This is a genomic window from Vibrio sp. R10-SG-ISO4 (assembly GCF_059834135.1).
Window position 1 is genome coordinate 57,672 of the sequence record NZ_JCBDHJ010000015.1, and the last position, 57,671, is coordinate 115,342.

A 57,671-nucleotide genomic window follows, 5' to 3' on the forward strand; every position below is an offset into this window, starting at 1 on the left:
GCCTTGTCCCACTTGCTGTTGCCACTCAGTAAGGAGCGCCAAACGTGTGGCTTGACTGACTCGCTGTAAACGATAGGAGTCGAGTAAAAGCAAGAGCACATCGCGCGTGCGCAGTGTCTGGCAGGCAGAGAAGCGCGACTCTTCGAAATCAATGTAGGTCACCTGTCCAGCGTCATTGATTAAAATATCCCGCATCGCCGGACGGCCATGAATCATGTCTTGTTGGTGAAACGCAATCAGCCCGCGCATCGCTTTGGTTAAGCGCTGTTTGGGTGAGACAGCATGTGCCTCGGTCAAAGGCTGGCCGGCACACTCGGTAACAAACAACCCGCGACCTTGCATCACGACGCGAGGAACCGGGAGTGACCGTTTTGCCGCCTCAATCAAGTGACTCTGTTCAAGCAAAAAGCGCGTTTTGGTGTCGAAGCCACTGTGTAACTGCCAATTTTGGCTTTTTCCTGACAGCGTCATCAGACGATTGAATAGGCGGTTAATTGGATTACGTTTGTTCTCACCACAGAATTTCATCCAGTAGCGCTTATCGTGTCTTTCCAACTGATAAATAAACGTTTCTCGATGTTTAAAACCCATAACCGTACCTATTTGAACGTGCAGAAATCTTATCAACTAGCAACGCAAATAGAGGAGAAGTATTGATCTAGTTTATGTAATAAGTTAATTAAATCAGTGATTTAATTGGTCTGGAGCGTTGCGCGGTGAGTATAGCAAAATCCGGCGTTGTTGATGACGAATAACGGCTATTCCAACTTGGCATAATGTAACAAACTGTGGTGTGATGACTCCCAAGCAGGCTTGGGAGTCTGGGGAAGGGAAAAGCTTACTGGTGCGCGGATTCGAGTTTGGCTTTCTTTTTCATCTTCATTGTTGAGTAGACAGAGAAGATGGCCAATAAGACAAAGCCAAGGGCGATTGGACGTTCATAGAGGAATGACCAGGAGTTATCGTACATCAGTAGAGCTTTTCGTAAGTTCGTTTCGGCCATAGGGCCAAGAATGATGGCGAGTAAGATCGGTGAGGATGGAATATCAAGCTTACCCAATACAAATCCAAGTAGGCCAAATGCAATCGCAATACCGACATCGAACATCGAGTTATTGATGGCATAGGCACCGACGATCGATAAGAAAATGATGATGGGTATCATTAAAAGCTTCGGCACTTCGATGATGCGACAGAAAAAACGAATGCCAACTAAGCCGACGATGACCATCACTACATTGGCGACCAACATCGAGCTAAACACACCGTAAACGACATCTGGATTTTGCGCAAAGAGCAATGGACCCGGCGTGAGACCTTGCACAATCAAGGCACCGAGTAGCACGGCGGCGACCGCATCGCCGGGTACACCAAGCGTCAATAGGGGGACTAATGCACCGCCGGTAACACCGTTGTTTCCAGCCTCTGCGGCGGCGAGACCTTTCACTGAGCCTTTGCCAAATTCATCAGGATTTTTCGAGACCCGTTTGGCTTCGTTGTAACAAACGAAGGCCGAAATGTCTGCACCCGCACCGGGCACAGAACCGATGGACGTGCCAAGTACGCCGCTTTTCACCGCGGTGGGCATCATCTCTTTTAAATCAGATCGGCTGAGCAATGTGTGGTCGAATTTGGCGATTGAGGCACGTTTCTCATGCAGGAGTTTCTCAATTTGATTGATGGCCTCAGACAGAGCAAACAGACCAATCAGAACCGGAATGACGTTCACGCCACTGTATAAATCCATCACGCCAAAAGTGAATCTGGGTACGCTGCTGATAGGGTCTAAGCCTATCGTAGAGACCAGTAAGCCAATGGTGCCAGCTAACAAGCCTTTAAGAATATTTTGTGCCGAGACACTGGCGATGATGGTTAATCCAAACAGGGCGAGGGCGAAATATTCCGGCGCGTTGAAGCGTAGGGCGAAATTGGCCAATAGGGGCGCGATGGCTATCAAGACTACGGTACTGATCAATCCACCAATAAAGGACGCGACAGCTGAGATACTGAGTGCACGGGCGGCCTGGCCTTTCGCCGCAAGTGTATGCCCATCCAACACCGTCGCTGCGGAAGCGGGTGTACCGGGCGTCTTAAGTAAAATCGCCGCGATAGAGCCGCCGTAAATGCCTCCAATGTAGACGCCGATAAGCATCACCAGTGCCGGAGTGGACTCCATGCCGAAGGTGAAAGGCAGTAAAATGGCGACCCCCATCGTCGCGGTCAATCCTGGTAGGGCGCCAAGTACAATACCGCCGACAACGCCGAAAATCAGCACTGGCAATACTGCTGGGCTAAAAGCCGTCAAGAGGCCGTTAAACAGATGTTCTAACATACGCCCTCCTTAATAGAAGTAGCCGTCGGGCAAAGCAATGTAAAACACCTCGCCAAACAGATAGTAAACAGAAAAGACAAATACCCACGCCACGGCATAAAATACCGGCTTTTTCACTCTAAAGCAGATCAGGTAGAGGGTGAACGCGAGTAAGCTGGCATACAAGTAACCGATCACGCTGATGAGCGCGGCATACGTAATGAGAAAGGCCAAACCGAACCACGCCATTTTGGAGAAAATCGGCGCATCGCTAGACGCAGTGGTTTTGAGCTTGTGTTGAATAATCAGCGCAACGCAGATGACGATTTGCATCATAGCGATTACGCTCGGGAAGAATTGTGCGTTGACGCTCGCATCTTGAAATCTCGGTTGATCAAACTGAGTGATGACTGCAAGAGTCAGTGCGCTCAATACAATCATGAGAGAAGGGAAAATTACATGACGGTTCATCATAGGGACACCTCGATACAGCAAAAAATGGGAGCCTCAAGAGAAGGCTCCCAATAACTCGACGTCGATCAGTTGATGAGTGTGCTCAGTGCTTTGGTATCGTCTTTGACGAACTGAGTAAACTCTTCGGCGTTCATGTTGTGGATGGTCATCGCACCTTTTTCCATGAACTGTTTGAACTCAGCAGATGCCATTGCTTCATCAAAGGCTTTACCTAAGGTCTCAATGATTTCATCTGGCGTGTCTTTTGGCGCGCCAATACCACGCCATGTTCCTGTTACCACATCAACGCCTTGTTCTTTGAGGGTTGGGACATCTGGAATGTACGAGATACGCTCATTAGACATCACGCCGAGCGCTTTAAGCTGACCTGAACGAAGCTGCGCAATCGCTTCTCCTGGCGTAACCATAGTCACGTCGGTGTGGTTACCCAATACGGACGGGATGGCTTCCGCTGCACCGTTGTAAGGAATGGCATTTAACTTGATGCCTTGGTCTTTTTCTAGAGCCATTAGGTAGAAGTTTGGCGCTGCGGTGGAGGCAAACTTCACGACGCCATCGCCTTTTTTGGCTTCGGCAATCAGATCGTTGATGGTGTTGTATGGGCTGTCTTTGTGCACCAACACAACCGCAGGGTCAAGGTTGACCAGACGGATCAATTTAAAATCGCTCGCGTCGTGTTGCATGAGTCCCATTTGAGGTAATGACGCAATTTCGCGTGTAACGACCGTCAGTGTGTAGCCATCGGGACGTTGTTGAGCACCAAAGCTCATGCCTACGGCGCCTGCACCACCAGTACGGTTCATCACGGCAATGTTTTGACCGAGAATATCTTTGGCAGAATTGGCCAAGGTACGACCTACGGCATCCGTACCGCCACCCGCACCAAAGGGAACAACAAGTCGAATGTTTTTGGTCGGATAGTCGGCGGCGATAGCGCTCGCTGACGCCATAATGCCTGCGGTAACCAGTAGAGATTTCAGTAGTTTGCTCATAGTCTTAGACCTTCTCTTCACGTTCAGTTTCGGTAAGTTTGTGTAGGGTTGTTACTTTTATTGTTTTGGTACTCGCTCATGCACAGTTGCTCAAATGCGACGGCTAGCCATCCGCTGATGAGCATGTCGTACCATTGTTCGACGCCGCTGCACGCGACGACGACATCGCCGTATACAAAGGAGCCATAGAACAGCAGATCCTCCGATTGCAGTGATGATGTGTGCAGGGTTTGGTTGACCAGGTTAGGTTGACCGCTGCGCCATGCTTGCTTAGCTTTATTAAGGGCAAATTGGTCAAAAGGGATGGTCCACTCATCTGGAGAGCCCAGTGAGGTTTGGTACAAAATGGCCTCTTCGAAGCTTGCCTCCCAAGGTTTGAGCCTTGGGTCCATGATCACTATGTGTAGCTCCTGGCGATTGGTTCGCTCAAAGAGCTTGTCTATAGCGGGTTTGACAAGTTCGACGGCATCTTTAGCTATGGATACGTGATCCTTCTTCATGGGCATTAATTCCGTGTTACGTCCTAATCACAAACAAATGATATTGTATTATTTTAATGATGAACAACGAGGAGTTGGCCTAGTGTTATTTTGATCACTATCGAGAGTGCCAAACAGTGCTCCAGCTCAGATATTTAAAGGGTTAAAGGGAGGTTTTAGTGATCGCGAGCACGATGAAATCCTCATCATAGTCATGGTTATTTTTGTCATATGATAACTTGTAAATAAAAAGCCGAGCGGGATGCTCGGCTTTTGTCTTAGTTAGATTTTTACATCAATAAGCCCATGTGAGAGAGGGGCGCTCAGTCGGTGGGGCCAACGAGCGAACCGAACACGGTCTAATCAATTTGGGCAAAGGCACCCTGCCATGTGTAGGCGGTACCATTAAATTCAACACTGTGCTCGCCATGTTGTGCCTCTTCATCAAGGTTACAAATGGCGTAGTGGTAGTGATTATCTGATGTTGTATCGATACGAATCACAGTGCCGACTTCGTTGTGACCCACCACGGTCACCGCGCTGACAAAACCACGTGCATTGACGGATTGTTCAAACTCTTCGTTGAAGTAGCCGTGTGTTTCAAGGACGGAGGCAAAGACATGATCTTTTGCACTTTGGCGATGAATCAATGCGGGCTCACTGCGCAGGTTGAAGTCAGGATCGTTGGCGCCGAGACGAGCAAAAATCACTTCGCTGTTAGAATTCGCACTGGTGACTAACGTGTAGTAGCTGTTTTTCACTAGCCAACTGACCAGCGCGCTGCCTTCTACTTTACCTGAGCCTAGGTTCCAAAGGTGCTGATAACCGTCAGAATCGCCAAGCGGCTTGAGTGTGGAGTGTGTGTTGTATTCAAAGTCGGTACGAATGATCTGGCCGCTGTAGTGCACAGGAAGGTCGTACTGGTTCTCCTGCTCGGATTCGATTCGATAGACATCAATCACCAGCGGTTTTTCAAACTCGGGTAACTCGGCAAGTAGGATGCTGCGCTGCATCTGCGTGCCTTCATAGTAATCACGGATACGACCACTCATGCCTTGCAGTTTGGCGTTGTCGATGTTGAAGAAGTGCTTCTCACCAAACTTTGACTCTGCCAGGGCAGTGTTGAAATTGTTCTGCGTTTTCTGATTCACCGTCACGGTGTTGTGGGCGACCGTTTGTTTGCAGTACGACTTGTTCTCCGGGATGTAGCGTCCACCAAACTTAGGCTCGACATTGACCCAGCGACCGTAGCCGTAATCGTGCAGGACCTCTACGCCGCGATTGAATACGCTCAGATGCAAACCATCGTAGTGACCATGATCGAGTGCTGAGTGGTATTGGTGATCAGAGCCGTGTTGCCCAAACCAGATCAACGCCATGGTGTCGTCGTCTTGCGCGTCGCGGTGACGCAAAATACCGAGACCCCCTTTCTCACCTTGTGGGCCGTCGGTAATGTATAAGCTCCCCCAGTTGAATGGCTTGATGTCGCTGGCATTCGCAACCGCATCAGAGAGCGTTTTACCTGAGATGTGTACCCATACGTCCTGTTGGTGGTTGGCCATCGCGAGTAAGGTTTCGTTCTGTTCATAGCGATGGAAGCAAACAGACGTCGCCATCACCACGCCTTCATCATTGATAGAGATGGTTTTTGACGAGTCGTTGCACGCTGGTAAGGTGCCGTCTGGGAACGCGGTTTTGAACACTGCGTAAGACGTCGTCTTAATGACCGAGTTATTGAACTCGTAGATCCCAATCTCTGGCTGACGGCGCTCAATCGCTTCGGCGAACAGGTAAATAGGACGCAGTGAGAAGCGGTGGTAGTAGGGGCCTTCCATGTAGTAGCCATCGGGCGAGAAGAGTTGATCAAGCTGTGCTAAGAAGCCGCCACTGACCTTGTCCAACTTCAGACCATACAGTGCTTTATCAACCGAGGCTTGATCGTTAATGGCATAACCACAAATACCGACCGCAGCCACTGCCCAAAGACCGTGGTTGTGAACGATATCAAAATCATGGCCATAGGTGACAACAAACAAGTCAATCATCTCCTTGAAGAGATCGTTTTCGATCAGCGCCTTTTGCTCATCCGATAGTGTCTGGTAGACACAAGAGTAGGCGCACGATGCGTAGAGCATCCACATGTTTTCATTCAGTGTCTGGTGAAAGATCTTGCCTGGTGGGTTGGTATCTTTACTGACATTGCTCTCAAGCGTTGGGTACACTTTGGCGTAAGCGGTGAGCATATCGACAATGTAGTCACGATACTTATCTTCTTGGGTGATGAGAAACAAACGACCCGCCAAATCCATGTGGATATAGTTCTGCTTGTGACGGTTATGCTCATAACCGCCACCTTCACCATGACCAGGGACTTCAATGCCAACCTGTGTCATATATTGGTCGGTTTTTTTGATGTCGCGCGCCAATGCGCGTCCTAATAGGCTATCCGTGCCAAGTGCTTTACGTAGTTCAGCTGCTTCCTCAACATTCATTAATAGAGGTTGATAGCTCATTATGTTGTCTCCTGACCGATACTTAGTTATTTGGGGTGATGTCTAACGCGTAGGCACCGTTCCAGCTGTAAATGTTTGCATTCTCTGTGTCCGCCACTTGGTGCGGCGTATTCTCAGCCACGTGCTGCTGGTGGCTGACCATCAAGGTAATTTCATGGAGGCGGGTGCGGATCTGCACAACGCTCCCAGCATCGCTATAGGCAACCACTTGGATGGACTCCACTTGGCCTCGAGCATTGACCGACTGTTCAAATTCTTCATTAAAATAGCCGTGCGTTTCAAGCGCAGAGGCAAACACCGCCGACGGGCCTTCACTTCGAAGCAGAAAGGCGGGTTCGCTGCGCAAATTGAAACTAGGGTCATTGGCCCCTGTGCGTGTAAAGATTAGCTTGCTGCTCGGATTTGAACTCGCGCCAACCCAAGTGTAGTAGCTGTGGCCCTGAAGCCAACTGACCAATGCACAATCTGCGACTTCTCCTTCTGCCACGTTCCATAAGTGCTGATAACCGTGGCTATCGCCCAGTGGGCGCAGCTCTTGATGGGTGTAATACTCCACGTTGCTACGAATGATTTGACCTTGATATTGGTGTGTGTAGTCGTAACTGTGCAGCGTATTGGCTTGGTCCGGTTGGTTGTCGATGCGGTACAGGTCAATCAAGAGTGGCGCTTCTAGCTCGTCTAGGCTGAGTAAAAAGACACTGCGCTGCATGTCGCAACCATCCACATGCTCGTTGGCGAATGCGCTCATGCCCTTTAGTGTCTCTTGAGTCGCATCGAAAAAGTGTGGCGTCCCGCTGCGAGTGTCTGCGCGTTCGACGTCGAATTGGTTCTGGCACTTTTGATCAACGGTGACCAGATTATGAGCAACGGTTTGGCGAGCATACGATGGGTTTTCGGCTAAGTAGCGTCCACCAAACTTAGGTTCAATGTTGACCCAACGCGCAAAGCCATACTCACGTAGCACTTCTTGACCGCGATTGAATAGGGTGATGCCAAGGGTATCGAAATGGCCATGCCCCATGCCGTGCATGCCATAATTCATCACAAGTTGGGTTACATCGCCACTTGGATCTTGCATGCGGATAAAGCCTTGTGCACCTTGATCGCCATTTGGACCTTCACACAGTTCAACACTTGGCCAGTAGGGTAGACCAATCTCACGCTGCGCCTGAACCTCTTCAAAGGCATTAGAGAGTGCCAAGCCGCAAGGATGCATCCAAACGCCTTGTTGAATTTTCGCCATACCAAGAATGTTATCGTCCAAACCATAATGCGCGCCATAGATGCTCACGGCGACCTGCACGCCGGCATCGTTGATGCTCATGCTTTGTGAGGCGTCATTCAGAGCAGGGAACACACCATTAGGGTAAGCGGTCGCCAACAACGCTTGCACGGTTTTACCGACCACACCATCTTTATAGCGGTAAATATCGACCTCAGGTAGGTGTCGGTGGATGATCTCGGCAAACAGCACTAACGGTCGAATGGTAAAACGAGAGTAGTAAGGCCCTTCAAGGTAATAACCCGATGGGGAGAAGAGGTGCGATACTTGATCTAAAAATCCGCTCGTTGCGTTTCTATCGCGGCCATAGACGGCCATCTCCAAGTACTCAGGTTTATCAATCGCGACGGCGCAGGCACCGACAGCGGCGACTGCCCAGACACCATGATTATGAATATGGTCAAAACGGTGTGCATACTTCTCTGTACTCATTTCAATCATCGGCATAAAGAGGCGATCAATAATGCGCGTTCTTTGCGCTTCACTCATAGTGTGAGAAACACAGGAATAGGCAATGCTGGCAAACAGAAGCCAGCCATGTTCATTAAGGATCTGGTGGAACAATCGCCCAGTCGGGTTGGTATTCTTCTGAACTTGATAATCAAGCGTTAAATAGATATCCGCATAGCCATCGAGTAAATCACGAACAAACGCTGCATATCGCTCATCTTGTGTGACCAGAAACAAGCGTCCAGCAAGGTTCATGTATGTGTAGTTCTGTTTATGGCGATTGTGTTCGTAGCCACCGGCTTCACCGTGACCGGGTACTTCGAGGGGTAAGCGCATAAACGCTTCAAGTTCACGACAGTGTTTGTCGATGGTCTTGCCCATTAAGGTGGGCTGACCCACTTCCTGGCGTAGGAGTGTCAGTTCATCTTGCGTGAATAAGAGCGCGTTCATCGTTATGTCCTCGTCACCTTTGGGTGTAGCAGAGAAATTATTTGCCACATAAAGTAATACAATATTGATTATTATGGTAGGGTAGAGAGGAAAAATGATGAGCGAAATCACTGAATTCGCATTGAGGACCTGAATTAACGGGCCAGAACACAGAGATTTACTCGACGTTTTCTTGTTCGATAATTGATGGTGAAATAGTTGAAACGTAGTTTCATTTTTGATTTGCATCACACTTTTGGTTTGTATTGTATTACAATTAATCTCACTGAGGTATGATGTGAACAAACAGCACTACGCTAGATTTTAGGAGCAAAACGATGAATCCATTTTTTCTTTTAGACGATCACCCTTGGGAAGACATTGGCGGCGGGATTAAACGTAAAATTGTTGGCTATACTGACGACTTGATGGCGGTTCACCTTGAGTTTGATAAAGGCGCGATTGGTCACCCTCACGCTCACGAAATTCACGATCAAATCGGCTACGTAGTGAAAGGCAGTTTCGAAGCAGAAGTGGACGGCGTGAAAAAAGTACTGAAGCCAGGCGATGCGTACATCGCACCGAAACACTTTGTTCATGGCGCGGTTGCGCTCGAAGAAGGCAGTATCCTGCTAGACGTCTTTAACCCTGCACGTGAAGACTTCCTGAAGTAATTCATTGGCAGTTCAATTGCTAAGGTAAACAATGAAAATGATTAATGTTGCTATCATCGGCGAATGTATGGTTGAGCTTCAGAAGAAAGAAGGTGAACTAAAGCAATCATTCGGTGGTGACACACTAAACACCGCACTCTACCTCTCTCGCTTGACCAAAGGTCACGATGTAAACACCAGTTACATTACGGCACTGGGTGAAGACTCGTTCAGTACTGAGATGCTACAGGTTTGGCAAGAAGAGGGGATCGATACGTCAAACGTGATGCGTATTCACGGTAAAAACCCAGGTATGTACTACATCGAAACCGATGATACTGGCGAGCGTTACTTCCATTACTGGCGTAACGAAGCGGCAGCGAAGTTTATGTTCGAGCAGCCTGAGTCTAAAGCGTTGATTGATGCGCTGTTTGGCTTTGACGCGGTTTACCTAAGCGGTATTACGCTCGCGATTTTGACCCCTGTGGGGCGTGAGACGTTGATCAACTTCCTAGCGCAATACAAAGAGCGCGGCGGTCAAGTATTCTTCGATAACAACTATCGTCCTAAGCTATGGGCAGACCAAGCTGAAGCGATTGAGTGGTACTCGAAGATGCTGTCTCTGACCGACACTGCGTTGTTGACGTTTGAAGATGAGCAGGCATTGTACGGTGATGAACACCTTGAAGAGTGCATCAAGCGCACATCGGAAGCGGGCGTAAAAGAGATCATCATCAAACGTGGTGCGCAAGATTGCCTCGTCGTTGAAGGTGAAGAGGCGAACTACGTCGCGCCAAAACCGGTCAGCAACGTGGTTGACACCACAGCAGCAGGTGATTCATTCAGCGCAGGTTTCTTAGCGAAACGTCTGACGGGCGGTAACGCACAAGAAGCAGCATTCAACGGCCACTGCATGGCAGGACAAGTGATTCAGCATAAAGGTGCGATCATTCCTCGTGATGTAATGCCAGATTTACCTTTGTAATCGAATGAATAGTAAGCTCGCCTTTGTGCGAGCTTTATAACGAGAGAGTCTAAACATTATGACAACATTGAACGAAAAACTAGCAAGCCTGAAAGTGATCCCTGTTATCGCCATCAACAAAGTTGAGCACGCGATTCCTTTAGGTCGTGCGTTAGTAGAAAACGGCATGCCTTGCGCAGAGATCACGCTACGTACTGAATGTGCCATTGAAGCGATCCGCGTGATGCGTAAAGAGTTCCCGAACATGCTGATCGGTTCAGGTACCGTTCTAACGAACGAGCAAGTGGACGCGTCTATCGATGCGGGCGTTGATTTCATCGTTAGCCCAGGTTTCAACCCTCGTACCGTGCAATACTGCCTAGACAAAGGCGTGGCGATCGTTCCTGGCGTGAACAACCCAAGCCTTGTTGAGCAAGCGATGGAAATGGGTCTTCGTACGTTGAAGTTCTTCCCTGCTGAGCCTTCAGGCGGCGTGCCTATGCTAAAAGCATTGACAGCGGTTTACCCAGTTAACTTCATGCCAACGGGTGGCGTTAGCCTTAAGAATGTGGATGATTACCTATCTATCCCTTCTGTACTAGCGTGTGGCGGTACTTGGATGGTACCAACGAACCTGATGGACGAAGGTAAGTGGGACGAGCTAGGTGCACTAGTAAAGGCGGCGGTTGCGCACGTCAACTAAGCCGATACCAAATCGATGATGAAAGCGAGCCGAGTGCTCGCTTTTTTGTGTTTCTGAACTGTCGATTTGTTTTAGGTCACGGAAATGACAAAAAAGACTATTTTTCGCGTTTTAAGGTTTAATTGTCCTACAATAAGATTTATATTATTGCCCATACCCTTCAAACCCTCACTACAAAGAGAGTTAACATGAGCAACCAAAAATCTCTTGATGCGATCAGGAAGATGAAGCTGGAAAATGACACTTCAGCAGGTAACCTTGTCGATCTACTCCCAATCGAAGTACAAAAGCGCGATTTTGATTTGTCGTTCCTCGACAACCTAAGCGAAGCACGTCCGCGTCTTCTTGTTCAATCTGCGGATCTAGACGCGTTTAAAGCCGCGGTACGCGCAGATGAATCTCACTGCATGTTCGACGACTTCTACAACAACTCAACGGTTAAGTTCCTAGATACCGCACCATTTGAAGAGCCTCAACCTTACCCAGAAGAGACGGTAGGCAAAGCTTCTCTATGGCGTCCTTACTGGCGTCAAATGTACGTTGATTGCCAAATGGCGCTTAACGCGACACGTAACCTTGCCATCGCTGGTATCGTGAAAGAAGACGAAGAGCTCATCGCCAAAGCAAAAGCTTGGACTCTAAAGCTCTCGACTTACGATCCAGAAGGCGTCACTTCTCGTGGTTACAACGACGAAGCCGCTTTCCGTGTAATCGCAGCCATGGCTTGGGGTTACGACTGGCTACACGCTTACTTCACTGATGAAGAGCGTCAGCAAGTTCAAGATGCACTAATCGAGCGTCTAGACGAAATCATGCACCACCTAAAAGTCACGGTTGATCTACTGAACAACCCTCTAAACAGCCACGGTGTACGTTCAATCTCTTCTGCTATCATCCCAACGTGTATCGCGCTTTACCACGATCACCCGAAAGCAGGCGAGTACATCGCATACGCTCTAGAGTACTACGCAGTACACTACCCACCATGGGGCGGTGAAGACGGCGGTTGGGCTGAAGGTCCTGACTACTGGAACACGCAAACGGCGTTCCTAGGCGAAGCATTCGACCTATTGAAAGCATACTGTGGCGTAGACATGTTCAACAAGACATTCTACGAAAACACTGGTGACTTCCCACTATACTGTATGCCTGTTCACTCTAAGCGCGCGAGCTTCTGTGACCAGTCATCAATCGGTGACTTCCCAGGTCTAAAACTGGCTTACAACATCAAGCACTACGCAGGTGTTAACCAGAAGCCTGAGTACGTTTGGTACTACAACCAGCTTAAAGGCCGTGATACTGAAGCTCACACGAAATTCTACAACTTCGGTTGGTGGGACTTCGGCTACGACGACCTACGCTTCAACATCCTTTGGGATGCACCAGAAGAGAAAGCACCGTCAAACGATCCACTGTTGAAAGTATTCCCAATCACAGGTTGGGCGGCATTCCACAACAAGATGACTGAGCGTGATAACCACATCCACATGGTCTTCAAGTGTTCACCATTTGGCTCTATCTCTCACTCACACGGTGACCAAAACGCGTTCACTCTGCACGCATTCGGTGAAACGCTAGCTGCTATCACTGGCTACTACGGTGGTTTCGGTGTAGACATGCACACTAAATGGCGTCGTCAAACCTTCTCTAAGAACCTTCCTCTATTCGGTGGTAAAGGTCAGTACGGTGAGAACAAGAACACGGGCTTTGACGGTCACCAAGATCGTTTCTGTATTGAAGCGGGCGGTAACATCACTGACTTCGATACTGAATCTGAAATCAAGATGGTTGAAGGTGATGCGACAGCATCTTACAAATACTTCGTTCCAGAAATCGAGTCTTACAAGCGTAAGATCTGGTTTGTGAAGGGTAAAGTATTCGTAATGCAAGACAAGGCTGCTCTTTCTGAAGAGAAAGACATGACTTGGCTAATGCACACAACATTCGCGAATGAAGTGGCTGACAAGTCATTCACTATCCGTGGCGAAGTAGCGCACCTAGACGTGAACTTCATCAACGAGTCTGCTGACAACATTGAATCTGTTAAGAACGTTGAAGGCTTCGGCGAAGTTGACCCATACGAGTACCAAGATCTTGAAATTCACCGTCACGTTGAAGTGCAGTTCAAACCATCAAAACAGCACAACATCCTAACGCTTCTTGTGCCAAACAAGAACGCCGGTGAGCAAGTGGAAGTCTCTCATAAGCTAGAAGGGCAGTCGCTGATTCTTACCGTTGATGGTGAGACTGTTGAAATCTCGCTGTCTTAGTATAGTGTGTAAGTAGTAAAAAAAACCCAGCGTAAGCTGGGTTTTTTATTTTTAATTGTATGACTTTTTGGAGTGTCGTTGTCGGGAGTACTCGAAGTAGTACCTTTGTATCATTCTTCGCTATGTATCTGTGCTCTGCATCTTGTTTATGTATGAAACTAAATATTCGCTTGCAAATAAAGTGTGCGATCAAATCTGTTTTAGATCACACAAAAGGCATATTGTAGTACAAATGGATTTATGTTCGGGTATGCTTGTCACAAGCTAATGTTATTAATTTTAAGGCTGAAAAAATGACCATTGATACTCTTGTTGTTCTTGCCTATTTCTTCTTTTTAGTCGCGATTGGGTGGATGTTCCGTAAGTTCACCACCTCAACCAGCGACTACTTTCGAGGGGGCGGTAAGATGTTATGGTGGATGGTAGGAGCTACCGCCTTCATGACGCAGTTTTCAGCATGGACGTTCACAGGAGCCGCAGGACGCGCGTTCAGCGACGGTTTCGTCGTTGTTATCCTATTCCTTGCCAACGCGTTTGGCTATTTCATGAACTACATCTATTTTGCGCCAAAGTTCCGTCAACTTCGTGTTGTTACGGCAATTGAAGCCATTCGTCAGCGCTTCGGTAAGACGTCAGAGCAGTTCTTCACATGGGCAGGTATGCCAGATAGCTTAATTTCAGCAGGTATTTGGCTGAATGGTCTTGCTATCTTCGTAGCCGCTGTCTTCAACATCCCGATGGAAGCCACGATCGTTGTGACGGGTCTGGTTCTCATGCTGATGGCGGTGACAGGCGGCTCTTGGGCGGTCGTAGCCTCTGACTTCATGCAGATGCTCGTTATCATGGCGGTAACCATTACCTGTGCGGTAGCGGCATACTTCCACGGTGGTGGTCTAACGAACATCGTGTCTAACTTCGAAGGCGACTTCTTTGTTGGTAACAACCTAAACTACATGAGCATCTTTGTGCTTTGGGTGGTATTCATCTTCATCAAGCAGTTTGGTGTAATGAACAACAGTATCAATGCATACCGCTACCTATGTGCAAAAGACAGTGACAACGCTCGCAAAGCAGCAGGTCTTGCTTGTGTACTTATGATTGTTGGTCCACTGATTTGGTTCCTACCTTCTTGGTACGTAGCGGCGTTCATGCCGGACTTCGCTGACCAATACGGTAGCGTAGGTGGCGATGCAGCTTACCTAGCATTCGTACAAAACGTAATGCCTGCAGGTATGGTGGGTCTACTAATGTCAGCAATGTTTGCGGCGACCATGTCTTCAATGGACTCAGGTCTGAACCGTAACGCGGGTATCTTCGTGATGAACTTCTACAGCCCAATTATGCGCCCTCATGCGTCTCAGAAAGAGTTGGTTGTGGTAAGTAAAGTGACCACTATTGTGATGGGCTTTGTCATCATCGGCATTGGTCTGTTTATCAACTCACTTCGTCACCTAAGCCTATTTGACATCGTACTTAACGTGGGCGCTCTGATCGGATTCCCAATGTTGATCCCAGTACTACTGGGTATGTGGGTTCGCAAGACGCCAGACTGGGCTGGTTGGGCAACGCTAGTGGTCGGTGGCTTCGTCTCTTACTACTTTGGTATCTCGCTAAAAGCAGAACATATCGAGAACTGGTTCGGTATGGAACAAGCATTGACTGGTCGTGAATGGGCGGACTTGAAAGTGGCACTGAGCCTTGCGGCGCACGTAGTGTTCACTGGTGGCTTCTTCTTAGCGACAACCTTGGTGTACAAAGGACGTTCGCCAGAGCGTGAAGCGGAAGTAGAAAAACTGTTCGAAAACTGGAATACGCCTGTGGTGGCTAACTCAGAAGAACAGCAGAACCTCGATACTAAGCAACGTGGCATGCTGGGCAAACTGATCAGTGTTGCTGGTCTAGGTATTCTTGCGATGGCATTGATTCCAAATGAATTCACTGGACGCCTTCTCTTCATCTTGTGTGGCACCATGGTTCTGACCGTTGGTGTGCTCTTGGTCAACGCATCGCGCGCGCCACAGCAGCAGTTTGTCAGCGAATAGCTCTTAAATTTGACCTTTTGGTCATCAAAAAGCCGCAGAATTCTGCGGCTTTTTTGCGTTTTAGGGGGAGTGTAAAGATCGGAAAATAAACAAAAGTGATTGAAATAGCTGTCAAGTTTTTAGATAAGCGAGATTCCACTAATAATTAAGGGTTATAAATGCCTACACATTTATTAATACAAATAGTACCTTATGCATCCAATAGTTGATAAAAATATCATTACAAAAAGTGGGTGATTTCCCTCATGCTCGATAGGTTATTCATAACAGAAGTTGGCTCATATACGTTGATGACAGGAACCTACGTTCCTTGGTTGGTTGTTGTCTCCATCTTTCTTGCGATGATGGCGTCATTCTTTGCACTGAGACTCGCCGCTGCCGCTCGTCACATCGTTACGCCATCACATAAGCAGGTGGCGTTGATTTCTGGTGCTTTCATTATGGCGGGGGGGATTTGGAGTATGCACTTTGTCGGCATGCTCGCCTTTCAGATGCCTCATCACATGAGTTATGACACCTTACTCACATTGATATCGCTTCTTCCTGCGGTGTTAGCCAGTTATTTGGTACTGCGATCGTTGATCAATCAGCGTGATTCTTATCGACTTATTCTGCGCAATGGTGTGGTGGTAGGCGCGGGTATTGGTGCCATGCACTATATCGGAATGGAAGCCATGGAAATGGGGGCCATGCTGCGCTATGACCCGTATTGGTTTGGTCTGTCGATTGTTGTCGCGGTCGGATTGGCCATCGTCGCACTCTCTGCGCGCCGCCTACTTAAGCATCATTTCCCTACCATGCGTTCATTTCATATCAACTTGGTTAGCGCTGCGATCATGGGATGCGCCATTTCAGGTATGCATTACACCGGCATGGAAGCGGCGCGCTTCATTATGCTCGAACCTCATTCTATGATGATGGCCCCGCAGGATTTGCACGAACAGTCTTTTATTGCCATCGCCGTTTCCATTGCGACTTTGCTTATTTCCACCTTAGCGGTGAACGTCAGTTCACAGCTGCGCTACCGACAATTATTAACCGAGAAAACTGCCAGCGAATCTCGATTGCAAGCAATCCTCGATACCGCGACGGACGGGGTGATTACCATCGATGCGAAAGGCATCATTCAAGGTGTAAACTTTGCCGCCAGTCGAATTTTCGGTTGGCAAGAGCATGAATTGCTTGGGCAAAACATTTCCAAATTAATGCCAGCCCCTCACAAGCAAGCACACGATGGTTATTTGGCTAATTATCTCAAAACGGGCGAGAACAAAATCATTGGTGCGCCGCGCGAAGTTTATGCTCAGCACAAAAAGGGCCATGAATTTCCAGTTCGCCTTGGTGTAGGTAAAGTCCACCTTACGCATGGTGATACATTATTTGTTGGCTTTATTGCAGACATTTCTGAACGTAAAGCGATGGAAGTCAAGTTGCGTGACAGCCAAGAGCGATTAACCTCTTTGATGCGTAATATCCCCGGCGCGGCTTTTCGACGCTGTTTTGACCCAAAATGGAGTCCGATTTTCCTCAGTGATGCCATCGTGGAGCTCTGTGGCTATCGATCGGAGGAGTTCCTTGAAGGAAACATAAGCTTAGCTTCACTGATTGTTGAAGAGGACGAGCAATCGGTGCGTGACACGATCGCCGCCTTGCCCAGCAACAAGCAAACCTATGCTGTCGAATATCAGTTGATTGATAAAGCCGGTCAACCCGTATGGGTGCTTGAAAACGCCATGGTAGTGCGCGATGAAGACGGCACCATATTGTGGATTGATGGTGTGATGATCAACATCACCAATCGCAAAGAGATGGAGTCTGAACTGTTAAATGCGAAACGCATTGCCGAAGAAGCGGTCGAAACCAAAGCGGCATTCTTGGCCAATATGAGTCACGAAATCCGCACGCCCATGAACGCGATCATCGGTTTTACCAATATTTTGCTCGAATCACCAATGGGTAGCGAGGATAGACGTCACCTGGAAACCATATCCAACGCGTCTCGCTCTTTGCTTCATCTTCTCAATGATATTCTCGACAGCGCTAAGTTGGAAAAAAGCAAGCTCGAAGTCGAACCTGTGGTGTTTCATCTTGCGGATTGTGTCGATGGCGTCATCTCTACGTTATGGCTTAATGCGAAAAACAAAGGCATTGAGCTCAACCTACATATTGATGATCGCGTGCCAGCTATTGTCTTCGGCGCAGAAGACCGCATCCGCCAAGTACTGATGAATTTAGTGGGTAATGGCATCAAGTTTACCGAAGAGGGGAGCGTCACGCTTAACATCGCGCCCACTGAGCAGAGCGATGTGATGCGTTTTAGCGTGATGGATACCGGTATCGGCATAGCACCTGACCGGGTTGAGGCGATTTTTGATCCTTTTACGCAAGCCGATGCTTCCATGAGCCGTCGTTTCGGTGGTACGGGGTTAGGGACCAGTATTTCCAAGCAGTTGGTTGAACTAATGGGTGGAGAGATTCATGCCACCAGTGAACTCGGAAAAGGAAGCTGCTTCTACTTCGAACTGCCCCTGCCCAAAAGTGAAAGGCTGCCGCGCGCGGACGTTCACTCGCAAGTGAAGCTGCCAAGCCAGCGAGTGTTAGTCTGTGACGATATTGAACAAAACGTGACGCTGCTTTCTCTGCTTCTTGAACGAGCGGGTCATCAAGTATGGGTCGCGCGCGATGGTGTTGAAGCGGTCCAGCAATACCAAACGCACGAGATTGATTTGATATTGATGGACTTACAAATGCCGCGCCTCGATGGCCTACAAGCCAGCCGTCAGATTCGTCAATGGGAACGCGAGCAAGACAAACCCCCTGTCGCGATTATTGCTCTGACTGCCAGTGTCTTGACCGAAGACAAACGCCAAGCGCAAGAAGCGGGCATGAACGGCTTTGCCAATAAGCCGGTTGATTTTAACCGTTTGAGCGCAGAAATGGCGCGCGTGTTAAAGGTTGAATCACAGGTCAGTATCCCATCGTCGCCCGCAGAGCCGTCTGGCAAAGAGAGCCGTGATCAGGCGATGATTCATTGGCAGAAAGCGCTGACACTTTGGGTGGATGAGGCGCTCTACTTAGCGGAGCTTGGCAAGATGCTGGACAAGCATGAGGGGCTTCCGAGTGCCTTGGCGCAGTCACTGCAAAACCAAGACTGGCGGGCTGTGCGTTCGCAAGCCCATGCACTCAAAGGCGTGTGTGGCAACTTGGCTTTAATGGCGCTGCACCAACTCTTTGCCCAGATAGAGCACGCCGCTATACAGCAAGATCACGCGAAAGCGCTGCCATTGATTGGCGATCTGTCGCTATGTTGGCATAAGGTCAAGCAGGAGCTCGATAGTCGCATTGCACTGAGTCAAACCGATACCCAAGTTAAAGAAATAGCGCTCGATGACGCGTTGCATGCCGATGAGATTGAGCGTCTATTAACAGAGTGGCGAGCGGCGACCCACAGTGGCGAGTTGCGTGAGGATATTGGTGAAACCCTTCGCAGTCGCGCGCCAGACAAACTGCAAAAGCCGATCATCGATGCCATGAACGCGATCGACGAGTTTGAATTTTCCAAAGCCAGCGAGCATATCGACTTGGCGTTAACCTACCTAGCTGAATAAGGAACGCTGTGACGATGACAACATTAACGCCAGAGCCCCTCACACGTCATAACCCAGTGATGCGTTCGGTGCCAAGATTACTGGTCGTGGACGATGAACCCGCGAACTTGAAAGTGATGAAACAAGTACTGCACAGCGATTATCGGCTCTCGTTTGCTCGCAGTGCCAAAGACGCATTAAGTTTGCTCGAGCAAGAGAAGTTTGACCTTATTTTGCTTGATGTGATGATGCCAGAGATGACGGGGTTTGAGCTTTGTCAGCAACTGAAAGCGACCCCCGATAAGGCAATGATTCCGATCATTTTTGTCACCGCGCTCAGTGACAGCATTGATGAGGAGACCGGTTTTAACCTCGGCGGGGTCGATTACATTGTTAAGCCTATTGTCCCTGCCATTGTGCGCGCTCGAGTCAAAACGCAGTTGTCTATGGTCAAAATTGATGTACTCAAAGCGACGCAAATTGACTTAATTCAGCGCTTAGGCCGCGCCGCTGAATACCGAGACAATGAGACCGGGATGCATGTACTGCGCATGAGTCATTATGTGAAAACCCTGGCGCTTGCGATCGGTTTTGATGAGGAAGCGGCAGACGAACTGCGCATGGCGGCATCGATGCACGACATTGGAAAAATCGCGATTCCAGATCGTATTTTGCTCAAGCCGGGTCGATTGGAACCAGAAGAGTTTTCGTTGATGCAGACGCATGTGGAAGCAGGGGTACGAATCTTGGAAAACCCGCGCTCTCCGCTTATCGCCCTCGCTCAAAGTATTGCGCTTAACCACCATGAAAAGTGGGATGGAACCGGATACCCTCAGGGATTAAGCGGTGAAGCGATTCCGATAGAAGGACGCCTAGCGGCAATTGCGGATGTGTTTGATGCCCTGACCAGTGAACGCCCATACAAGAAAGCCTGGCCGGTCAGTGATGCTGTCGCCCTAATTCAAGAGCAAGCCGGAAAACATTTTGATCCACAACTGGTGCCCGTATTTATGGACCAGCTACCGAATATTCTGGCGATCAAAGAGCGGTTCATCGATTGATGTCGGCTCGCTATATGTTTCCTCACTTTGGTGCAAACACAATCCTATTCGGCAGTTTGTGGGGCAAGTATCATTTGGCTTCGCTTTCGCTTTCATCTAAGTGATTGATACGATTAGATAAAGAAAAGTTGGCTTGTTGGTCAGCTTTTTGCTCACTCCTTGCAGAGTCAATGACACACTGCAAGGAGCATTCATGTCACTTCCTATTATCGATATTTCTCCGCTCAACTCTGATGATCGCCGCGACTGGGGCCCAGTCATCGATCAGATAGATCAAGCTTGCCGAGAGCTCGGCTTTTTTTATGTAGTAGGACATGGCATTCCTCAAACTCAGTTTAATCAGATTGAACACTATGCACGCTCGCTGTTTTCCCTACCGCAAGAGGAGAAACAAGCGATATCGATTGAGCACAGTATGAATCACCGTGGGTGGGGGCGCTTGAGCGCCGAGAAACTCGATCCACTCGGCGAGTTGGATTGCAAAGAGTCCTTTGATATGGCGCTCGACCTCTCACCCTATCATTCGCAAGTTGCGCGTTGTCCGAAGCTTTATGGCCCCAACCAATACCCCTCGATTGAAGGTTTTACCCAGGCGATGAATCAGCATTACAGCCTTACGTTAGATGTCGGCCTTAAGTTACTGAAAGCGATGGCAATTGCACTGAATGAGCCAGAAGATTTCTTTACCCAATATTTTACGTTACCTATCTCTGTGTTGCGTATGTTGCACTACCCAAGTCAAGAACCTTCAACCAACACGGTGGGAAATGGGGCGGGAGCCCACACAGATTACGGCTGTATCACATTACTTTACCAAGATGCGAGCGGTGGCTTACAGGTGCTGAATAAGCAAAATCAATGGATAGACGCCACGCCCGTCGAGGGAAGCTATGTCGTGAATATAGGCGATTTAATGCAGCGCTGGACGAATGATATTTATCGCTCCACTAAGCATCGAGTCGCGAGTCCGAGCAACGGTAAGACGCGTTTTTCCATGCCATTTTTCGTCGAGCCAGATTTTGATACCCCAGTCACGACGCTAAAATCCTGCCTAGCTGAAAAACAAGGGCAGGGTGGCTACCCTTTGATCACGGCTGGGGATTGGATTTTGTCACGCTTTGCGGATACCTATGAGTACCGACGTGAAGGGACACTCAGCACAGAACGTTGACTTTGATCTGGAATTTTTAACTTTCTATTGGTTTAAATTTAATTGTAACAATCAGAGACTACGCTTTCTGCAAAATTTAACACTGCCAACGAGCAGTGACTAACAACGTCAATCCGAAAAATATAAGAAACCGTTATGCCAAGAACACCACACCCAGCCGACATGGAAATCATCAAGTTGCTTCAGCAGCAAGGTTGTATCAAGAGTGAAGCGATGCAACGCCTCAAACGCGAGGTGTATCAACTTCAACCTGAAGAGATTTCTAAGGTGAAAAATTACGCCGATCATTTTGGTCTCCGTGCGAAAGAGCAGCTTATTGATGAAATCCTAGAGTTGCGCCGTGATGAGCTACTGACTCAGTTGGCGGAGGCGTAAGCCTAGGAGCCGAGGTTTGGCGATTGCAGTGGTGGACGTTGTACAGCATAAATGTGAAACCTGTCTCAAATGTGACGTCACGTTGAAATATGCCAAAAAGTGATTGAAAAGATGAATATTTCTTGAGTGTAGAGGTAGCGATTGCTAGGTTTGGACTTAGCGTTTTCATACAGGGACATCCTGGGTCTTAAAAGGAAGGCATCGTGCTACTTACCTCATTGCCTATGTTTATCGCATCAAGCATCAGTTTAGTGCTGAGCTTCTTTTTTGTGATGCTGTATAACCGGCTTCAATCTCGTTACGAGGAAAATGTTCATTACTATCGAATATTTTCCTTAACCGCTTTAGCTAGCGGACTGTTCCTTGGTGCGTTTGGCATTATGCTGAACGTTAGCGACAGCCTGGTTCTGCTGAATATTTTTAACCGAGTCGCCATCGTGACTTCAATGTTTACTATTGTACTCGGTCTGCATTTTTACATCGCTTTCTTTGACTATAAGGCTCCGACCCCATTGAAGATTGCCTACGCGATATGTGGTCTGTTTTCATTGATGGCTGTGGTTCCGAGTCCATACTTTCTGGACAACCAATTTTACGTGACATCCAGTTACTACACCGGACTAGTGTTTGGTCCTCTGTTTGAGCTTTGGGGCGCGTGGATATTACTGCTGGCGATGTATTGTATGATCGTTCTATTTCGTGTTTACCTAAGGCAAAGGGCTAAGCGACAAGAGGACGATTTGCGCACATTGAGAATGTTGTTGGCCGCCAGTGCGATTTGGATGTGCACTGGCGTCAGTGATACGCTGACCGCGATAGAAGTGCTCGATATGCCACCCTTGACTTGGATAGGCTCGTTTCTGCTGACTTGCTGTATTACGTGGATATTGGTCCTCCATATCGACGAGTTATACAGTGAGCGTCAAGAGCTTAGCACCCGTCTGATGTTTGACCATCTAACACAAGCGTATTCGCGTAGTTATTTTGAAATTCGTTTGGCTGATGAAGTTTCACGCAGTCGACGGGCGAGCGACCATCGTTTTTATCTCTGTATCTTTGATATCGATGATTTCAAGGCGATCAATGATCATTATGGGCATACGAGTGGTGATGGGCTACTTAAGGACATCGCCCGTATTACTCGATATACGATCAGACCGACAGACTGTTTTGCGCGTTTTGGAGGTGATGAGTTCGTGATACTGCTGGCTGGTTTATCAAATGACGAAGAAGCCGTGGCCATTGTCGAGAGAATTCGCCAACGTATTGCTCAGACGGAATTTGGGCAAGATGGGGGGCGCTTTCACGCTTCCTGCTCGTTTGGGATTGTCAGTAGCGTGGGTCCGCAGTTGCATTCAGAGGATTTGCTCAATGACTTGCTCACCTATGCTGATGAAGCCTTATACCAGTCTAAGTTCCAAGGTAAAAACGTGACGAGCTTGGCTGCGATACCAGTCGCGTCTACTGTGTAAATTTATGTAAATAACACTCGTTTTTGTCCAATCGCGACTATCTTACTTCTTGAACGATCGTTTCAAATGACGAACGTTATCAAATAACTATTGCTTCAAGTAACTATCGCTTCAAGTAATAACAGTCAATGAGGAAGATAAGGATGTCAAACATCATCGGTGAAAAGGTCACAGCGCCTAAAGCAATTCCGCAAGAAGCATTTGATTGGTACGACGAATACGCACATGGATTGATAGACAGACGAGAATTCATGAGACGTCTCTCTGGTCTTGTCGCATTAGGCTTTACGATGTCAGTCTTAACGTCAGCACTGACACCGAACTATGCACTGGCAGAGCAGGTGTCGTTTAACGATCCCGCAATCAAAGCCAGCTACGTCAAGTTTGATTCACCGAATGGTCACGGTGAAGGGCAAGGGTATTTGGTCGTGCCACGAGAGTTGGTAGGCACCGCGCCTGTCGTACTGGTTGTGCATGAAAACCGTGGGCTTAACCCTTACATTGAAGACGTCGCGCGAAGATTAGCCGCGAAAGGTTTTATCGCCTTTGCCCCCGATGCACTCTATCCGTTGGGCGGTTATCCAGGAAATGACGATGAAGGCCGCGCGATGCAAAAGAGTCTAGATAGAGAGAAGATTGAAGCGGACTTCCTAGCCGCTGCGAGCTTTTTGAAATCGCATGAGCTAAGTAACGGAAAATTAGGGGCGGTCGGTTTTTGTTTTGGCGGCTACATAGTCAATATGCTGGCTGCGACCATTCCTGAGCAGTTGGATGCAGGGGTGCCTTTTTATGGTACACCTGCAGCGGAATCTTTGATCCCGAAGGTGAAAGGGCCGTTGATGATTCAGTTCGCGGGTCTTGATGAGCGTGTCAACGCCACTTGGCCGGAGTACGAGAAAGCGCTTAAGGCCAATGGGGCGAACTATCAAGCCTACGTTTACGAGGGCGTGAATCACGGATTTCACAATGACTCCACCGGACGTTACGCCGAAAAAGAGGCCGAGCTTGCTTGGCAGCGAACATTGGAATTTTTTGAGCAACATCTTAAAGCGTAAAGAGCACACAAAAACGCCGTCACAGGGTAAACCCTGTGACGGCGTTTCATTTTACGTGAGTACTATCTACAGGTATCGACTTCTCAGGTGATTTTGGAAGAACTGAGCGTTCAACACTTCGCTTGTTGCCGATTTAACCAGCTCATCGGTTGTCAGTAAGCTGCCCTTGCTCCAGATGTTATCGCCCAGCCAAGCAAAAATAGGCGTGAGGTCACCAGAGTGAATAGCTTCATCCACATCCACGGTTTTCTTCATCGCTGCCATAAACTGCGCCGCGTACATGGCCCCCAAGGTGTATGATGGGAAGTAGCCGAAGGCGCCATCCGTCCAGTGAATGTCTTGCATGCAGCCATTTTTGAAATTACCGGCGGTAGAAAGGCCGAGATACTGGCGCATTTTTGTGTCCCAGAGCTCTGGAACATCTTGGTGGGAAATATCACCATTGATCAAATCACGCTCGATCTCATAGCGCAAAATGACGTGAGCCGGATAGGTGAGCTCGTCGGCATCAACGCGGATAAAGTCTTTTTTGACGCGAGTGTAAAGCTTTTGAAAGTTCGCTTGACTAAAGAGCGACGTATCGTGTCCGGAGAAGTGTTGGGTGGCAAGTCGTGATAGATGGGCAATAAACGCATCACTGCGGCCCACTTGCATTTCGAAAAACAGTGATTGAGACTCATGAATACCCATTGAGCGAGCTTCGCCTGACCGCAATCCTGCTAGTGCTTTGGGTAAACCTTGCTCATAGCGGGCGTGGCCTGTCTCGTGAACGATGCCCATGAGCGATTGTACAAATTCGTTTTCATCGTAGCGGGTGGTAATTCGCACATCTTGCGGTACGCCACCACAAAAAGGGTGGACGCTCTCATCCAATCGGCCATGATCGAAATCGAATTGCAGTAGTTTCATCACATCCAGCCCGAGCGCTTTTTGTTGCTCGGTAGGGAAATGGCCTGTTGGGGTGAGGTAGTGCTCAGAAGACTGCTTTTCGATCACCTCATCGATCAAGGCAGGTAGCCAGCTTTTTACATCGGCAAACAGCGTATCGAGCGACGTTGACGTGGTGCCCGGTTCGTAAATGTCGAGCATCGCATCATACGGTGTCGATCCGTTGGCATCGGCACGAATTTGCGCCTCTTCTTTCGAAAGTTTAACGACTTCTGCCCAGTTTTTCTCAAACCCGATCCAGTCGTTTTGGCCACGCTGGGTACGCCAAGCGTGTTCACATTTCGAGCCCGCTAGGGATTTGGCCTGCACCAGTGCTTCAGGCAGCAAATTGGCTTGTTGCCACTGGCGTTTAAGCTCTCGCAGTGTGGCGCTCTCTTCAACGCTGAGCGTTTCTGTTTCTGCTTCGGCAAACCAATCCGCTAGCTGTGGCTGGGTATGCAATTGATGAATATGCACGGATAGCTCGGCCATTGCCTCTGAGCGAGCTTGATTCCCTCCGCTCGGCATCACAGCCGCTTGGTCCCATCCACAGATGGCCGCTAAGTGATTAAAACGAGAAATTTTTTGGGAATGCTGTTTGAGTTTGTCGAATGCGCTCATGACCACACCTTAGGTGACTGGGAAAACCAAAATCTTAACAACCTCCCCAGCATTGACCAAGGGGTTTGCGTTCAATAATTGCAGCAAGAAGCATAATCATTGCCTATTTTGGCGGCCTTGCTATAAGATGGCGATCTTTCCTGAGATGACCTGGTTATATCTCGCGCTGACTGGAGCCTCTGCTCCCCAATAATAAGGACCTGCAATGATCAACAATATGGAAGCGTTTTTGGTCGCCATCACCATTTTGACGTTAACCCCAGGACTCGATACTGCGCTTGTGATTCGTAACTCGTCGCGTGGCGGCTTTTCCGATGGTGTATTAACCAGTTTGGGGATTTGCTCGGGCTTGTTTGTCCATGCCACCTTTTCTGCGATTGGTATCTCGGCGGTCTTGGCGCAATCGGCTGAGCTATTTAGTGCGGTGAAAATGGTCGGCGCGGCCTATTTGATTTGGCTAGGTGTAATGTCCATTAAGGGGCTGTTCAATGGCCAATTGGATGCGGGGATCGCGATGCAAACGGTGACGCACACCAAAGCGACGGCGTGGCGCTCACTGCGAGAAGGCTTCTTGTCGAACGTGCTGAACCCTAAAACGGCGGTGTTTTATCTGGCGTTTTTACCTCAGTTCATCAATCCAGAGGGTTCTGCGTTTGTGCAGTCATGTGTGATGGCTGCGATCCATTTTGTGATTGCGATGGTATGGCAGTGTGGACTGGCGGGCGTGCTGACTCGGGCTAAATCTCTGCTTCGCAGTGCGCGTTTTAATCGCTGGATGGAAGGGACCACCGGCGCGGTTCTTATTGCGCTTGGTGTTAAACTGATGATTGAAAAACCGCAGATTTAAAGAGAATTTAATCTATACACAATGTATTAGAAATCACAGTGGATTAGAAATGAAAAAGCCCGCGCTTGCTAGAGCGCGGGCTTTTTGATCACGTCACCTTACACGGTCGTCTTACGCGGTGGTTTTGGCACTGCTACCCACCGACAGCGCAGCAAAGTACTGTTTAGTCTCTTCGACCACAATGTGGCGCAACGCAATCAAGCCGATAAGGTTAGGAATGGCCATGAGTCCGTTGACGATGTCGGCGATGATCCAAATCATATCGAGGTGAAGGAACGCACCAGAAGCGACCAGAGCGACAAAGATGACTTTGTAAGGCAGTACAGCCTTAGTACCTAGTAAGAACACAACGCAACGTTCGCCGTAGTAGTTCCAGCCCAAAATAGTCGTAAAGGCGAAGAAAATCAGGCCAATGGAGACGAGCAATGGACCTAGCGTGTCGGCGTTAAGTCCGACGGCAAAGGCGTGAGTAGTCATGGCCGCGCCAGCAAAATCGCTTTGCCATGCGCCAGTCAGGATCAAGGCAAGGCCCGTCATGGTACAGATGATGATGGTGTCAAAGAAGGTGCCGGTCATCGAGATCAGACCTTGCTTGACGCAAGAGTCGGTCTTCGCTGCGGCCGCTGCCATCGGTGCGCTACCCAGGCCAGATTCGTTGGAGAACACGCCGCGGGCAATCCCAGATTGAATCGCCAGCATAATGCTTGCCCCTAGGAAGCCGCCTGTCGCTGCGGTTGGTGTAAAGGCAGAGACGACTACCAATTCAACGGCAGCGAAAAGCTGATCAGAATTCATGATGATGACACTCAAACACGCCATCACATAGAACAGCGCCATCATAGGCACCACTTTTCCTGCGACTTTCGCAATCGACTGAATGCCACCTAGCGTTACAAAAGCGACCAATAGCGTCAGTACGACCGCCGAGACCTCACGGGATACACCAAACGAGATTTCAGAAGCATCCAAAATGGCGTTAACCTGCGGGAAGGTACCGATACCAAAACAGGCGACACCGAGGGCGAAAATGGCAAATAGCACGGCTAAGGTTTTAGAACCGACACCATATTGCAAGTAGTACATCGGTCCGCCGACCATTTGACCTTTATCATCCACTTTGCGGTATTTCACTGCGAGTAGACACTCAGCGTACTTGGTGGCCATGCCAAATAGGGCCGCCAACCACATCCAAAATAGTGCGCCGGGACCACCCAGTTTGATGGCGGTGGCGACACCAACGATGTTGCCCGTACCTATGGTGGCGGACAGGGCGGTACAAAGCGCAGCAAAGCTGGAAATATCCCCTTGCTTGCCGGAGTCTGATTTGCTGAACACCATTTTCAGTGCCGTGGGAAGGTGTCTAAACTGGAGCAAGCCTAAACGAAAAGTAAAATAGACACCGGTACCCACCAACAAAATCAGCAGGGGCGGTCCCCAAACGAAATTGTCGATAGTGATCAGTAAAGATTGTAGGTTATTCATGGGTTCCCCTTAAATTGATAATGCTTAAATAAGGAGAAGAGGGAAAAGCCGAGATCGATGATCTCAAAAACGATAGACAGGAAGCTACCGAATAACGGGTCTTTTCACTCCTCTGTCCTTTTGCCTGAGAGTTTCACCTAAAAATAGGCTTGCTCCTTCGGCGACCACTTTCTACAACAAGGTAGAGCGGTTCTCTCCAGAGGTTCCTCCAACTACAGTCCTCGCTACCTAAGTAGCACCTGAAATAGTTAATTCTTCGGCGGGTTATCTTAACTAAATGTTAAAATTTAGTTATTAACCACTCTCCTGCAGTCTTCGTCGGAACAATTGCTCAATGCGTTGAGCAAAAGATGGTCAATAGTTCTGTGCTATTAACGCGAGAACTGTAACACTTTTTTTTGTGAGATCAAGCGTGTTTTTGCACTTGTGATCGTTTTAAGAGGGGAGGGCGCGGAAAACGCTGAAAGTATGGTGAATTGAGGGGAAAAAAATAGCGCTCAACTGCGCTATTTTTGAACAATCAAAGATGAAAGCTTAGAAGTAGTTGGCGTCTACCAGCTCGCCGATCTCCACGTTGGTCACTTCTTCGCGTTTTTCTAGCCACGCGCCAACCAAAGCTTGCTGCTCAGCCGTCGCATTGCCGTAGCGGGCCACACTGCATAGGAAACCGTCAAATGTCTCAAGGCCACCGCCACCGAAGCACAAACCAAGGCTGTCGATGTAGTCAATAAAATCATCCACAAACTGGTCGTAGCGGTCGAAATCTTGAATGTTGGTTTCACAACGAATCTCGAAACCCAGCACGGCAAATTCGCCGAGGAACAATTTCTTTTGAATACGACGTTTTTTCTTCTCTAACTGATACGGTTTCATGTTTATCTCCCATTTGGTGTCGCGCTCTTTATACCCCAAAAGTGCAGCTTGCCCAAATGAATCACTCATAAAAGGTATTAAGCGCGGATAATTTGCGCACTCACCTAAGTAAACAGAATAAAACTACCGGACGCTGACCAAAAGGCGCGAAAAAATGGTATAAATGAAAAGGTTATCAAGTTGCCCCCAAGCATGTGGGTACAGCTAAGGAGAGGCTATGACAAGATTGTTAGCGATTGCCTTTTTGGTCGCATTGGCATTTGTGTTGATCCGCTATCGCACGAGCGAAAAACTGCAAAAAGCAGTGGTGGTGACGTTGATTTCAGGGTTTTTAATTTATACCGTGACACTCGTGATCACCGAGTTGATTCGCTAGTGAAGCAGGAGTCATACGTGAATAAACAGACAGACGTAGATAATGATGATGTGGTCGTTATCGAACAACGCGACAAGCGAACCTACTTCTATATTGCTATAGCAGGTGTATTGGGTATCGCACTAGGAGCATTAATTGGCTCGAGCGTGACGGCGTCAAAGTGGCAACAGACATACCACGCGTTGGAATCGCAGTATCAAACGCTGGTGTCAGACAAAAAACAGCTCGTGGTGACGGTGGAAGAAAAAGTCGCCAACGTTGACGTTGAAGTGCAGCAAAAGCTGGAGCAAGCGATTGAAGAGCAAAAAGCGCAGTACGAGGCATCAATCGCTCAGCTTGAATCGCAAGTGGCGGAGCTGGAAAAGGTCAACCTGTCCCTAGAGCAACAAGTCGGCGAGCAGAAATCACAGTTAGCGGATGTCGCGGGTGAAAATGCGCAGCTTAATCGCCAAGCCGATATGCAGGCAACCATGTTTGAGCGTTCGCGTGAGCTCTTCCAACAAGAACTGAGAGTCAAACAAGAATTAGCCGCATTGCAAAAAGAGCGCGACGAGTTGGAGCCTAAGCTAGCCTCACTGAAGAAAGCGTGTGACACCTTTCTAGAAGGCACCTCTTGGGAAGCGAAATCGGATGCGTGCGACAAACAAGATGCCGCCAATTCTCGTTTGAGCCAAATCAACCAGATGATTCGTGTCCATCAAATGGATCTTGAAGAGATGAAAGCGATGGCAGAACAGCTCGGGCTGTAAAGTTATCCCTACATTCATGTAAAGAGGAAGCGGTGAACCCCTTCCTCTTTTTTGTATCTGCTTGTTCGACAAAGGTATTGGATTGACGAAAAAGTGTGGAAATTATGCAACAAAGTCGCTATAAATTTTAAATCACCCACAGATTAGGGATGGCAGTGCAAGAGAATTTATTCAATCGGTCGATCGGAATGGCGATTCAAGTGGCCTATGTTCTCTCTATTGCCCTGATTTCTCGCACCCTGCTGCTCGAACACGAGATGGGCAGAGCGGCGTATTTACTCTTTCCCCCCTTAATGATTTATGCTTTGTTCACTCAATCTGAGCAGCGTAAGCGTATCTGCGCGCTGTTAGCGGCGAGCCTGATTTTTATCGGTGGGCTGATTGAGCCGTTAGAGATGGATGCCATCGAAAAGAGCTTCATTTTACTGCCACTCTGTTTCATCGTCCTATTTCCCGGGTCGTTTTGGCCTCTGGCTATCGCGGCATTACTGATTGTCAGCTATCTTCACAGCCTAGATCCCGATGACTTTGACGAGTTTATCGAAGACGCCATAGATGTGGGCGCGATCACCGTGTTCGCTACCCTGATGACGTATTACATCAAGAAAACCCAACAACAAACGCTGGCCTTTAAAAAAGACAGCTTCACCGATTACTTGACCAAGCTGCCCAATATTAATGCCTTCTATGCGGCGGTATCGGCCATGAACGAGAGTAATGCACACTGTTTTGGGGTATTGCAGATTGGTCTGCACAATTTCAAAAGCGTCAATGACAAATTGGGCTATCGCAATGGTGATGAGCTACTGCAATCTTTCGCCAGCCACATCAGTGGATTAATAGAAAACCAAGCCCAAATGTATCGCATTGCAGGCGATGAGTTTGTCGTGCTGGTGGAAAATGTCCATGTAGAGCGAAAGCTGCAAACCGTGCTAGACACCATTCTTACCAAACACAGCAAGCTGTTTGTAGTCGGCGACACGACCTATCGGCTGAATTTTTGTGTGGGGGTTGCGCTGGCCAAGCACGCGAATGGTGTGGTGAGTCTGTGGGGGAAAAATGCGAATTTGGCACTCTATCGCGCGCTATCCCAAGGGCCCGGCTCCATCGTTTGGTACGATGACCAACTGCTCGATGAGACGATTCGTCAGCATCAGTTGGAGTCGGAGATGAAGCAGAGCCTGCAATTGGGCCATTTCGTTCTGCATTATCAGCCTAAGGTCTCTATGATCAGCGATCGCGTGGTTGGAGCCGAAGCGCTGATTCGTTGGTCACACCCCCAGCTTGGTATGATTTCGCCGTTCGAATTTATCCCGATTGCAGAACGAACTGGGTTTATCGTGCTTCTTGGCCGTTGGGTGATTACGCAAAGCATTAAGCAGGTGGAAGCTTGGCATGACTCTGGGCTACCGATCCTTGTGTCGATTAATGTCTCTACCGTTCAGTTTGCCCATGATGACGTTGCCAGTTTTATCATCGACGCGCTCGATAACGCCCAGTTGCCTGGTGAGGCGCTACAAATTGAAATCACAGAATCGACCTTAATGAAAGAGCCCGAATATGTGGTGGAAGCGTGTGAACGCCTGCGAGAGCGAGGGATGTCGGTGGCCATTGATGATTTCGGGATTGAATACTCGTCACTCAACTACTTGAAGCGTTTACCCATTGATGTACTTAAAATCGATAAGTCATTTGTTGATGATTGCACCACTGACATCACCGATCACATGTTGGTGCGAACCATTATTCAGATGGGGCAAAACCTAGGTAAATCGGTCGTGGCAGAAGGTGTTGAGACCTCTGAGCAATTATCTCTACTGTTTAATGAAGGGTGTGATGAGTATCAAGGCTACTTTTTCTCAAAACCGCTGGACGCACAGGCCTTTTACGATAAAGTGACCCAATCCAACACCCACTGATCTCTGTTATGACTCTTCAAGCTGACCTTGTGACACTCGCACTGCCCTCATTGGTGCAAAAACTGGGCAGAGAGAAGTGTCAAAACCTCAAACGACTCGCGCAGCAGCACCACTGTGTGTTGAGCCGTGTTAGGCGTTCACGCCACTGGCAGTTGGTAGGGGAAGAGGGGGCGCTCAATGCTCTCTGTCATGAATTGCTTAGCCGCGAAGATAGCTGCGAAGATTATGCCTACGTTAGGCAAAAAATTGACACGCTCATCAATGCGCGAGTTGCCGCGCGTGCTCCTGCGCCGTTGCCACTCAACATCCAGCTTGCTCAGCTTATCGCCGGTAATCCCAGTATCACCTTAACGGAACTGATGGCGAAAACGGACTGCACACTCGCTCAAGCGAGGTCCGCCCGTTTTCAAGAGGAGTCTTGGTAACGGTTGGTGCGTTACTGCTCGTCGTCTTTTTGTTCCACTCGAGTGACCAGCAATTGGTCTACTTTATGGTCATCGATGTCGACCACCTCAAATTTGTAGCCAGAGTAGGTGACCGAATCAGTGCGTCGCGGAATTTTCTTTAACATAAACATCATAAAGCCGGCGATCGTTTCGTAGTTTTGTGAATGGGGCAGTTCGTCAATTTGCAGTGTGCGCATCACATCGGTGATTGGCGTGACACCATCGACCAGCCAAGAATGCTCGTCACGGGCGACAATTTGCTCTTCACCTTCGGCCAACACCCAACTGCCCATCACGGCGCTTTGCAAATCATTGAAAGTCACAACACCCATGACCAAGGCGTATTCGTTCATCACCACAGAGAAGTCGACGCGATTGGATTTAAAGTATTCCAACGCTTCCGATAGGCTCAAGGTGTCAGGGATGATGGGGCAGGTTTGCACCACGCTGCTGCTTTTAAGATCCAACGTTTGCTCATTGATGAGGCGGATCAACAGTTCGGTTGAATTGACAAAGCCTTTGATCGCATCGAGCTGACCATTACAGACTAAAAATTTGTGATGAGGGTTGTCGGCGATCTTGCGCTTAAGCATGGTTTCATCGTCATCAAGTGAGAGAAACGCAATGTCTTCACGCGGCGTCATGGCAGACGTAACGGGGATCGATTGCATCTGAAACACGCTTTCCATCATTTGCTGCTCGTTCGTATCGAGGACGCCTGCTTCGGCTCCTGCATCCATGACGGCGTAGATGTCATCACTGGTGATGTCGTCATTGCGTTCGGCAGGGACGCGCAATAGGCGAAAAATCAGCGTCGCCAAACCGTTAAATACTAGTACGATGGGTTTGAGGATCAGAATGCACACCAAGAGTGGTTTCACGAGGGCCAACGCGACGGTTTCCGGCATCGCCATCGCAATGCGCTTAGGCATCAGATCGGCGAACAAAATAAACAGGCTAGTGACCAAGGTAAAAGAGAGCACAAAGCTAGTCTGCGCGATCCACGCAGCGGGCACCCAGTGGCTCAACATAGCGGCGATATACGGGGTAAACGCCGATTCACCGACGATACCGCCCATGATAGCCACGGCATTGAGGCCAATTTGCACCACGGTAAAAAAGTTACCCGGATGGGTTTGTAGCCCGAGGACTAAGGTCGCGCGGTGATCGCCATCGTCAGCGAGTTGGCGCAGACGAATTTTACGCGCCGCAGCCAACGAGATTTCTGACATGGAGAAAAAGCAACTGGTTAAGATCAGCGCCATGATAATGGAGAGATTTTCAAGTAGACTCATGGAGGCTATCCGAATAGAAAAGTTGCGCCATTCTAGCCACAACTGACCACGATATTGGGAAAACTTCCACGAAATCATTTTGTCGTGACGATAACGGCTCTAGCGCTTTATCGTCCTCGCCTTATCAACTAAGCTTGATAGAAAATTCTGCAGGATAAGTGAATGAAATATAGCTTTAATTTCGAAGATGCGAGTCAGATATTTGTCGGCGCCTTTGCGCTTGCTGTGCCGATTTCGTTCTCTGAAGAGGCGTGGCGTTTGGGTGAAACCTTACCGCCGCTCAATTTGTTTCTCCTGTTTTCGCTCTCGGTGGTGTTCTTAACCCTGTTTACCTATCAAAGCGTATTCCAAAGTAACGTTCAGACGCGCAAATGGGAGTTTGTTGCGCGCATCGTCGCGGCGTATTTGATTGCGGCGTGTGTGGTCGCCTTAGTGCTGGTCTGTCTGGATAAGTTGCCCCTGATGGAAGACCCCATCACCTCATTTAAGCGCGTGGTGGTGATCACCATGCCAGCCTCCATGGGTGCCATCGTGGTCGACAGTTTCGATAAGGAGTGATGCATGATACGTTGCAGTGACTATGACTATATTGAAATTGTTTGCCTCTACCGTTATCCCGTGCGTTTGGCACTCAAAGATGGCACCGAGATGGAAGGGATTGCGCTGGATACGCGCCGAGATGAGAGCAGGCGAGAAGCCATGCTGATCAGCATCCATCAACAAGAGCGTTTGGTGGTGCTCGATGAGATCAAACAGTTGTCAGTTTTGGTGGAAAATCCGCATTTTCGCGACATCACATTGAGATAAAACCCATCCGCTTCGTTACATGTAGAAAACAGATGGGCTTGTTTGTGCTGTTAGCTCGTTTACGCTTGAGTTACGTAGTGCTGAACAAACTCGGTCACTTTCACCATGTCATCAATGGTGATGTACTCTTCTGTCGTGTGCACTTTTGCCATACCCGTTGAGATGTTCACGGTCGTTAGCCCTTTGGCGTTAAAGTTGTTGGCGTCACTGCCACCACCGGTGCCTTTGGTGAATGGCTGTGCACCAATTGCGTCAAAAGAGGCTTTAACCGATTGAATCAATGGTGACGCTTCGTCGATGACAAAGGCGTTGTAAGCACGTGTCGATTCAATTTCAACCTGTGCGCCGTGGGCGTCAGCGGCGCGCTGGAAAGTCTCAATCATATGCTCAACTTGCGCGTCGAGTTTGTCGCCATTGAGCGAGCGCGCTTCGGCCACTACCGTCAGTTCAGGCATCACAATATTGGTGGCGTTGCCCCCTTCGACAATCCCGATATTGGCGGTGGTCTCTTCATCAATGCGCAGCAGCTTCATTTGCGTGATCGCCTCTGCGGCAACTTGAATGGCGCTGATGCCTTCTTCTGGCGCAAGGCCTGCGTGTGCTGGGCGGCCGATAAATTTCGCGACGATTTTCTGTTGGCCCGGGGCGGCATTGACAATGGTGCCAATCGGGCCGCCGGTATCAAGTACGATGGCGTGGTTGGACTCGATAAAGCTCATATCAAAATGCTCAGAGCCAAATAGGCCACCTTCTTCATGCACGGTGAAAGCAAGCTCAATGGTTTTGTGCGCTTGATTGTGTTCTTTTAGCACGCGTACCGCTTCCATGATAGCGGCAATGCCCGATTTGTCGTCGCCACCTAGGATGGTCTCTCCTTTAGAGCGAATAATGCCGTCTTCAATCACAGGTTCAATACCTATGCCTGGCGTTACGGTGTCCATGTGACAGCTGAACGCGATGCTACCTGCTAGGCTGCCTTCCAATTTCGCATACAGGTTATGACCGTTAGAGATATGAGCCGGGACGGGCAGTTTGTGTACGGTGAAACCGAGCTCGCCGAGCTGCTCTGCTAGGTGTTCTGAAATCTGTTTTTCATTGCCTGTCTCACTGTCGATTTTGACAAGCTCAATAAAATGCTCGACCAAGCGTGATGGGTTGATGTGACTCATGGTCTACCTCATGGGTTGTGGTGAGGGGAATAGATGGCGTTAGCCTAATGAGAGCGAGCGCCATGACGCTGCGCCAAATCAAATCGAAGGCGGATTTGACTCAATCTTGACTTAAGTGGCGAGGAGTTCGCCACTGCTTAAGGAAATTTATCACACAAGAGTGATTGTAAAATAATTGTTACTGTAATTGGGCGGGTTTGGGATAGTTAAATCATGTGTTTATGGTGATTTTATTGTGGTGTTACATTTATTTTACATTTCCATGTGATTTTTTGAATAGGTGCCAAATCGAGCCTCGATATTTCATTAATCGTATCAATGGGCGAATTTAAAGGCGATAGAGATCAACAACAGGTGAGGATAACACCATGAATACGGCACTAAACCCGTTAGGCACAGACGGATTTGAATTTGTTGAATATACCGCTGCTGATGACAAGGGCATTCAAGATCTGAAAGCGCTGTTTGCGTCACTCGGCTTTGCAGAGGTAGCAAAGCATCGCTCAAAAGAGGCGTGGTTGTATCGCCAAGGGGACGTCAATTTTATCGTTAACGCGGAGCCTCACAGTCAAGCTGAGCAGTTCTCGCGCCTACATGGCCCTTCGGTTTGCGGCATGGCGTTTCGAGTCAAAGATGCTGCCAAGGCACTTGAGCATGCGTTAAACAATGGCGCCGAGCGCTATGTCACGGAAATTGGTCCTATGGAGCTCTCCATTCCGGCGGTGTACGGCATAGGTGATAGCTTGCTTTACTTCGTTGACCGCTACCAAGACGGCAGTATCTATGATGTGGATTTCCGATTCTATGCCGATGCTGACGAGCGCATGAACACTATGGATGTAGGGCTGTTTGAAATCGATCACCTCACGCATAACGTTAAGCAAGGCAACATGGACACCTGGGCTGGATTTTACGAACGGATCGGTAACTTTAAAGAGATTCGTTACTTTGATATTGAAGGCAAGTTGACCGGTCTTGTGAGCCGAGCGATGACCGCGCCGTGTGGCAAGATTCGTATCCCAATCAACGAATCGTCTGACGACAAATCGCAGATTGAAGAGTTTATTCGTGAGTACAACGGCGAAGGCATTCAACACATTGCGCTGAGCACCAACGACATCTACCAAACGGTGCAGACTCTGCGCGATCGCGGCATGGACTTTATGCCTACCCCTGATACCTATTATGAAAAAGTGAATCAGCGTGTCGAGGGGCACAGTGAAGAGCTCGCACGCCTGCGTGAGCTGCAAATTCTTATCGATGGCGCACCGATGAAAGACGGCATACTGCTGCAAATTTTCACCCAAACGGTGATTGGCCCGGTGTTTTTTGAAATCATTCAACGTAAAGGCAATGAAGGATTCGGTGAAGGTAATTTCAAGGCGCTGTTTGAATCCATCGAAGAAGATCAAATTCGTCGCGGGGTACTGAGTGATGCGTAAATGGATCACCTTTCCGCATCGGGAGGGCGTCTGCTCTAAGCAAGCCCATGCGGATTTTCCTGATGAGGCCATTTTTGAGCGAGAGGCCGGTCGCAGTGGATTTTTCGGTCCTGCCAGTCACTTTCATCATCGACACGCGCCGACGGGATGGAGTGAGTGGCAAGGGGATCTTAAGCCACGCGCGTTCAACTTCAATCAGGTAGACAGTGCGCGTCAGTCCTCCCCTTGGCACGTGCCGAAGCTGTTACACAATCGCCATTGTAAGGTTCGAGTCTGGCGCTGCGAGCAGTCGATGCGTCATTTGGTGCGCAACGCCGATGGTGACGATCTGCTGTTTATTCACCAAGGCAGTGGGGAGCTCTATTGCGACTACGGTCACTTGTCGGTGCGTGAAGGGGATTACGTGATGATTCCACGTTCGACGTCTTGGCGCATAGAGATCTCAGAACCCATGTTTGTGTTGATGATTGAAAACAGCGATGCCGCCTATTCGCTACCAGAGAAAGGCATGGTCGGCAATCACGCGGTATTTGATCCTGCGGTGCTCGATGTGCCCAGTATTGATGAGGCGTTTAAAGCGCAGTATTCAGAGCAAACCACAGAGGTACACATCAAACGCCACGAACAGGTGAGTGTGGTGACCTATCCGTTCAATCCACTGGATGCGATTGGTTGGCATGGTGACTTATCCGTGGTGCGAGTCAACTGGCGTGATATTCGGCCGCTGATGTCACATCGTTATCATCTGCCGCCATCGGCGCATACCACCTTTGTCGGTGAGGGATTTGTCGTTTGTACGTTCGTGCCGCGCCCAATTGAAAGTGATCCCGGTGCGTTGAAAGTACCGTTTTTTCATAACAATGATGACTATGATGAAGTGCTGTTCTACCACGCTGGAGATTTTTTTAGTCGTGACAACATCGAAGCCGGCATGGTGACCTTTCACCCCGCAGGGTTTACTCACGGGCCGCACCCCAAGGCGTTTCAAGCCGGGCAAGCCCACAAGAAAACCTTCACCGACGAAGTAGCGGTCATGATCGATACCCGGCATGCGCTCGACATCGGTCAAGCGGCGAGTGAGGTGGAGAATATTGATTATGTCTACAGTTGGCGTCAGCCCACGGGCAAGGAGGAAGTATGAAGCTCGCCAGTTTGAAAAATGGAACACGCGATGGTCGGCTTGTTGTGGTTAGCAAGGACTTAAGCCGTTATTTGGATGTCTCAGACATTGCGCCGACCTTGCAAGCTGCGCTTGATGATTGGTCCAGCGTGGCGCCGCAGCTTGAGACTCAATATCAACGTTTGAACCTAGGCGAAGCCAAAGATTCGCTGGCGTTTTCGGCTCAGCAGTGTGAGTCTCCTTTGCCACGTGCGTATCAATGGGCCGACGGCTCTGCGTACGTCAACCACGTCGAATTGGTGCGCAAAGCACGCGGCGCGGAGATGCCGCCCAGTTTTTGGACCGATCCACTGATGTATCAAGGTGGGTCGGATCACTTTATTGGTCCAACCGATGACATCCCACTGGCGGATGAATCTTGGGGCATCGACTTTGAAGGGGAAGTGGCCGTCATCACAGGTGATGTGCCGATGGGCGTCAGCGCTGAGGAGGCCAAATCTTCAATTCGGTTGTTAATGTTGGTCAATGATGTCTCGTTGCGCGGGTTAATCCCCAATGAGTTAGCGAAAGGCTTTGGCTTTTTTCAATCCAAACCGTCGTCGGTGTTTTCTCCGGTCGCGGTCACCCCAGATGAGCTAGGGGACGCGTGGGATGGCGCAAAGGTGGCGTTGCCGCTGCTAAGCCACTTCAACAACGAACCGTTTGGCTGCCCAAACGCTAGTGTGGACATGACCTTTGAGTTCCCTGAGCTTATCGCGCACGCAGCAGCAACACGCCCACTGGGCGCCGGAGCCATTATTGGCTCAGGCACTGTTTCCAACAAGCAAGGCACAGATTACGGAACGTCTATTATGGAGGGAGGTGTTGGCTATTCCTGCATTGCCGAGGTGCGAATGATTGAAACTATCCGTGATGGTCAGCCTGCCACGTCTTTTATGCGTTTTGGCGATCGCATCAAAATAGAGATGCTCGATGAGCAGGGCGCGTCGATCTTTGGCGCTATTGATCAACAGGTTGTGCGCTATGAGTGAGCGGATTCTTTACGATTACTGGCGTTCCTCTGCGGCGTATCGAGTCCGAATTGCACTCAACCTAAAAGGCTTGAGCTATCAATTACGCCCGATTCATCTGGTCAAAGAGGGTGGTGAGCAGCACAGCGATGCGTATCAAGCGATCAATCCTGCGAAGTTAGTCCCTGTGCTGGTGGAGGGTGATAGGCGCATTCACCAGTCACTGGCGATTATTGAGTATCTTGATGAAACCTATCCACACTCAAGATTGATTCCTCCGTCAGGTGACGAGCGATATTGGGTCAAAGCTTTGGCCTTGGATATTGCCGCGGATCTTCATCCCATTAATAACTTGCGCGTGCTCCAGTACCTCACTTCGACATTGCACGTCAGCGAAGAGCAAAAACAGCAGTGGTACCGACACTGGATTGAAGTCGCTTTTGAGGCGCTTGAGTCACGTATTAGCGAGCGTCGCGGCTGCTACTGTGTTGGGGATGAAGTGACCTTAGTGGACGTCTGTTTGGTGCCGCAAGTCTATAATGCACATCGCTTTGACCTCGATATGCGGCGCTATCCCAATATTGCGGATGTGACAGCGTCACTTGGTAAGTTGGCGGCGTTTGCCCGCGCGCGACCTGAGTGTCAAGCCGATGCACCAGAGAACGGTTAAACGCCAAGATAGTAGAAAACCAGAGACTAAAAAGCCACTCGTTGAGAGTGGCTTGTCGTCCTTGAGAGAAGTGCTGATAACTGTCTAACTCACAGTGAGTGTGATAGGCGCTCGCGTTGGCGGAGCTCGGCAAGATTGAATTGACGCACATCCAGTGTCGCGTATTCAAAACACTCTTTGCAAGAGTGGTGGTACTTGCCATCGACATAATCATGCTTGGTGAGTAGGCTGGGCTTTTTACACCAGTCACATACTCCTTCGATCGTAAACATCTCGTTCTCCCCATTTTACCCGAGTCTGTTTTTCTTGCTCAGGTTTATTGTCGGGCAGGATTATGACATACAGAACACGGTTAGGTTAATGATTTGTTATCGAAGTGGGATGGAGATCGATTGCGCAACGCTGAGTTTTAAACGTTTGGTGAAAACTTGAACAGGATGCGCAGGGTAAATGTAACTATTTGTTAACCTCTTTAATCAGAAGCTTGAGCGCACCGTTAAGACGCTTCATTTCCTCTTCGCTGCCTTTGAGATCCGGGTGATAAATCTTACTTAATTGCTTGTAACGTACTTTGATTTCACGCTCACTGGGCAATTGTGAGGGCTTAAAGCCAAACATTGCACTGGCTAAGTAAACCGGTGAAGGCGCCGCAGGTTTGCTCTGCGTTGGACGAGTGGGAGAAACCTTGCTTTGCCCTTGCAGCTTTTTAAATTCACGGTAGAGAGTTTCAAGCTGGCGCTTTTGCTGCTTGAGCAGAGCATCTTGCTCTTTAACTCTGGTTTGCATTTTAGACGCTTGAGCATGGCCTTGTTGCTCAGTCGCGGTGCGCTGGCGTACTAAACCTCTTTGCTTGCGCCACAGCCAAATGCAAAGGCCACTTGTTAGCAGGCAAAGACCCATCAAGCTGAACAAAACACCATCGTGCTCTTGGCTGGCGTCGATGGTTTGGGCTTGAGGGCTGAGGGTGATGGATTCATCGTCAAAGGCAACGTCTAGTTGACTGATGGCCGCCACTTGCTTGGCTCTCCTGGCGTTAAATTGTGCTTCTAAGACACGGTTGTATCCGTTTTCGGCGTCACTTTGTAAGCTTGGGTCAGTGGCATTTTGCGCAGCGAGTTGAAACCACACCTTGGCAAGATCAAGGTTGTCGGGTTGTACTGACAGTTGCTCATAGACTCGGCCAAGTTGCAGCTGAGCTTGAGCGTCATCGGCCAATGCCAATTTCGTAAGCCAGAAGAGGGCTTTTTCTAGGTCGGGTCTGACGCTGTTATTATCAAGCGACAAGCTGGCTAATTCAAACGCAGCTTGACGGTTACCCCCTTGCGCCGATGTTTCGAGCCAATAGAGGGCATCATCGATCGTTTGTTGATCGGGGTTTTCTTGTGCAAGGTAAGTGCTGGCGAGTTGGAACTGAGCGTGAACATTATTCGCTTGGGCCTGCTGCTGAAGCTCTTCAAGCGTATTGGCCCAGAGTGAGGTGCTCAGAATAAGGAAAAGTAAAGCCGCAAATCGAGTCAAAAACAACGTCCGTTTGGTAAAGTTGACCAGTGATACCTTTGATTATACTCAGCCGCGCAAAGATGTGTATGCCTCTTAACCAAGTTGATGAGTGCGCGGCGTCGCTTTTCTCTCATGCCGTTGCCGATCTAGCGTTGAAGCATCGAGCTAGCACACTCTTGGGCTAACGCACTCTTGGGTTAACGCAGCAGTTTTGGCGCTTGTCCACCATCGATCGGGCGATTGACCGATACGGTTCGACCTTTCTTAAGACCCACTTCGTAATCTTCTGTGATGTTTTTCATCGCTTCACGCAGCTGCTGCTTGAAGGTTTCACGATCGATGTTTTGAAACTCTTTATCGATGTAGTCATCGATTTTTTTCGCAGACTCTTCATCTGGAGAGATGATCGGCAGTTTTTCCAACGCACCTTCCACCCATCCAGACAAAAACGAGTTCACGCGGCGAGTGACTTCGGCGTTAGATGTCCCGGTGCCTGCAAAACTGTTTCTGAAACGACCGGTCTGTTCGTTCATTTCGCGGTATACGATGTCAAAAGCGAAGGCGGCGAAGATGGCGCGATCCGCTTCGCCAATAAACTCCACGCGTTTTAAACCCTTATGGTTTAACAGCACTGCCTCAACGCCGAATTTGGTGTTGATACCACGGATGATGCGCAGCAGATTCGAGCTGACATTGGCAGGGAGTAAGTGTGTCGATTGGGTTTTGCCCATCTTGATAAACTCGATATCGTCCTTGTCGAGACCATATTTGAGCATCAAGCGATGTGCCATCTTGATGGCATTGGCGGCTTCGTTAACGTTGGCTGAGTTTCCGAGCTCCAGACACTTCGCTATTTTTTTGAGGGCTTTTTGTTTATCCATCGACAGCTAAGGGGTAACTAATTTAACAAAGTCGGCTATTTTAACGTGTTCTGTCATAAAACGGAAATGGTGATGTAGGAAAACGCCACCGAAAAGTCGATGGCGTTTGAAGGGGGTAAAAACCGCTGGGCTGAAAAGTTGGCGGATTTAGATACCTAGTTCGGCGAAGATGTCATCGGCATCGTCATTTTTATCGGTCGATTTTTTCTCTTTGTCCTGCATCTCTTGGCGCGCTCTCTCTAGGATGCTGTCTGGCGTTTCATCTTCGTCGTGGCTTTCAAATTCTTCGAGCTGAATAAACTCAGTCTTATCCATCGCCAACTCTAAGTAGAAGATGTTGCCTTTCTCAGTCGAGAAGGTCACACGTCGCGCTTGAGGACGATCAAGGTTGGTATCGACCGACAGAATCACTTGTTTGTTGAGTGACAGCATTTTAGGTTGGTTCTGCGTGATGTGGGTTTGCAGATCTTTGCGCACTTGGTTGGTGAACGCACCGACGAGCTGGTTCATCAGCTCACCCAGTACATCGGCCACTTCGTCGGAGGTGTGAGTGACGGCGAGCTCTTCTTCCGGCATCCCCATATTGCGCATGTAGTTGGTGTACACCTCAAGCGCGGCTTTGGCCGTAAAGTTGATCACCACCAACCCAGAAAAACCACCATCAAAGAGGACAAAACAACCGAAGTCCGGTTTTAGGCTGGTCTTGGTGATTTTCTGCACCATGGCAGAGTAGGTAATTTGAGAGCTGGTCGCAGAGGTCATAACGCCAGAAACGGACTGGCATAACTTAAGGAGAATGTCTTCTGTCGTGATGATTTTGTTTTTCTTCATTGATGAATCGCTCATAAAAGCACTTTAAATCAAGTCCATGATTTCTAAGTGTGGGAAAGAATTGCGAGAAGTTCCAATTTGACACTGCATTTCTGTTTTGATCACCCTTTTAAATGTTGTAAAGTGACCTAACTCAAATTATAACCCGAATGTATCGAACCCAATGCTGATAGGATCAGCGCAGTAGGGGCAGGAAGCAAATGTTACCAAGATTACACTCTCAACCAGATGTCGATCCCGTCGTCCTCGGTTTTCTTGATGAATTAAAACTCGCCGGTTTCAGCGGCGATATCGAAAGCCAATACTCAAGTCGCCTCGCTGTCGCCACCGACAACAGCGTCTATCAGCAACTACCGCAAGCCGTTATCCACCCGAAATCGACGCAAGATGTCGCGCTGATTGGTCAACTCGGCAGCAAAGCCGCCTATGAACGTGTCACCTTTTCACCGCGTGGTGGCGGTACCGGAACTAATGGTCAATCGCTGACGAAAGGCATCGTGGTCGATTTGTCGCGCTACATGAATAAGATTCTCGAAATCAACTCCGAAGAGGGGTGGGTGCGAGTCCAAACCGGCGTGATTAAAGATCAGCTCAATGATGCGGTGCGCCCATACGGCTACTTCTTCTCGCCAGATCTTTCCACCAGTAACCGCGCAACCTTGGGTGGCATGATCAATACCGATGCCTCGGGGCAGGGGTCACTCAAATATGGTAAAACCTCTGATCATGTCCTGTCATTGCAAGCGGTGTTTGCCGATGGTTCGATTCTTGAGTCGGACTTATCTCATGGGCTACCGAAAGAGGGCGAGTACGCGCATAAAGCGTTAACGGTCACTGAGCAAGTGTGCCGCGACAAACGCGCGCAGATTAACGCTAAATTCCCGCCGCTTAACCGTTTCTTAACGGGTTACGATTTAAAAAATGCGTTTGATGAAGCAAACGATACCTTCGATATTACCCGTGTGCTGTGCGGCGCAGAAGGCTCGCTCGCTTTTATCACCGAAGCCAAGCTCAATCTCACGCCAATTCCTAAAGCGCGTACCCTAGTTAACGTAAAATACGACACGTTTGATTCTGCCTTGCGCAATGCGCCGTTTATGGTGGAAGCCAAAGCGCTCTCCGTTGAGACGGTGGACTCTAAAGTGCTCAACTTAGCCAAAGAAGACATTGTTTGGCACACTGTCAGCGATCTGTTAGCCGATGTCCCGGGCAAAGAGATGCAGGGCATCAACATGGTGGAGTTCGCCGGGCAAGATGAGCAGGAAGTCGCACAACAAGTGAGTGACTTAACCGCCCGTCTAGAAGAGATGCTCGCAGCGGGTGAAGCTGGGATCATTGGCTACCAAGTGTGTGATGATTTGGCGAGTATTGGCCGTATTTACAATATGCGTAAAAAAGCGGTGGGCTTGCTCGGCGCGGCGAAAGGACGCGCAAAGCCGGTCGCGTTTGCCGAAGATACGTGTGTGCCACCAGAAAACTTGGCCGATTTTATCTCAGAGTTTCGCCAACTGTTGGATGACAAACAGCTGAATTACGGCATGTTTGGCCACGTGGATGCGGGGGTATTGCATGTGCGTCCTGCGTTGGACTTGTGCGATCCGAAACAAGAAGCGCTGATGCACCAGATCTCCGATGAGGTGGTGAAGCTTGTGGCCAAATACGGCGGTCTTATGTGGGGCGAGCATGGTAAAGGCTTCCGCTCTGAATACGGTCCGGAGTTCTTCGGTCAAGAGCTCTTTACTGAGCTGCGCCGTGTTAAAGCCGCCTTTGACCCACACAACAAAATGAACCCTGGCAAAATATGTACGCCGCTCGATAGCCAAGAGTCTTTGGTTAAAGTGACCGATACCAAACGCGGCTACTATGATCGCCAAATCGATGTACAAGTGCGAGACAGCTTTAAGCAAGCAATGGAGTGTAACGGCAACGGTCTCTGTTTTAACTATGACACCGCTTCGCCAATGTGCCCGTCGATGAAGGTCACTGCCGATCGCCGTCACTCGCCAAAAGGACGTGCAGGGATAGTGCGAGAGTGGTTGCGCCAGTTAAGTGAGCAAAACATTGATGTGCTCGACCTGGAAAAGCAGACGCTAGAGCGCACGCCAAGCATCAAGACTATGATCGACCGTGTCCGCAATACACTCAACAAGCGTCACGAATACGATTTCTCTCACGAGGTGTTTGAGGCGATGAGTGGCTGTTTGGCCTGTAAAGCGTGTGCGAGCCAGTGTCCGATTAAAGTCGATGTGCCGAGCTTCCGCTCGCGCTTTTTAAACATCTACTACTCACGTTATCAGCGTCCAGCGAAAGATTATCTGGTGGCGAACATTGAAACCATGCTGCCTTTGATGGCTAAAGCGCCTAAGTTGGTCAACGGCGTTCTTAGCCAAAAGTGGGTGCAAGAGATGACGGCTGCCACCGTCGGTTATGTCGATGCGCCTTTGCTCTCAACACCGACGCTCAAATCGCGCTTATCCGCGCTTAAGCCGTTTAATCTTCAAGAGCTTGCAGCGCTCTCTGCGGATGACAAGCAAAATCACGTCGTGATCGTGCAAGACCCATTCACCAGTTACTACGACGCGCAAGTTGTGGAAGATTTTGCCAAGTTGGTACAAAAGCTCGGTAAAACGCCGATTTTGCTGCCGTTTAAGCCCAACGGCAAAGCCCAGCATATCAAAGGCTTTTTGAAGCAGTTTGCCTCAAGCGCGAAAAACACCGCCGCCTTCTTAGAGCAAGTGGCCGATGTCGGCGTGCCTTTAGTCGGCGTCGATCCTGCGTTGGTTCTTTGTTACCGCGACGAATATAAAGAGGTACTTGGTGAGGCGCGCGGCGATTTTGAGGTGTTGACCGTGCATGAGTGGCTCTATCCGAAATTGTCAGAGTTTGAGGTCAACAACTCAACCCGTGATTCAGCCAATAATGACGAACCTTGGTATCTGTTTGCGCACTGCACCGAGAAAACCAAGATGCCAAACGCTGAGAAAGAGTGGGGCGCCATCTTTACTCATTTCGGCGCCAAGCTAAATACCGTGCCAGTGGGCTGCTGTGGTATGGCGGGGACGTTTGGTCACGAGGTGGATAAGCTCACCATGTCGAAAGACATTTATCAACTGAGCTGGAAGCCCAACTTAGACGCATTGCCTAAAGAGCGCTGTTTGATCACCGGCTACTCATGCCGCAGTCAGGTCAAACGCTTTGAATCACAGGTGACTCAGCACCCGTTACAGGCGCTGTTACAAATCGTATAAACTGATCTCAAGCTAGGTCACGCTCTCAATAGCCCAGAACTCGCATCTGGGCTATTTTTATCATATTGGCGGGTAATAACACTCCCCAAAACAAAGCAGTGGAGAACCAAGATGCAAAAGCTCGAACTTAAGATCCCTCCCGTCGCGGTATTTATTGCGATGTTTGTTGTGATTGCTAAAGTCGCTCAGCTCTTCCCAACGTTGCGCTTTCCACTGCCGTTTGGCTTTACCGTGTTTGCGATCTGTTTTGTTTGCGCTGGCTACGTGGGGATCACAGGCATTATCGCCTTCAAACGCGCCAAAACTACCGTTCACCCACAAAAGCCCCACGAAACATCACAAATGGTCGTGAAGGGCATTTACAGCATCACGCGCAACCCGATGTACTTAGGCTTATTCCTTCTGCTGTTCGGCTTTGCCTACTGGCAACAAAACCTGCTCTCCATCCTGCTATCGTTCGGCTTTGTCCTCTACATCAATCGTTTCCAAATCGAACCCGAAGAGCGCGCCTTAGAGCAACGTTTTGGCCAAGCGTTTATTGATTACAAGCAGAGCGTGCGCCGGTGGATTTAGTGGTAAGGTGATTGGAGCGTTAATATTTGGTGGTATTAGAGGTGCCTAGTGGATGGCTCGGAAATGCCCATTGTTGGATAAACCTTTTACTCATTCATATGCTGTTCATGGGGTTTTGCCCTACTAAAAATTATCCATTCTTCTAATGCTGTTCGTCTTGAATCCCCGTGTTGTATCACAGGGGTAAATTCGACTGACCCATCAGGGCTCACAAAACCATAATTACTCATACTAGAAATGCAACTTTTAAAGTATGAGCAACACATATACATTGTGTAGAATATTTCGACCTATTCAGTGGGCTTAGGATTTAGCAAATGAGTATTATAGCTAGAAAAGTTAACGAAAAAATCAACACTATGAAAAGTGAATTTTGTGTAAACAAAGACATAGTTCACAATGGCGTTAAAGGTGGTTTGAATGAAAATGAGCTATCAGACCTGCTAAAAGAAGTTATTCCTCATAGGTACAACATTACCAGAGGAATAATTGAAAACTCGAAAGGTGAGCAATCGAATGAAACGGACATATTAATTTATGACAACGAGATATTGCCATCGTATATGAAAAGTGACTTGTCCTTTGTACCAGTCGAGGCCGTAAAATATAACTTTGAGGTTAAAAGTAAGCTTACTTCAACAGAGTTGAAGTCGACAGTTGATAAATTTTCTAGATATAAATCTATCGGAGGGCTCTCTCCAACTGTGCTCTTTGCGTTTTCTACTGATGTAAGTGGGAATGAATTGGCTCGTTACCACAAGAATGAAGATGAAGACATATTTTTTACCAATCCAAATATCTCTGCCCTTAGTGTTTCCAGCAAATGTTATTACTATAAAGATGTTACTGAACACTATTTAAAAGATCAGTGTAGCGGTAGTGAATGGTTTAAAATGGTTTCGAGTGCGATGGGCTTTTGCTTAGAGGAAAGTTTAGCTACTTTCCGATCAATGATGTCCGATGAAGCGGCTTTGTCTCAAATGACAAGAGTTGAATATGCAAGGTCAATACAAAGTCTGATTCAACTTACAGATCATGTCAATAACATAGGCAAGAACGAGATTACAACTAACGGCATCAAATTTAGCGAGATGAAATACAAAGTACACCGTTGGATAGGTATTGAGCAAATCAGCTCAGAGGATGACAATAGAACAGAATTGTCTCTGTTATCTGGAATTTCGAATACCTTATCTAAAGGCTCTTTTGGTAATTATCTGCTCAATGGGAAGTATGATTTCAAGGTTATGGCTATTTGCTATGAAGATATGTGGGGTAACTTAAGTCTTAAAGATTTTAACGAAAATGGGCTGACCGACAATACAAATAAAGTTAATTTCACTTTTAGTAGTCAAGATGGCAAACATAAACTAACTTTTAGCCAAATAGAACCGGAGCTAGATACCCAACAGCCTGGCTAATTGAGTTCTGACAGTGGGCTTTTTTCACTTTGCCATACCTCAAGCTATTCATGCTTTGCTAATATTCAATTTTCCGAAACTCATTTCTGTCCAAAAGCGTGTTAGATTAAATCCATATAAAAAATAACTATCGTCACACATACAAAAACTACGCCCCACTATTGTGGGGCGTAGTTTTATCAATCGCTATGTAATGATCCTAACTAATCACGCAGCAACACTAAACTGAGCAAGAAACGCGTCTTTACGCTCATTGAAGCGATTTACCAAATCATCGATGTCGGCTTGGTTGTATGGCTTCAGGCCGCTGGCCACCATGCGCTTGACACCTTTGCCGACAATTTCGCCATCTTCTTTAAAATCAAAGTTGAGTGTAACAACGCCGCGTTTACCTTCAACATCAAAGGTGGCGCCGGCAAAGCTGACTTCTGGGTGGGTCAGGTCTAGGCGGGCAAATTCTACTTCCATGCTTTCGTAAATCACCAAAGGACGCTGGCAGTTGATCATCATCTGCTGCTCTTCCATCAGAGGCACCATGATGTGAGGGAAGTTCATGCCGGAGAACTGTACGTAGTTTGTCACAACGTGCTCAATGAACGCGGGATCGTGGCTCACTGCGCCTTCACGGTTCATGTGCAGGTATTCTTTACCGTTGGCATCAACCACCGCGGCTTCTTTGCTGCATTTGTTCTCAATGTGCAGGGCAATGCCATCGTTCACCATACCTGAGAAGTCAAAACGCATCTTCTGGCTGACGCCTTCTTTTTGTAGCAGCACAGCAAACAATAGATCACCGGGTACACAGAAGCGCTTGTTGTCTTCATCGTGAATAGGGTTGTAGTCACCGGCCACTTTTTTGGCGAAATGACTGGCCTGAAGGCGAGTGAATTGGAATTGCTTGTCGTTGCTAGAAAAATAAGGAGTTAAAAACATAATGTACGCTACTTAGCCAAAACTGCCGTGATTATATATGACGATTTGATTTCAATGGTCGATCCAGTTGAATTTTCACCAAACCATGACTCGTTTTGAGATGGGCCTAGAACGCAGGTGGCATTCTAGGCATTACGTTTGAGCGTAGAGGGTTAGATGCTTGGCAGGATCTCTTGTGGCATCAGATGGTTATGAACGGCCATTTTGAGCAGGCTATTGGCTTTTTCGATATCAGGGGCGAAGTAGCGATCTTTGTCGTAGAAGCTGACTTTCTCGCGCAAGATTTGCTTGGCCTCTTCAATACGTGGGGAAGAGGAGAGCGGGGAGCGAAAATCGATCCCTTGCGCGGCAGATAGGTACTCAACGGCTAAGATACCGCGGGTATTTTCCCCCATGTCTTTGAGGCGACGGCCAGCAAATGTCGCCATCGACACGTGATCTTCCTGGTTCGCTGAGGTTGGCAAGCTGTCCACCGAGGCTGGGTGAGCCAAGGTTTTGTTTTCGCTTGCCAGTGCCGCAGAGGTGACTTGAGCAATCATAAAGCCCGAGTTCACGCCGCCGTTGTCGACCAAAAATGGCGGTAGTTTGCTGAGCGCGCTGTCAATAAGTAGCGCCATACGACGCTCTGAAAGGCTACCAATTTCGGCAATGGCGAGCGCCAAGTTATCTGCGGCCATCGCCACCGGCTCGGCGTGAAAGTTACCGCCAGAGATGATGTCGCCATCGTCGGCAAACACCAAGGGGTTGTCTGAGACGGAGTTGGCCTCTACCTGCAATACATCGGCCGCGTTACGAATCTGCTGCAAACACGCGCCCATCACCTGAGGCTGGCAGCGGAGGGAGTATGGGTCTTGCACCTTTTCGCAGCCATTGTGCGATTCACCGATTTCACTGCTGTTATCAAGCAGGTGACGATACGCAGCAGCAGCGTCCATCTGTCCGCGATGACCCCGCACACGATGAATGCGCGGATCAAACGGACGACGACTGCCAAGCGCTGCTTCCACCGACATCGCGCCGCACACGGTTGCTGAAGCAAACAGATCTTCGGCTGCAAAAAGACCTTCCAACGCGAAGGCGGTGGAGGCTTGCGTGCCGTTGAGCAGAGCAAGGCCCTCTTTTGGCGCTAACGTGATAGGTTTTAGACCCGCGATCTTCAGGGCTTCAAGACCTGAAATGATCTTGCCGTTGTGACGCGCTTGTCCTTCACCAAGCAACACGGTGCTCATGTGAGCCAGCGGCGCTAAATCACCCGAGGCACCAACGGAGCCTTTTTGCGGCACACAAGGGTAGACTTGCGCGTTGACCAGCTCGATAAGCGCTTGGATGACACTTAGGCGGATCCCTGAGTAGCCACGCGATAAGCTATTGATTTTGAGCACCATCATCAAACGTACGGTTTCATCTGCCATCAGCTCGCCAATGCCGGCAGCGTGTGACAGCACAATACTCTTTTGCAAGGTTTCTAGATCTTCAGGCGCAATACGCGTGTTGGCCAGTAAGCCAAAACCGGTGTTGATGCCATAGACGGTGCGATTTTCCGCGATCACCTGTTCCACCACCTGCGTACTCTCTTCAATGGCAGGGATGGCGCTGTCGTCCAGTGAAAGGTTAACTGGGCTGCGACTGATGTGGCGCAATTGATGTAAGCTGAGCTGTCCCGGCTTTAACAGTAAGTTGAGCATGTTCATATTCCTTCTCGTGCGCGGGTTATTTTAGCTTTTTCAGTTCTTCATTGAGCATAGGAAGATCTAATCCTTGCTCTGCGGCGCATTTTTTCGCGATATCGTAGCCTGCATCCGCATGGCGCATTACCCCTGTTGCAGGGTCATTGTGCAGGACACGTGCAATTCGCTCGCTGGCATCTTGGCTGCCATCACAGCAAATAACCATACCCGAGTGTTGTGAAAAGCCCATACCAACACCGCCGCCATGATGCAGCGACACCCAAGTGGCGCCGCCTGCGGTATTGAGTAGTGCATTCAATAGAGGCCAATCTGAGACGGCGTCAGAGCCATCCATCATGCCTTCTGTTTCACGGTTCGGGCTGGCCACCGAGCCAGAATCAAGGTGATCGCGGCCAATCACAATCGGCGCTTTGAGTTCGCCGTTTTTGACCATTTCATTGAATGCTTGGCCAAGACGCTCGCGATCTTTAAGGCCCACCCAACAAATACGTGCCGGTAAACCTTGGAATTGAATGCGCTCGCGCGCCATATCGAGCCAATGGTGCAGATGGGGGTTATCGGGGATCAGCTCTTTCACTTTTTGGTCGGTTTTGTAGATATCTTCCGGATCGCCAGAGAGCGCCGCCCAGCGAAATGGTCCAATCCCTTCGCAGAACAGTGGGCGAATATAGGCAGGGACAAAGCCAGGGAAATCAAACGCATTTTCGACGCCCTCTTCAAGCGCCATTTGGCGGATGTTGTTGCCGTAATCTAGGGTAGCGGCGCCGCGTGATTGCAAATCGAGCATCGCTTGCACTTGGCGCGCCATGGATTGCTTGGCCGCTTTCACCACGGCGGCTTCATCTTGTGAGCGCATTGTCGCAACGTGTGCCATCGTCCATCCAGAGGGCAAGTAGCCATTTAGAGGATCGTGCGCCGAGGTTTGATCGGTGACGACATCCGGTGTAATACCGCGTTCAACCAACTGAGGGAAAATATCGGCGGCGTTGCCCAGTAAGCCAACAGAAATCGGCGAGGTGGCGTCTGCGATCATTGCTAGTGCTTCATCGAGCGAGGTCGCTTTCTTGTCGACGTAGCCCGTGCGCAGACGGTAATCGATTCGAGATTCATCACATTCAACGGCGATCATCGAAAAGCCCGCCATCGTCGCGGCCAACGGCTGCGCACCGCCCATGCCGCCTAAGCCTCCGGTAAGCACCCAACGGCCACTGGCATCACCAGAGAAGTGTTGTTTGGCTACCGCGACAAAGGTTTCATAGGTGCCTTGGACGATCCCTTGTGAACCGATGTAAATCCAACTGCCTGCCGTCATTTGACCGTACATCATCAGCCCTTGCTTATCGAGCTCATTAAAGTGCTCCCAGTTGGCCCAATGGGGAACGAGATTTGAGTTGGCGATCAGTACGCGTGGCGCATTTTTATGAGTAGGGAAAACACCAACAGGCTTGCCCGATTGCACCACTAGGGTTTGGTCTTCTTCAAGGCGCTCCAGCACCTCGACGATTTTGTCATAACACGCCCAATCGCGCGCCGCACGCCCGATACCGCCATACACGACGAGTGCGTGTGGGTGCTCGGCCACATCGGGGTCCAAATTATTCATCAACATACGCAGTGGCGCTTCGGTGAGCCAAGACTTCGCGCGCAAGGTTGTGCCATGTGGCGCGCGAATGGTACGCGCCGTATCAAGGCGCGGGTTGTGATGCTTGGTCGGTTGACTCATTGGGGGAACTCCTTGTTCGGTTGTTTAGTCTGGCTTGGTGTGTTCACCATGGCCTTAGCTATGTCCCAGCATAAGCGGGCTGCGAATCGCGCCGTTTGCTGGTCGATGTCAAATTTAGGGTTGTATTCGGCAATGTCGGCTAGACGCAGCTTTTCAGGCTGAGCAAGACAGAGCTGTAAAAGTGGCGACAAGGTATCAAGGCTCACGCCCCTAGCGGCTGGTGCGCTCACGCCCGGTACCGTGGCGGCAGGAAACACATCCAGATCGATAGTGAGATAGAGGTGATCGCACTGCTCGATAAATTGGCGCAACAGCTCGAGTGGGGTTTTGAGTGAGTAAGGCGCGAGCTCGGTGTCTTCGATGTACAAGACGCCCAGTTCATCCGCGCGTTGAAACAGCGCGGCGGTATTGCTCGCGCGGCTTACGCCAATGCACGCGTACTGAAAGGGCCACTTATGCGCTTGGCAGTAGCGAGACATTTGATGAAATGGCGTGCCTGAGCTCGGCTGCGTGTCTTGGGTATCAAAGGTGCGCAAATCAAAATGGGCATCAAAATTGATGATGCCTATCTTCGGTGCGATCTGCTGCTGTTGAGCTTCGCCTTGAGTCGTTGTTGCAGGCGACGTTTTATCTAAGTGGCGCTGAAGAAAGCTCGCTAACCCCTGAAAAGAGGCCCACGCCACTTCATGCCCACCACCTAAGGTGATCACTTTGCTGTGCTCGAGTGCGAGTGCAATGTGCTGCGCGCACTCATGCTGCGCCGCCTCAAGCTGGCCTTGGGTGCAGGTGACATTCCCTAAGTCCAGCCAAGGGGTCGATTCATGCCACGCGAGGTTTGCCAATGCTTGGCGAATCGCATCTGGCCCATTGGCGGCGCCGACTCGTCCTTTGTTACGTGCCACGCCTTCATCACAGGCAAAACCCAATAGGGCAATGGCATCTTGAGTGTGCTCACTGAGCGCGTCGCTAGTGGTAGAGTTGACGACATGATGCACGCGCTGACCCAGTGCGCCATCTTCTTTGTCATCGCGCCCTTGCCAGTGAAAAGATGACTGAGGTTGATTAGGCATGATTGAGCTCTCCCAATACAACACGAGCGGTTAAACGCGGCATGCCTTGCTGGTAACTAAGATCTGCTGGGTGGGCGATGTCCCAAATCGCAAGATCAGCGTCAAAGCCTGGTGCTATCTGCCCACGTGTCTGTCCATAGCCCAGCGCTTTCGCGGCGTGGCAGGTGACACCGCGCAGCGCTTCTTGCGGCGTTAAGCCAAAAAAGGTGCACGCCATGTTCATCATCATGGTTAAGTCAGCAAACGGCGAGGTGCCGGGGTTGAAGTCTGTCGCGAGCGCCATAGGGACGCCGGCTTGGCGTAAAGAGTCTATCGGTGGTCGCTGCGTCTCTTTTAAAAAGTAAAACGCGCCGGGTAGCAAGGTGGCAACAGTGCCTGATTGAGCAAGTGCATTCACGCCGCTCTCATCCAGGTACTCAATATGATCCGCTGATAGCCCAGAGTACTTTGCCGTTAACGCACTGCCGCCAAGGTTCGACAGTTGCTCAGTATGCCCTTTAATCGCGAGCCCATGCGTGGTCGCACATTGGAAGACACGCTCGGTTTGCGCCAGTGAAAAGCCGATGGATTCACAGAAGACATCCACACTAGTGGCAAGCTGCTCGTCAGCCACGGCAGGAATGATCGCTTGGCAAATATAGTCAACGTAATCGTCGGCGCGCCCTTGGTATTCTGGTGGCACCGCATGGGCGGCAAGCAGGGTGGGCGTCACGCGCACCTTACGGTGCTGCTCTAGTGCTTTGGCCGCGCGCAACATTTTCAGCTCATCGGCGAGCGTTAGGCCATAACCGGATTTAATTTCCACTGAGGTGACACCGGTGCGCAGCAGTCCATCCAAACGAGGCAGCGCGAGTTCAGTGAGCGTCTGTTCGCTCGCCTCTCGAGTGGCTTTCACGGTTGCGAGAATGCCGTCGCCTTGCTCAGCGATGGTTTGATAACTGGCGCCGCACAACCGCATTTCAAATTCGTGCGCTCGGCTACCGGCATGAATCAGATGGGTATGGCAATCAATCAAGCCCGGCGTCACCAGTTGGCCTTGGCAATCATAGCGTTCGGGCTGCGGTTGGATGTCGCCAATGAAGGCGATTTTACCTTGCACAATACCGATACTGGTCGGCGCGCTGACTTGATAGCCGCTCTCGCCCTCACACATCGTGACGAGTCGAGCATTGCAGAGCACCAAGTCGTAGTGGGGTAGCTCAGAGGAGAACATTCGATAGACTCATAGATTTAAATGTATATACAAATAATGATTCTTGAGTAGTCAAATGATCAAGTGTGATGTTATGAAAATGTGATCACTAGACCAATTTCAAACGGTCAGAAGGTCACTTTAGAGCTGAGTTTGTAACGCGTACCGGGGTGATAAAGTAACGCGGTACTGACCAGTTTATCTTGGCTCCAGGTACGGCGATTGAGCAGCAAACAGGGCTCGTTCGCCGCCAACTTTAATGCGCTGCGGACTTTATCATCTGCCACGATCGCTTCCACTGTGTGTTCAATCGCACTGAGCGGGCAGTGCTGAGAAAGGTATTGGTTGGGCGTTAAGGTGGTGAAGTCCTGCGAGAGATAGTCGGGCGCATACGCCTCGTTGACCCAGCGCAGTTCGTATTGAATGGGGGAGTTGTCCTCAAAGTGAATGATTTCACTGTAAAACACCTTGGTATCGAGCATCACCCCCAGCTTGGTCGCAATCACGCCGTCGGCCAATAACTCGACCTGCTTAATCACTTTACTGGAGTAGGCTTTGCCTCGCTGCGCGACCTCTTCTGCGATATTACGAATATCAAGCAGCGGTGACTCCGCTTTCTCATCTGGTGCACAAACAAACGTGCCCAATCGAGGTCGGCGCTGAAGTTTGCCCTCAGCAACCAGATCGCGAATCGCTTTGTTTACCGTCATACGGCTGACATTGAACTGCTTGGTTAACTCAAGCTCGGTGGTGATTTGGTGACCAACTGGCCAATGACCCGAGCTGATCTGTTGTTCGATGTAGTGTTTGATTTGCAGGTATAACGGTGATTGACTCATAAGCTCACTGATTTCAGAGGGACACGCCATCCATTATTGACTATACAAAAGGGTAACCGATTCGCTGAATGCGTCAAGCAGGAGTGAGCAAGTTGTGAGGCAAACAGGGTCTTGACCCTTGTTTGCCCATTAATGAGGAGAACTGAACCAAATTAATTAGGCAGCGCTAAGATGCGTAGTGAGGTAGGGGTGCCAAGCGTCTTGATACAGCGCTTTAGAGAGCTTGCGCATTTTATCGACCTTGGCCATTTCAATGTCATTAAGCGGGCGCGATTCGGCGGCGGCTTGACGCTCAATCAGCTGAATCTGCTCATAAATATCGTGCTCTGCGCCATTTTTGACGTCCGCAATGGCTTTGAGGTGCAGTTGCACTTCTGCAACCAATTGAGTTTTTGGCAGTTGAACCAAAATATTCAAGTCACGATAGCCTGATGCTTGTGGGCTCTTAAAACGGTTCTTTACTTTGACTACCGTAGTTTCACGCGCTAATGCTTCATAGGCGGACATCAAGCTATCAATATCGTGCGCCACTATGGTGGCTCTGGCAAGGTCGGTGATGCGATCCACTTGACCGTCGAGCTCATGGGCAATTTTCTCTTGTGCTCGCTGGCTTGATTTTACGCCAGCAAAGTAAGCGTCGGTGGAGGTTAACAGTGCGGTACTTTTACATAAGGTTTCGAGCTCCGCTTGCGCTTGGTGCGCTTTGCTGTAGAGCACGTCAAAATCTGAATAGGGTTGAGTGGGTGAGGCGTCGGTTGATTTAATGCCGTACAAACCGCTCAAGTTGTGTTTAAACGCTTTAGGGCTGACTTGGTTTTGCTTAGTACTGGGTCCTTCATCTCGGTCAGGGGCCATAGGGATCGCGGCAAACGCCGGGGCGCGGCTGAGCATTAACAGCATCAGTGCAGTGGTACGCAAGAATACGCTCATTCACTCTCCTTAGAATCGTAGTCGCTTAGAAAATGGAGGAAAAAGGAACCGCTAAGTGCTACGTGTCTGATTAAGATCTTGGGATGGAAATGGCCTTTCCAAGGTCCGCTATTCGATAAACTTTTGAATTATGATGTTGGTCTCAATTTCATTAACTTACCTTGGTTGGATTGTGCGTTTTTGCTTAAGTTCATCCGCTAGTTGTAACCAATTATGACCAGACTCCATCGCAGAATGCCTTATGCCACCTACCACGAAGGCTGACTTTCCGTTAGGCTATGGCACGTCAGTCATCGAAAGAGAAAGAGAATGAAAGATCCAGAGTTTTGGCATGCCAGATGGGCATCCAATGAGATTGGTTTCCACTTGGAAGACGTGAATCCACTGCTGATTCAATACTGGCCAGCGACCAACCCCAGCGCAGACGAAAACGTATTTGTGCCTCTGTGTGGTAAATCAGAAGATTTGGTGTGGCTCGCCACCAAACACAGTGATGTGCAAGGGGTGGAGCTGAGTAACATTGCGGTGCGCGCCTTTTTCGCCGAGCACTTTTATACGCCGTTGGTGATCCCTCTCAATGGTCAGCATGAGCTGTTTCAGTTCGATGAGCTCTCTATTTACACCGGAGACGTCTTTACCGCGCCCGTCAAACCGGTCGATTTGGTCTATGACCGCGCAGCGTTAGTGGCGCTGCCTGAAGAGATGCGTGTCGACTATGTGGCAAGAATTCAGTCGTTACTTAAACCCGGTGGGCGGATTTTACTGGTCACCTTAGATTATCCTCAATTAGAGATGGCGGGGCCCCC

49 protein-coding genes and 1 riboswitch (2 of these 50 cut by a window edge) are annotated in these 57,671 nt (G+C 49.3%); of the genes, 26 read left to right on the forward strand and 23 right to left on the reverse strand.

What is annotated here, in order from left to right; all coding sequences use genetic code 11:
• The 7 genes from AC6R03_RS09025 to AC6R03_RS09055 all read right to left on the reverse strand — a co-directional run.
• A protein-coding gene (locus tag AC6R03_RS09025; protein ID WP_500631560.1) for a BUD32 family EKC/KEOPS complex subunit crosses the window boundary here: on the reverse strand, positions 1 to 591 show its 5' portion. The gene continues 141 nt to the left of window position 1, outside the view; 591 of the gene's 732 nt are visible here — the first part of the coding sequence; its start codon is at positions 589 to 591; its stop codon lies beyond the left edge, outside the window.
• A gap of 247 nt (positions 592 to 838) precedes the next feature.
• A complete protein-coding gene (locus tag AC6R03_RS09030; protein ID WP_500631559.1) occupies positions 839 to 2,332 on the reverse strand; it encodes a tripartite tricarboxylate transporter permease in 1,494 nt (497 codons plus the stop codon).
• A 9-nt stretch (positions 2,333 to 2,341) separates the two neighbouring features.
• Positions 2,342 to 2,785: a tripartite tricarboxylate transporter TctB family protein gene (locus AC6R03_RS09035; RefSeq protein WP_500631558.1), complete on the reverse strand. Its 444-nt coding sequence runs from the start codon at positions 2,783 to 2,785 to the stop codon at positions 2,342 to 2,344.
• A 65-nt stretch (positions 2,786 to 2,850) separates the two neighbouring features.
• Entirely contained in the window at positions 2,851 to 3,777 is a 927-nt protein-coding gene (locus AC6R03_RS09040; protein ID WP_334550603.1) for a tripartite tricarboxylate transporter substrate binding protein, read from the reverse strand.
• A gap of 23 nt (positions 3,778 to 3,800) precedes the next feature.
• Entirely contained in the window at positions 3,801 to 4,277 is a 477-nt protein-coding gene (locus AC6R03_RS09045) for a hypothetical protein (protein ID WP_500628437.1), read from the reverse strand.
• 338 nt (positions 4,278 to 4,615) lie between these two features.
• Complete coding sequence (locus AC6R03_RS09050; protein ID WP_500631557.1) at positions 4,616 to 6,769, reverse strand: heparinase II/III domain-containing protein; 2,154 nt, start codon at positions 6,767 to 6,769, stop codon at positions 4,616 to 4,618.
• 22 nt (positions 6,770 to 6,791) lie between these two features.
• On the reverse strand, positions 6,792 to 8,957 hold the full coding sequence (locus tag AC6R03_RS09055) for a heparinase II/III domain-containing protein (RefSeq protein ID WP_500631692.1): 2,166 nt from the start codon (positions 8,955 to 8,957) through the stop codon (positions 6,792 to 6,794).
• A 311-nt stretch (positions 8,958 to 9,268) separates the two neighbouring features.
• Here AC6R03_RS09055 and AC6R03_RS09060 point away from each other — a divergent pair, with 311 nt between their 5' ends.
• From AC6R03_RS09060 to AC6R03_RS09110, 11 genes are all read left to right on the forward strand, one after another.
• On the forward strand, positions 9,269 to 9,604 hold the full coding sequence (locus AC6R03_RS09060; RefSeq protein ID WP_334550598.1) for a cupin domain-containing protein: 336 nt from the start codon (positions 9,269 to 9,271) through the stop codon (positions 9,602 to 9,604).
• 31 nt (positions 9,605 to 9,635) lie between these two features.
• The gene (kdgK, locus tag AC6R03_RS09065; RefSeq protein WP_500626827.1) at positions 9,636 to 10,568 is read left to right on the forward strand and encodes a 2-dehydro-3-deoxygluconokinase; all 933 of its coding nucleotides are present in this window, start codon (positions 9,636 to 9,638) and stop codon (positions 10,566 to 10,568) included.
• Positions 10,569 to 10,626: 58 nt separating this feature from the next.
• Complete coding sequence (locus AC6R03_RS09070) at positions 10,627 to 11,250, forward strand: bifunctional 4-hydroxy-2-oxoglutarate aldolase/2-dehydro-3-deoxy-phosphogluconate aldolase (RefSeq protein WP_500631556.1); 624 nt, start codon at positions 10,627 to 10,629, stop codon at positions 11,248 to 11,250.
• Between the two features lie 188 nt (positions 11,251 to 11,438).
• Positions 11,439 to 13,520 carry a DUF4962 domain-containing protein gene (locus AC6R03_RS09075; protein ID WP_500631555.1) on the forward strand — a complete coding sequence of 694 codons (2,082 nt, stop codon included), beginning with the start codon at positions 11,439 to 11,441 and terminating at the stop codon, positions 13,518 to 13,520.
• A 293-nt stretch (positions 13,521 to 13,813) separates the two neighbouring features.
• Positions 13,814 to 15,562, forward strand: a complete 1,749-nt coding sequence (locus tag AC6R03_RS09080; protein WP_500631554.1) for a sodium:solute symporter family protein — start codon at positions 13,814 to 13,816, stop codon at positions 15,560 to 15,562.
• 290 nt (positions 15,563 to 15,852) lie between these two features.
• The gene (locus tag AC6R03_RS09085; protein ID WP_500631553.1) at positions 15,853 to 19,170 is read left to right on the forward strand and encodes an MHYT domain-containing protein; all 3,318 of its coding nucleotides are present in this window, start codon (positions 15,853 to 15,855) and stop codon (positions 19,168 to 19,170) included.
• A 14-nt stretch (positions 19,171 to 19,184) separates the two neighbouring features.
• Positions 19,185 to 20,210 carry an HD domain-containing phosphohydrolase gene (locus AC6R03_RS09090; protein WP_500631552.1) on the forward strand — a complete coding sequence of 342 codons (1,026 nt, stop codon included), beginning with the start codon at positions 19,185 to 19,187 and terminating at the stop codon, positions 20,208 to 20,210.
• A 193-nt stretch (positions 20,211 to 20,403) separates the two neighbouring features.
• On the forward strand, positions 20,404 to 21,381 hold the full coding sequence (locus tag AC6R03_RS09095; RefSeq protein WP_500631551.1) for an isopenicillin N synthase family dioxygenase: 978 nt from the start codon (positions 20,404 to 20,406) through the stop codon (positions 21,379 to 21,381).
• A 135-nt stretch (positions 21,382 to 21,516) separates the two neighbouring features.
• The gene (locus AC6R03_RS09100; RefSeq protein ID WP_487902401.1) at positions 21,517 to 21,756 is read left to right on the forward strand and encodes a hypothetical protein; all 240 of its coding nucleotides are present in this window, start codon (positions 21,517 to 21,519) and stop codon (positions 21,754 to 21,756) included.
• Positions 21,757 to 21,959: 203 nt separating this feature from the next.
• On the forward strand, positions 21,960 to 23,228 hold the full coding sequence (locus AC6R03_RS09105; RefSeq protein WP_500631550.1) for a GGDEF domain-containing protein: 1,269 nt from the start codon (positions 21,960 to 21,962) through the stop codon (positions 23,226 to 23,228).
• A 143-nt stretch (positions 23,229 to 23,371) separates the two neighbouring features.
• Positions 23,372 to 24,283, forward strand: a complete 912-nt coding sequence (locus tag AC6R03_RS09110; protein WP_500631549.1) for a dienelactone hydrolase family protein — start codon at positions 23,372 to 23,374, stop codon at positions 24,281 to 24,283.
• Positions 24,284 to 24,349: 66 nt separating this feature from the next.
• On the opposite strand, the gene AC6R03_RS09115 is transcribed toward AC6R03_RS09110, so the two are convergent.
• Complete coding sequence (locus AC6R03_RS09115) at positions 24,350 to 25,831, reverse strand: carboxypeptidase M32 (protein ID WP_500631548.1); 1,482 nt, start codon at positions 25,829 to 25,831, stop codon at positions 24,350 to 24,352.
• 205 nt (positions 25,832 to 26,036) lie between these two features.
• Here AC6R03_RS09115 and AC6R03_RS09120 point away from each other — a divergent pair, with 205 nt between their 5' ends.
• Positions 26,037 to 26,678 (forward strand): LysE family translocator, encoded by a 642-nt coding sequence (locus AC6R03_RS09120; protein WP_500631547.1) that lies wholly within the window; start codon positions 26,037 to 26,039, stop codon positions 26,676 to 26,678.
• A gap of 111 nt (positions 26,679 to 26,789) precedes the next feature.
• Here AC6R03_RS09120 and AC6R03_RS09125 read toward each other — a convergent pair whose 3' ends face one another.
• Positions 26,790 to 28,160 carry an alanine/glycine:cation symporter family protein gene (locus tag AC6R03_RS09125; RefSeq protein ID WP_500626817.1) on the reverse strand — a complete coding sequence of 457 codons (1,371 nt, stop codon included), beginning with the start codon at positions 28,158 to 28,160 and terminating at the stop codon, positions 26,790 to 26,792.
• A 102-nt stretch (positions 28,161 to 28,262) separates the two neighbouring features.
• A riboswitch (glycine riboswitch) is annotated at positions 28,263 to 28,370 on the reverse strand.
• A 324-nt stretch (positions 28,371 to 28,694) separates the two neighbouring features.
• Positions 28,695 to 29,033: a YggL 50S ribosome-binding family protein gene (locus AC6R03_RS09130; protein WP_500632165.1), complete on the reverse strand. Its 339-nt coding sequence runs from the start codon at positions 29,031 to 29,033 to the stop codon at positions 28,695 to 28,697.
• A gap of 217 nt (positions 29,034 to 29,250) precedes the next feature.
• Between AC6R03_RS09130 and AC6R03_RS09135 the strand changes: the two genes are divergently transcribed.
• The 4 genes from AC6R03_RS09135 to AC6R03_RS09150 all read left to right on the forward strand — a co-directional run bounded on the left by AC6R03_RS09135 (position 29,251) and on the right by AC6R03_RS09150 (position 32,502).
• Entirely contained in the window at positions 29,251 to 29,409 is a 159-nt protein-coding gene (locus tag AC6R03_RS09135) for a hypothetical protein (protein ID WP_487902409.1), read from the forward strand.
• Positions 29,410 to 29,426: 17 nt separating this feature from the next.
• Entirely contained in the window at positions 29,427 to 30,158 is a 732-nt protein-coding gene (locus tag AC6R03_RS09140; protein WP_500632166.1) for a chromosome partitioning protein ParA, read from the forward strand.
• A 149-nt stretch (positions 30,159 to 30,307) separates the two neighbouring features.
• On the forward strand, positions 30,308 to 32,077 hold the full coding sequence (locus AC6R03_RS09145; RefSeq protein WP_500632167.1) for a putative bifunctional diguanylate cyclase/phosphodiesterase: 1,770 nt from the start codon (positions 30,308 to 30,310) through the stop codon (positions 32,075 to 32,077).
• Between the two features lie 8 nt (positions 32,078 to 32,085).
• Entirely contained in the window at positions 32,086 to 32,502 is a 417-nt protein-coding gene (locus AC6R03_RS09150) for a ribosome recycling factor family protein (RefSeq protein ID WP_500632168.1), read from the forward strand.
• A gap of 11 nt (positions 32,503 to 32,513) precedes the next feature.
• Here AC6R03_RS09150 and paeA read toward each other — a convergent pair whose 3' ends face one another.
• Positions 32,514 to 33,818 (reverse strand): polyamine export protein PaeA, encoded by a 1,305-nt coding sequence (gene paeA / locus AC6R03_RS09155; protein WP_500632169.1) that lies wholly within the window; start codon positions 33,816 to 33,818, stop codon positions 32,514 to 32,516.
• A 162-nt stretch (positions 33,819 to 33,980) separates the two neighbouring features.
• Between paeA and AC6R03_RS09160 the strand changes: the two genes are divergently transcribed.
• Positions 33,981 to 34,376 (forward strand): DUF2391 family protein, encoded by a 396-nt coding sequence (locus AC6R03_RS09160; RefSeq protein ID WP_334550553.1) that lies wholly within the window; start codon positions 33,981 to 33,983, stop codon positions 34,374 to 34,376.
• A 3-nt stretch (positions 34,377 to 34,379) separates the two neighbouring features.
• Positions 34,380 to 34,625: a Rho-binding antiterminator gene (locus tag AC6R03_RS09165; RefSeq protein WP_500632170.1), complete on the forward strand. Its 246-nt coding sequence runs from the start codon at positions 34,380 to 34,382 to the stop codon at positions 34,623 to 34,625.
• A gap of 59 nt (positions 34,626 to 34,684) precedes the next feature.
• Here AC6R03_RS09165 and AC6R03_RS09170 read toward each other — a convergent pair whose 3' ends face one another.
• Positions 34,685 to 35,794, reverse strand: coding sequence for a M20/M25/M40 family metallo-hydrolase (locus AC6R03_RS09170; RefSeq protein WP_500632171.1), 1,110 nt, complete (start codon positions 35,792 to 35,794; stop codon positions 34,685 to 34,687).
• Between the two features lie 368 nt (positions 35,795 to 36,162).
• Between AC6R03_RS09170 and hppD the strand changes: the two genes are divergently transcribed.
• The 4 genes from hppD to maiA are packed head-to-tail and all read left to right on the forward strand — an operon-like array spanning position 36,163 to position 40,036.
• Positions 36,163 to 37,236: a 4-hydroxyphenylpyruvate dioxygenase gene (gene hppD, locus AC6R03_RS09175; protein WP_500632172.1), complete on the forward strand. Its 1,074-nt coding sequence runs from the start codon at positions 36,163 to 36,165 to the stop codon at positions 37,234 to 37,236.
• Positions 37,229 to 38,377 (forward strand): homogentisate 1,2-dioxygenase, encoded by a 1,149-nt coding sequence (locus AC6R03_RS09180; RefSeq protein ID WP_500632173.1) that lies wholly within the window; start codon positions 37,229 to 37,231, stop codon positions 38,375 to 38,377. The genes hppD and AC6R03_RS09180 overlap by 8 nt, the downstream gene beginning before the upstream one ends.
• Positions 38,374 to 39,387 carry a fumarylacetoacetate hydrolase family protein gene (locus AC6R03_RS09185; RefSeq protein ID WP_500632174.1) on the forward strand — a complete coding sequence of 338 codons (1,014 nt, stop codon included), beginning with the start codon at positions 38,374 to 38,376 and terminating at the stop codon, positions 39,385 to 39,387. Before AC6R03_RS09180 ends, AC6R03_RS09185 begins: the two co-directional genes overlap by 4 nt.
• Entirely contained in the window at positions 39,380 to 40,036 is a 657-nt protein-coding gene (maiA, locus tag AC6R03_RS09190) for a maleylacetoacetate isomerase (protein WP_500632175.1), read from the forward strand. Before AC6R03_RS09185 ends, maiA begins: the two co-directional genes overlap by 8 nt.
• Positions 40,037 to 40,125: 89 nt before the next feature.
• Here maiA and AC6R03_RS09195 read toward each other — a convergent pair whose 3' ends face one another.
• The 4 genes from AC6R03_RS09195 to AC6R03_RS09210 all read right to left on the reverse strand — a co-directional run bounded on the left by AC6R03_RS09195 (position 40,126) and on the right by AC6R03_RS09210 (position 43,248).
• Positions 40,126 to 40,308 carry a hypothetical protein gene (locus tag AC6R03_RS09195; RefSeq protein ID WP_334550546.1) on the reverse strand — a complete coding sequence of 61 codons (183 nt, stop codon included), beginning with the start codon at positions 40,306 to 40,308 and terminating at the stop codon, positions 40,126 to 40,128.
• A 184-nt stretch (positions 40,309 to 40,492) separates the two neighbouring features.
• Positions 40,493 to 41,554: a tetratricopeptide repeat protein gene (locus AC6R03_RS09200; protein WP_500632176.1), complete on the reverse strand. Its 1,062-nt coding sequence runs from the start codon at positions 41,552 to 41,554 to the stop codon at positions 40,493 to 40,495.
• A 179-nt stretch (positions 41,555 to 41,733) separates the two neighbouring features.
• Entirely contained in the window at positions 41,734 to 42,417 is a 684-nt protein-coding gene (locus tag AC6R03_RS09205) for a DUF2786 domain-containing protein (protein ID WP_334550544.1), read from the reverse strand.
• Positions 42,418 to 42,564: 147 nt separating this feature from the next.
• On the reverse strand, positions 42,565 to 43,248 hold the full coding sequence (locus AC6R03_RS09210) for a DUF3334 family protein (RefSeq protein WP_500632221.1): 684 nt from the start codon (positions 43,246 to 43,248) through the stop codon (positions 42,565 to 42,567).
• Positions 43,249 to 43,448: 200 nt separating this feature from the next.
• Here AC6R03_RS09210 and ydiJ point away from each other — a divergent pair, with 200 nt between their 5' ends.
• The 3 genes from ydiJ to AC6R03_RS09225 all read left to right on the forward strand — a co-directional run bounded on the left by ydiJ (position 43,449) and on the right by AC6R03_RS09225 (position 48,490).
• The gene (gene ydiJ, locus AC6R03_RS09215) at positions 43,449 to 46,496 is read left to right on the forward strand and encodes a D-2-hydroxyglutarate dehydrogenase YdiJ (RefSeq protein WP_500632177.1); all 3,048 of its coding nucleotides are present in this window, start codon (positions 43,449 to 43,451) and stop codon (positions 46,494 to 46,496) included.
• Positions 46,497 to 46,607: 111 nt separating this feature from the next.
• Positions 46,608 to 47,069 (forward strand): methyltransferase family protein, encoded by a 462-nt coding sequence (locus tag AC6R03_RS09220; protein ID WP_334550541.1) that lies wholly within the window; start codon positions 46,608 to 46,610, stop codon positions 47,067 to 47,069.
• A 317-nt stretch (positions 47,070 to 47,386) separates the two neighbouring features.
• Positions 47,387 to 48,490, forward strand: a complete 1,104-nt coding sequence (locus AC6R03_RS09225; RefSeq protein ID WP_500632178.1) for a DUF6602 domain-containing protein — start codon at positions 47,387 to 47,389, stop codon at positions 48,488 to 48,490.
• A gap of 207 nt (positions 48,491 to 48,697) precedes the next feature.
• Here AC6R03_RS09225 and AC6R03_RS09230 read toward each other — a convergent pair whose 3' ends face one another.
• The 7 genes from AC6R03_RS09230 to AC6R03_RS09260 form a co-directional block, all read right to left on the reverse strand.
• Positions 48,698 to 49,423: a DUF3581 domain-containing protein gene (locus AC6R03_RS09230; RefSeq protein WP_500632179.1), complete on the reverse strand. Its 726-nt coding sequence runs from the start codon at positions 49,421 to 49,423 to the stop codon at positions 48,698 to 48,700.
• A gap of 152 nt (positions 49,424 to 49,575) precedes the next feature.
• Entirely contained in the window at positions 49,576 to 51,114 is a 1,539-nt protein-coding gene (gene hutH / locus AC6R03_RS09235; RefSeq protein WP_500632180.1) for a histidine ammonia-lyase, read from the reverse strand.
• A 19-nt stretch (positions 51,115 to 51,133) separates the two neighbouring features.
• On the reverse strand, positions 51,134 to 52,834 hold the full coding sequence (gene hutU / locus AC6R03_RS09240; protein ID WP_500632182.1) for a urocanate hydratase: 1,701 nt from the start codon (positions 52,832 to 52,834) through the stop codon (positions 51,134 to 51,136).
• Positions 52,831 to 53,904 (reverse strand): formimidoylglutamase, encoded by a 1,074-nt coding sequence (gene hutG, locus AC6R03_RS09245; RefSeq protein ID WP_500632184.1) that lies wholly within the window; start codon positions 53,902 to 53,904, stop codon positions 52,831 to 52,833. Before hutG ends, hutU begins: the two co-directional genes overlap by 4 nt.
• Positions 53,897 to 55,117 carry an imidazolonepropionase gene (gene hutI, locus AC6R03_RS09250; protein ID WP_500632186.1) on the reverse strand — a complete coding sequence of 407 codons (1,221 nt, stop codon included), beginning with the start codon at positions 55,115 to 55,117 and terminating at the stop codon, positions 53,897 to 53,899. The genes hutG and hutI overlap by 8 nt, the downstream gene beginning before the upstream one ends.
• 107 nt (positions 55,118 to 55,224) lie before the next feature.
• Entirely contained in the window at positions 55,225 to 55,935 is a 711-nt protein-coding gene (gene hutC / locus AC6R03_RS09255; protein WP_334550531.1) for a histidine utilization transcriptional repressor HutC, read from the reverse strand.
• Between the two features lie 156 nt (positions 55,936 to 56,091).
• Positions 56,092 to 56,865: a phosphoribosylglycinamide formyltransferase gene (locus tag AC6R03_RS09260; RefSeq protein WP_500632187.1), complete on the reverse strand. Its 774-nt coding sequence runs from the start codon at positions 56,863 to 56,865 to the stop codon at positions 56,092 to 56,094.
• 309 nt (positions 56,866 to 57,174) lie between these two features.
• Between AC6R03_RS09260 and AC6R03_RS09265 the strand changes: the two genes are divergently transcribed.
• Positions 57,175 to 57,671 carry the 5' portion of a thiopurine S-methyltransferase gene (locus AC6R03_RS09265; protein ID WP_500632188.1) on the forward strand. Its footprint extends 157 nt past the window's final position, so 497 of the gene's 654 nt are visible here — the first part of the coding sequence; it begins with the start codon at positions 57,175 to 57,177; its stop codon lies beyond the right edge, outside the window.

Bases quoted from the DNA above. Each gene is read 5' to 3' on its own strand.
- AC6R03_RS09030 (WP_500631559.1), bottom strand. From the start codon at position 2,332: ATGTTAGAACATCTGTTTAACGGCCTCTTGACGGCTTTTAGCCCAGCA.
- AC6R03_RS09035 (WP_500631558.1), bottom strand. From the start codon at position 2,785: ATGATGAACCGTCATGTAATTTTCCCTTCTCTCATGATTGTATTGAGC.
- AC6R03_RS09040 (WP_334550603.1), bottom strand. From the start codon at position 3,777: ATGAGCAAACTACTGAAATCTCTACTGGTTACCGCAGGCATTATGGCG.
- AC6R03_RS09045 (WP_500628437.1), bottom strand. From the start codon at position 4,277: ATGAAGAAGGATCACGTATCCATAGCTAAAGATGCCGTCGAACTTGTC.
- AC6R03_RS09050 (WP_500631557.1), bottom strand. From the start codon at position 6,769: ATGAGCTATCAACCTCTATTAATGAATGTTGAGGAAGCAGCTGAACTA.
- AC6R03_RS09060 (WP_334550598.1), top strand. From the start codon at position 9,269: ATGAATCCATTTTTTCTTTTAGACGATCACCCTTGGGAAGACATTGGC.
- kdgK (WP_500626827.1), top strand. From the start codon at position 9,636: ATGAAAATGATTAATGTTGCTATCATCGGCGAATGTATGGTTGAGCTT.
- AC6R03_RS09070 (WP_500631556.1), top strand. From the start codon at position 10,627: ATGACAACATTGAACGAAAAACTAGCAAGCCTGAAAGTGATCCCTGTT.
- AC6R03_RS09075 (WP_500631555.1), top strand. From the start codon at position 11,439: ATGAGCAACCAAAAATCTCTTGATGCGATCAGGAAGATGAAGCTGGAA.
- AC6R03_RS09080 (WP_500631554.1), top strand. From the start codon at position 13,814: ATGACCATTGATACTCTTGTTGTTCTTGCCTATTTCTTCTTTTTAGTC.
- AC6R03_RS09085 (WP_500631553.1), top strand. From the start codon at position 15,853: ATGACAGGAACCTACGTTCCTTGGTTGGTTGTTGTCTCCATCTTTCTT.
- AC6R03_RS09090 (WP_500631552.1), top strand. From the start codon at position 19,185: ATGACAACATTAACGCCAGAGCCCCTCACACGTCATAACCCAGTGATG.
- AC6R03_RS09095 (WP_500631551.1), top strand. From the start codon at position 20,404: ATGTCACTTCCTATTATCGATATTTCTCCGCTCAACTCTGATGATCGC.
- AC6R03_RS09100 (WP_487902401.1), top strand. From the start codon at position 21,517: ATGCCAAGAACACCACACCCAGCCGACATGGAAATCATCAAGTTGCTT.
- AC6R03_RS09110 (WP_500631549.1), top strand. From the start codon at position 23,372: ATGTCAAACATCATCGGTGAAAAGGTCACAGCGCCTAAAGCAATTCCG.
- AC6R03_RS09115 (WP_500631548.1), bottom strand. From the start codon at position 25,831: ATGAGCGCATTCGACAAACTCAAACAGCATTCCCAAAAAATTTCTCGT.
- AC6R03_RS09120 (WP_500631547.1), top strand. From the start codon at position 26,037: ATGATCAACAATATGGAAGCGTTTTTGGTCGCCATCACCATTTTGACG.
- AC6R03_RS09125 (WP_500626817.1), bottom strand. From the start codon at position 28,160: ATGAATAACCTACAATCTTTACTGATCACTATCGACAATTTCGTTTGG.
- AC6R03_RS09130 (WP_500632165.1), bottom strand. From the start codon at position 29,033: ATGAAACCGTATCAGTTAGAGAAGAAAAAACGTCGTATTCAAAAGAAA.
- AC6R03_RS09135 (WP_487902409.1), top strand. From the start codon at position 29,251: ATGACAAGATTGTTAGCGATTGCCTTTTTGGTCGCATTGGCATTTGTG.
- AC6R03_RS09145 (WP_500632167.1), top strand. From the start codon at position 30,308: ATGGCAGTGCAAGAGAATTTATTCAATCGGTCGATCGGAATGGCGATT.
- AC6R03_RS09150 (WP_500632168.1), top strand. From the start codon at position 32,086: ATGACTCTTCAAGCTGACCTTGTGACACTCGCACTGCCCTCATTGGTG.
- paeA (WP_500632169.1), bottom strand. From the start codon at position 33,818: ATGAGTCTACTTGAAAATCTCTCCATTATCATGGCGCTGATCTTAACC.
- AC6R03_RS09160 (WP_334550553.1), top strand. From the start codon at position 33,981: ATGAAATATAGCTTTAATTTCGAAGATGCGAGTCAGATATTTGTCGGC.
- AC6R03_RS09165 (WP_500632170.1), top strand. From the start codon at position 34,380: ATGATACGTTGCAGTGACTATGACTATATTGAAATTGTTTGCCTCTAC.
- AC6R03_RS09170 (WP_500632171.1), bottom strand. From the start codon at position 35,794: ATGAGTCACATCAACCCATCACGCTTGGTCGAGCATTTTATTGAGCTT.
- hppD (WP_500632172.1), top strand. From the start codon at position 36,163: ATGAATACGGCACTAAACCCGTTAGGCACAGACGGATTTGAATTTGTT.
- AC6R03_RS09180 (WP_500632173.1), top strand. From the start codon at position 37,229: ATGCGTAAATGGATCACCTTTCCGCATCGGGAGGGCGTCTGCTCTAAG.
- AC6R03_RS09185 (WP_500632174.1), top strand. From the start codon at position 38,374: ATGAAGCTCGCCAGTTTGAAAAATGGAACACGCGATGGTCGGCTTGTT.
- maiA (WP_500632175.1), top strand. From the start codon at position 39,380: ATGAGTGAGCGGATTCTTTACGATTACTGGCGTTCCTCTGCGGCGTAT.
- AC6R03_RS09195 (WP_334550546.1), bottom strand. From the start codon at position 40,308: ATGTTTACGATCGAAGGAGTATGTGACTGGTGTAAAAAGCCCAGCCTA.
- AC6R03_RS09205 (WP_334550544.1), bottom strand. From the start codon at position 42,417: ATGGATAAACAAAAAGCCCTCAAAAAAATAGCGAAGTGTCTGGAGCTC.
- AC6R03_RS09210 (WP_500632221.1), bottom strand. From the start codon at position 43,248: ATGAAGAAAAACAAAATCATCACGACAGAAGACATTCTCCTTAAGTTA.
- ydiJ (WP_500632177.1), top strand. From the start codon at position 43,449: ATGTTACCAAGATTACACTCTCAACCAGATGTCGATCCCGTCGTCCTC.
- AC6R03_RS09220 (WP_334550541.1), top strand. From the start codon at position 46,608: ATGCAAAAGCTCGAACTTAAGATCCCTCCCGTCGCGGTATTTATTGCG.
- AC6R03_RS09225 (WP_500632178.1), top strand. From the start codon at position 47,387: ATGAGTATTATAGCTAGAAAAGTTAACGAAAAAATCAACACTATGAAA.
- AC6R03_RS09230 (WP_500632179.1), bottom strand. From the start codon at position 49,423: ATGTTTTTAACTCCTTATTTTTCTAGCAACGACAAGCAATTCCAATTC.
- hutH (WP_500632180.1), bottom strand. From the start codon at position 51,114: ATGAACATGCTCAACTTACTGTTAAAGCCGGGACAGCTCAGCTTACAT.
- hutU (WP_500632182.1), bottom strand. From the start codon at position 52,834: ATGAGTCAACCGACCAAGCATCACAACCCGCGCCTTGATACGGCGCGT.
- hutG (WP_500632184.1), bottom strand. From the start codon at position 53,904: ATGCCTAATCAACCTCAGTCATCTTTTCACTGGCAAGGGCGCGATGAC.
- hutI (WP_500632186.1), bottom strand. From the start codon at position 55,117: ATGTTCTCCTCTGAGCTACCCCACTACGACTTGGTGCTCTGCAATGCT.
- hutC (WP_334550531.1), bottom strand. From the start codon at position 55,935: ATGAGTCAATCACCGTTATACCTGCAAATCAAACACTACATCGAACAA.
- AC6R03_RS09260 (WP_500632187.1), bottom strand. From the start codon at position 56,865: ATGAGCGTATTCTTGCGTACCACTGCACTGATGCTGTTAATGCTCAGC.